A 57,671-nucleotide genomic window follows, 5' to 3' on the forward strand; every position below is an offset into this window, starting at 1 on the left:
TAATACCCGCTTTACTTAATTATAGTGGTTTTGCTTATTTCGGCATTAATTGTCCGAAATGTGGCGCAAAATATTGGTAATGGAAACCGCATAATAAGCGGATAAGTGATAAATCGTCAGGGGCCTTTTCACATGGATTTTATAATATGCCTTGATTTCTCGCATTATCCTGCATACATTTCTATAGCTACACTTTTCTAAGTCCATAATATCACGAGGATAGGCCCGGATAGCCCTTGTGATTTTAAAAATCTCTTTTACATCTTCATTCTTTTGTTTTAAAATAGCTGATTCCATTTTTCAATATGTGTTAAGTGAATAATTATTAAATGTCAATTTTGCCCCAGGTATCAATTAGGATTGAATTTTTGATTAAGCAGATGTATTTTAATGAGCTTCGCTACCGCTTCGCAGGTTTCTAACATCAAATCAGGTTCATAAACATCGATATTTATGACATGCTTGACATCATTTATAAAATAGGGATGCTCATAAGTTTGCAAATAATAATCTTGAAGCTGGTATTGTATTTCTTCAGCTTCTTCCTGAGTCAATTCAATTTTAGTACTCAGCCCGGAAAGGTCCTTTGTCATACCGTTTGACCTGCAAAATACTTTTTCATCATTCTTGGAGATGTATTTTGCAATGTATGAACCAAGGGAGCGCAGATTTGCGACTCCTGATGCTTTAACCGGATTGACAAGCAATCCTAATTGTTTCAGTCGGTTCTTTGTTATGTCTTGTGCCATTGGTCTACGCAAAAACTCACCGTACATATGATTTTTAAGCATTGGCACAAAGAAGGAAGGAAGTTTTCTGATTTTCCCTTCTTTAGTTTTTGAAATATCCTTTATAATGGCACGACAGCCCAATTGATGACACAATTGAAGCCAGTACAAATTCACATTTTCTACATTCAAATATGAATTTTTAGACTGTATAAAAATGCAGTGAAAATGTATTGTATTTGTAGCTTTTCCACCGTCCTTTTTTCGTTTTCCTGTTTGCCTTTCGGCAACCCAGATATACGATTTTAGACCGTGATTTTTTCTCAAATTATCTAATAGTTTTAAAAATTGTTTCTGAAATAATTCATCATGTTTTTCGGGTTCATATTGAATTGATGAATTGTGGAAGGGAGGTACTGTAAAAGTGTACCATAAAAATCTAGAGCCTTGAAATTTTTCTTTTTGGTAGTATAAAAAATGACAGATTTCTTTCAATCTTCGCTTTCTTGCATTATTCATAGTTGAGCCAGTAGAAGCACGATTATTACGATCGTACTTTAGTTTAAAAAGTTCTTGAAGTAATTTAGATTTATCTTCAATTCCTGCTATGCGGGTAGTCAAATAGTTATATGAATTGAAGTCATGCGAATATCTTTGGATATCGGCCTGTAACCAAGTCTTCTCAGTGTTCAGCTTTGTTAATAATTCTGAATTTGGTACTTTTTTATCTTTTAGGCTTTTTTTATAGCTGTGAAATTTACGGATTTTACAATCCATTGTGAATTGTATGGTTTGATAACCTTTGTTAATCTTGCTAAAGTCGCAAGATTCTTGCATATTTGAAGTCATTGAGTAACCTTGTTTGCAATACGAGGTATTTATTGCTATCTGACTGCGAATCAGATATTTGCAATATGTGTTAAAATATAATTTTATTAGAATCACTAAGGCTAGTACAAAATTGTACTAGCTTTTTTTTTGCTTATATTTTATTTCCCCCGTATTTGATTTAACATAATAAGTTTTAAAATTTGATAATAACTTTGATTATGTTAAGTAGAAAGATACTTCCATCTAAAAAAGTTTTTAGATAAGCTGTAATTTATAGAGTTATTGGTTACCCTTAATCCATCCGACTGTTTTACATAAATAAACCCTCCGGCTACTGCGCCCATATTGTCCTTTTTGTTTTGTAATGCATTCCCGCTTATGGTAGAATAGTTAATTTCATTAAATTCAAAGCACTTACCGATATAAGCAAAAGTATTATTACTAAAAGCGGAAAAGTGGTATTTTCTATTTTTAATGCAGTTCCCAAATCGGCAAATAGATTATTGTTAACGATCATTTCTGGCCCGCTTAATTTGCTCTCCCTGCATAATTAAAAGTAATACAATATGGGCCACAGTTTTTTCCGAATCTAAAAATTGTTCCTGCAAGGTTTGCCCCATTTGTATCAATTCCGCTATGCCCATGTCCAATAAATTTTACCCCAGCCAAATTTACTTTAATAGGAGAATCGAAAAAATAAACTCCTTGAGAAAAAATAAAGGTTGTCGAGACATCCTCAAAATATGCTATTTCATTAAAATCTTGCTGTAAGTCAGAAGATATATCAAGCTCTTCAAAAAAACCAATATCGTAATATTTTACAAGTTTATAAAGAATACAACTTGAGCGACTAAATCCAAGCCTTGGCTATTGTTGACGAATCGACCTACCAACCGGATTCCCATATAAAATGGGTGGTCATGCAACGATTTGGACTAATGAAAAAGTAAAGGTTAGGAATGTATATTTTTGATGAGATACTCCAACACTTTAGTTTACTTTTGATGATTTTAAAAATTTTTTTGCTATTACGTTACTTTAGTCTGCAGGTGAATAATTAAAACAAAACCAATGAATTACTTATTTATGTAACGGAAATGGGCTCTATTGCAACTTTGAGGAAGGGAATACTTTTCTTGGAAATCCACTGAATTTAAAAAGCCAAATGATATTTTTAATATAATACAAAATATTTCTATCTTTAATCTCATGGATGTTCTTAATACTTGGATATCGAAGGTCTAATGATATCTTTGAGATAAACTATCTATTGATAAATATGAAAACTGATAGCGGAAGTAGAGATGAAAATGAATTAAAATTTTCTAATTTAAATACCTTTCATTCAAAAACTAAATTTAAAAGTAAGGACAAATTAAGTGATAAGGAAATATGGATTTCATTTCAACATGGAGATGAAACTGCCTTCAATTATATTTATGAAACCTATTTTCAGATTTTGTTTAATTATGGCCACCAGTTTACAACTGATAGAGGTCTGGTTAAAGACCTGATACAAGATTTATTTATAGAATTGAGAGAGAAAAAAAATCGATTGCATATTTCAAGTTTTAAATTTTACCTGCTCAAATGTCTGAAAAGGAAATTAATGGAGGTATTATCTTCAAAAAAATGGAAACAGAATATTAGCTTTAATGAAAAAGATCATGGTTTTGAAATAGTTCTTTCTCATGAATCAATATTAATCAATAGTCAAATTAAAAAAGATGTAAAAGATAAACTGGAAATAGCTTTTCAATCATTATCCAAAACACAGAAAGAAATACTTTTTTATTATTATTATGATGGCCTATCCTACCAAGAGATAACAGAACTTATGGGTTTTTCTAAAATTGAACATACCCGTGTAGTTGTATTTAGAGCAATAAGTAAGTTAAAATTGGCCATGAACCGGTATAAAATAAAATTATTTGAAATAATGATTTTACTTGGATTTTTCTTTTACACCCTGTTTAAATCAAACACCTAAATTTTTTTTTAAAAAAAATCTCATTTATTGTAATGTTTTTAAAGTTCTTCCCTCCTTAAGTCGAAAAGGAAGAATATAAAAATGAAATATGAAGATTATAGTCTTGAAGATTTTCTTCAGGATGAATATTTTGTAAAATGGGTCACTAACCCAACTCAGGCAAATGAGTACTTTTGGAAATCCTGGATAAGCGAACATCCAGAAAGAAAAGAACTAATTCTTGAGGCAAAAGAAATAATCAATTCTATAAATTTCAAGCATCATTTTAGCGTAAATAACAAAGAGTACATTGATATATTTGAAAATATCCATAAGGGGAATAAAAGCGAATATTATAACACAAAATCTATATCATGGTTTGGTAATAATAAATACCAAAGATATGCAGCTGTCATTATTGTTGTGTTGATAGCAGGTTTTAGCCTGATATTAAACTACAATATTTTACGTATTCAACCTAGCGAAACAAAAGTAAAAATAACCAGCAAAGAAAGAAATACCGTAAAGGGAGAAAAGCTTTTAATGAAGTTACCAGATGGGTCAGAAGTAAAACTTAATTCGGAAACCCAAATCAGATTTTCTGAAAACTTTAACAAAAATAGACGGGAGGTCTATTTAGAAGGAGAAGCGTTTTTTAAGGTAACGAGTGATACAAGTAAACCATTTATAATATACACTGGTGATATTACAACTACGGTATTGGGAACTTCCTTTAATATTAGTGCATATCCTGAAATGGAAACCCTGGAAGTTGTTGTAGTTGAAGGTAAAGTACGGGTTGATAACAACGTAAAAAACAAACATAAACATGCCCAGAGCATATTATTACCTAATGATATTTACACTTATAGCAAAATTAATCAAACATTCTCCACTCGAAATGCTGATATATCCAATCGAATAGGCTGGAAAGATGGTGTGATCATAATTGAATCAGCCAGTTTCGAAGAAATCATTAAGTATTTAGAGCGGTGGTATGGAGTAGAATTTAAAATTGAAGAAGGAATACAGGTGCAAGGTCGTTTTAACGGACGCTTTGAAAACAAAAGTTTAGAAGCTGTATTAGAAGGATTAAGCTTTTCTTCTAATATAACTTATGTAATTAATGGAAAAATAGTAACCTTAAAAAAAGAAGATGAGCCCATAAAATAAAGCCAGTTATAAATGAATATAACTGGCTAAATCCATTCCCTTAAAATACTTCTGATCGATTGGTACCCGAAAAAAGTATTTAAAAAAGGGACGCTTTAAATGAAAATAATTTCACTAAAACATTTAAAAATATGAAATTGAAAATAATACAACAAATATTAGCAATGTCTAAATATGTAATTATCGGAATTTTTATACAAGCACTTTTATGCGATATGTTGCTAGCCGAAGAAAGTAAAGCTCAGTCAATGAAGAAGCTTGAAGATATTACAGTCTCAATCGCATCTCCTAAAAAAACTCTAAAAGAAGTATTCATTGAAATTGAAAACAAAACAAAATTTGTTTTTACCTACAGTGATTTCATAGTAAATGAAAAGGAAGAAGTCACCATAATAGAAGGACAAGATAATCTGTATGAGATATTATATAATATCTCTAAAAATACAGGATTGAGGTTTAAGCGAATTGATGATAATATTTTTGTTACTCAAAAATCTTTTATGGGAGAACGAATTGAGCAGGAGATAAATGAAAATAATTCGTCACAAATAAAGGTTTCGGGTATCATAACTTCATCTGAAGACAATGAGCCTCTTCCTGGTGTAAGTATTATTATAAAAGGAACAACGGTAGGAACTACTACCGATCTGGATGGTAAATATACTTTGAATACTACTTCAGATGATGTCTTACAATTTAGTTATATTGGATTTATCATTCAGGAAATTACAGTAGGGAATCAAAATATAATAAATATTGCCTTACAACCTGACCTTGAGCAATTAGAAGAAGTAGTTGTTGTGGGTTACAGTACCCAGAAAAAAACAACTTTGACTGGGGCTGTATCAGTTGTGAAGAGTGATGATATTGTTCGAACCAAAAATGAAAACGTATTGAACTCTTTGACAGGTAAATTACCAGGTGTCCGTATAGTTCAAAAAAGTAGTGCTCCTGGTGCTTATGATACCAGAATAGATATTCGGGGAATGGGCGATCCGTTATTTGTCATTGATGGGATTGTTCGTGACCAGGATTATTTCGCCCGTATGAGTGCTGAAGAAATAGAAAGTGTGTCTGTTTTGAAGGATGGTTCAGCTGCCATCTATGGATTAAGGGCTGCCAATGGTGTTGTTTTGGTAACAACTAAAAGTGGTGTGATGCAGGATGGAAAAGTGGATGTTACCTTTAATACCAGTGTCTCAATGCAACAATTTTTATATGTGCCAGAAAGTGTTGGGGCAATTGATTACATGACTTTGTCAAATGAAAAAAATTGGCAGGACTTTGGGAAAAACTACCTGGTTCGAACAAACCCTCTATTTACTGAGGATCACTTCGAACCTTATTATAATGGGACTAAACAGTCTTATAATTGGTTTGATCAGGTTTTTAATAAAACTTCCCCACAATTTAATAACAACTTAAGTGTAAATGGGGGAAGTGAAAAGCTTAGGTATTATTTTACCCTTGGTTATAATAAGCAGATTGGAGCATATAAAAGTGGTGATTATTATTCTACTCGCTGGAATATGCGGACTAATATTGAATCTCAAATTACAAAAAGGCTCAGTGCAAAAGTTTCCCTTGGAGCTATAATGGTAAAAAATAGCCAGCCAAACGGGACAGGATGGACCACATACAAACTTACCTGGTTAACACGACCTGATGCAGCTTTTTATGCTAATGATAATCCGGAGTATCCAAATGGAGATAATCAATATCTGAATGAAGGCGCAAATATGATTGTACAAACTGATGATGATTATGTTGGTTACAACTTAAGTAATGACCGAAGGTATAATGGAACATTGACTCTTAATTATGATATTCCTGGTATTGAAGGGTTGTCGGCAAAAGGTGTGTATGATTATGCTACAAACTTACCGGATTATACGAATTACAAACGTGCTTATACATTATTTAGATACAATCCGGATGACGATTCCTATTCCTCAATTGAAAGGAATACACCTTCAGATATTACAAGAAGCGTAGGTATGTCATACAGTACTAACATGCAATTAGGGTTGCATTATGATAATAAATTGGGTAACCATAATGTTAGTAGCTTTTTTATTTATGAAGATAGATATAATACATGGGATAGTTACAATGCTTACCGAGAGTTATTAGTAGATTCTGAATACTTATTTGCTGGTGAAGATGAAAATCAGCGAGCTACCGAAGGGGAAATTGCTGACCGGGCAAGTAAGTCCCTTATAGGCCAGTTGAATTATAATTTCATGGGTAAATATTTGCTTGACCTCAGGTTTCGTTACGATGGATCTTCCCGTTTTCCTGAAGGCAGCCGATTTGGTTTCTTCCCTTCAGTATCTGCAGGATGGCGATTAAGTGAAGAAAATTTCATTATAAATAACTTACCAATTTTCTCCAATTTGAAAATAAGAGGTTCTTATGGCGAAATGGGTGATGATAGCTCTGCCGGAAACTATCCTCCTACCACAGGTTATAGTTTAGATGGAAACAACTACGGATGGTTTTACGGAGGCACATTAACCGGAGGGGTAACTGCCTCAAGCATACCTAATCCAAACTTAACATGGTACAAGATAAAGTCGTATGACCTGGGAATCGATTTTGGATTACTAAGTAATAAACTTACTGGTACATTTGACATATATAGGCGGGACCGTTCCGGTTTGTTAGCAACCAGTGCTGCAGTTATCCCTGGAACTGTTGGAGCCAGTTTACCTCAGGAAAACCTGAATAGTGATCGTAACTTTGGATATGAAATATCATTGCGATATGCCAATAAGTTCAGAGACTTTAATTATTATGTAAGTGGCCAGCTTTCTGCAACAAAGAGTATGCGAACTGATTGGCTTGAAACTCCGGCTGGCAACTCGTATGACAGATGGAGAAATCGTACTAGTGGACGTTACAATGATATTTGGTGGGGTAACGAGTCACAAGCGATGATAGCAAATTATGCTGATATCCAGAATTATGGTGTTCCGTTGCCTCAAAATACACTGCCTGGAGATTGGGTGCTAAATGATTGGAACGAAGATGGTGTAATCAATGCAAATGATGAACATCCAATAGCTTCATACGGCCTTCCTGTTTTTAATTATGGTATCTCATTGGGAGCTTCAGGGAAAGGATTTGATTTGGCATTGGATTTTCAGGGAGCGTATGGCGTCTATGTACAATATGCTGAAGTGCTCACTGAGGCACTACCTTTTGGAGGACAAAATACTTTGACCTGGTTTATGGACAGGTGGCGTCCGGCTGATCCAAATGCTGATTATTTTAATCCCAATACAGAATGGATTTCAGGATATTACCCAGTGACAGGCCATGATGGACGAAGAACCGGAACTAATGGTATTCAGAATGCATCTTACATTCGCTTAAAGACGGCAGAGCTTGGTTATACATTACCAGAAAAATGGGTGTCTAAAATTAATCTAAGGAATTTGAGGATTTACTTGAGCGGATATAATTTATTAACCTTTACAGGACTTGAAAATGTTGACCCTGAACGTCCTGGTGCATCTGGTGGTTCGTCAACCAATTACATCGACTTTTATAATTATCCTGTAAACAGGACATACACAGTTGGTGCAAGTATTAAATTCTAAATTGAAAGTAAGTAAGATATGAAAAAGCAATATAAAATATTAGCAATACTCTTTGGTATAATAGTAATATCATGTCAGGAGCTGGATCTGGAACCCAAAGGGATATTAGGTGAGCCTGAACTGTTTGGAAATGAGTTCGGAGTGAAAAAGTATTTTTCAGGTATTTATAATGACCTTCCTATAGAAGATTTCCTATACTTCGGAACAGATTCAGAAACAGCTTATCGTCCGGATAACTATTGGGAACAAGGAAAAAAGAGTCTGGGAAATATGAGTGGTGAATTTTTTAATTCGTGGGTTGGAGTGGATAACGATGGTTTTGCTTACTGGCCCTATGCTCGTATCCGGGATATCAATACCTTTATTGAAAATTTCCCCGGGTATAAGGATAAATATAAAGAAGATGTATTCAATGAGTTGTTGGGTGAAGCATATTTTTTACGTGCATTCTATTATTTTGGATTGGCTAAGCGATATGGTGGTGTTCCAATTATTAAGGAAGTACAGAATCCTCTTGCTGATGCTGAAATTTTAGAAGTGCCTAGAAATACAGAATATGAAACCTGGAAATTTATCTATGAAGATTTGACCTTCGCTATTGAAAATATGGGTAAAACCAGTGAAACAGGAAGAGCAAACAAGTATGTTGCTGCTGCTTTATTGTCAAGATCTATGCTTTATGCCGGATCTATTGCAAAATATTCCCAATATCTCGGTTTTCAAGGTGAAGCAGCAACTAGTGCTGGACTTGCCGGAATGGAGCCTTCACAAGCAGATGAGTTTTTCCAATATTGTGTTGATGCTGGAAATATTGTTGAAGAAGGACCTTATTCATTATACACTAAAAACTATCCGGATAAAGCCACAAACTTTGCAAATCTTTTCTTGGACCCTATTTCACCTGAAAATATTTTTATAAAGTCTTATGACATGACCGTGCCTCATAATACTCGTTTGCGACATAGTTATGATGCATTGATGTGCCCACAACCTGATATGTCATCATTTGTTGGAGCAGAAAGTTATCCTCCGCTGGATTTTATGGAATTGTACGAAATGCCTGACTTTGTCAATTCGGATGGAACACCAGTTCGTTTTGACAGCAGAAGTGATATTAAGAATGGAATGGAACCTCGTATGTTGGGTACAATGTATTTTGATGGTGATGAATTGCGTGGTAGTACTTTTAGTATTCAAAAGGGTATTTATAAAAATTTTGACGCTCTTGCTTCTGAGGCAGATAATGGCAGTAGTGCTGCTCCAATTAATAGTGCTGATAATCGCATATTAGGTGGAAGAGGCTGGACAACCGAAATTGATGGGGTTACTTATAATATCACTGGAGCACATGGCCATTTTGATGATCAAGGAGGGGAAAATAATGGCTGGGGATCGGCTTTTATTCGTAAATATGTAAATCCTGATATGCCAACTAATGATGTTCGGGAATACCGAAGTGACCAACATTGGGTAGTTTTCCGCTTGGGCGAAATCTATTTAAATTCAGCAGAGGCACTTTATGAATTGGGAAATAGAGAGGAAGCATTTAATTATATAGAAATGATTCGTGATCGAGCTGGTACTAGTGTTATCCGTCCTGCCATTGATATGACGACAACAAATATTGGTTCTATAAATAAAGCAAATTACCCCTATCAGCTCGAAAATTCATTGCAATTCATTCGTGATGAACGTGCACGTGAGCTTTATGGTGAAAATCACTGGTGGTGGGATCTTCGAAGATGGAGAACGGCTGACCAGGTGTTAAACCAGTTCCGTCACCGTGTGCTGAGCTGTTACTTTGTTGCTGATGAGGGGAAGTACATTTATCTTGATGAAATTAATAGATGGAATAGGAGTTGGACAGCTTCAAACGCTTGTTATTACGAACCAATTCCCTGGGGTGAAATTGGCAAGAACGAAAATCTCTTACCTCAAAATCCACTTTATTAATATCTAAATTGATCTTAATTCTATGAAAAATATAATATATATAATTATTGGGTTTTTAATGATTTCAATTACTTCATGTTTGGAGATTGATAACTGGGAAGAACCTGATGTTAGGGCATTTGGTAAAATAATTGATTCATATACTGGTGAAAATTTATTAACATCCCAAGGGGACTGGGGCTTGCGTATTTGGGAAAGAACCTGGACAGAGTCAGTTCCTAACCACCAAACCCTTACCGTAAAGCAGGATGGTTCTTATAATAATAGTAAACTTTTTGCTGGTTCTTATGACATTCTCCCCTACGGAGGTCCTTTCTGGCCTGCGGATACGATTAAAAATGTCATATTAAATGGAAATACTGAACAGGATATTACTGTTACTCCATATTTGCAATTAACAGGCTTTGAAGCTTCTCTGAATGGTTTAAAATTAACTATGAGTTGCCAACTGAAAGCCCCAATTCGTGATGGGCTTCCTAATCTTGTTGAAATCAAGCCTTTCTTAAGCTTAAATCCGTTTTGCGGAGCATCAAATTTTATTGACATTGGGGAGTATAATAATCAAAGGAAACAAATCAATAAGTCCTGGATGGAAGAAGTTGGTGATGTGGAAACGAGTAATTTCTACCGTATTGGTCCCCTTCCTGTAAAACCTGGATATACATATTATGTACGGTTAGGTGCCAATGTTAATGATGCAAACAGGAGCTATAATTATACAGAAATCATTAAAATAGAAGTGCCGGCAGATGCCCAAAATGATCCAAATGAAGTTCCGGACAACTTTTTAGATAACGCCCAATGGCCGTTTAGCCGTTCCGAGTGGGATGGTAACCGTTGGGGGAATTTATCAGGTAGCTGGGTAACTAACGCTGCAATGCGTTCTCGTGGTGATGGCCAGTATGGTGGTTATGATGGGGGATGGGAAGGACCTGAAAATGATAAACAAAGCCTAGGGTTTGAACGATGGGGAGATGGCGAAAACCCAATTGAAAATGGTAAACTTTATCAAACAATAGATCTTCCTGCAGGCATTTACAGATTTACATTAAGTCTTGCCGGAGAAAACCCAATTATAAGTAATAATGGTAGTGACCCAAGGTATATAGCCGCAGCAATTGGCGAGAGCTTACCAGACGTTGAAGACATATCTTCAGCACTGGCATCTACAAACTTTGCAGATCTTGGGACAGATGGATCAACAAATATAGAATTTTCCCTGAATGAACCCACAACAGTTTCTGTAGGTTTTGTAGTGAACTTTACTGGTACCGAGCAAAACGTGAGACCTTCCTGGTTAAAACTGGAAAAATTAGATTGAGTAGTTTTTAAGTTGTTGTCCATCAGGGCTGTGGTGGACAACAACTATTACTTAATAGTTAAACAGCAGTTGTTTTCTTCGAAATTCCCAAAATAATTTGAAGCATGCATTCCATGTGGATTCCTATTTTATTTCCAATAAACCTGTTGTTTGGAAAATAATAGAAGAGGCAATTTATGCCTTAAAATGAATATCTAATTTGTAAAAAAAATGCTTTTCCGACTAATGTCCAGGATACTCCTGATGGCATTTTATACCTCAAAAGTAAATAGGAAAAATACTGGATCTACCGAATATTTCGGCATTTGATTAAAGAATAAAGATGAAGCATAAACCATTTTTTAAAATGCAATCTCTAACTAGAACTCTGTTTAGTTGTATTTTTTTGATTGCGTTTTCAAAATTACAGGCCCAGGACTGGAGATTGGTCAATACGAAATACCCAACCATTGACAATGTTGTAATTGCCTATTCTGTAGCAGATTACGGAATTACTGGTGATGGAACTACAGATGTTACCAGTCAATTTCAGGATTTGCTTGACCAGTTAGGTAATTTAGGTGGAGGCACTTTGTTTGTACCCGAAGGGAAATATGTGATAAAAGGAAATTTACTGATTCCAAAAGGCATTACCCTGAGAGGGGAATGGAAAAAACCAGAAAAAGGGGAGCCAATAGTCGGTACAATTTTAATGGTATATGCCGGAAAGGGAAACGAGGAGGAAACTCCTTTCATCACTATGGAACCTTCTTCAGCAGTGATGGATTTGGCATTTTGGTATCCGGAACAAGTACCATCTGCTATCGTTCCATATCCTCCTACGATTGAGTTCGGCAAACCCAATTATTTCGGTAATGAAAACTGTAATGCTAAAAATATCACTTTAATAAATTCCTATGCTGGTATTGTCTTTTCGAGAAAAAATGGGGGAACCTGCCCAACCATAAATGGTGTATATGGTACTCCTTTGTCAAGGGGTATTGAAATTGATAATATAGTTGATGTAGGGCGTATTGAATGGATCGATTTTTCACCAGACTACTGGGCTGTATCTGGATTACCCAATTCACCTTCAATCGATGGAGATCATAAAACATGGATTTATGAAAACGGAACTGGAATAGTGATGAGGAGAAATGACTGGTCCTATACCTGTTTTGTAAATATTGAGGGCTATAATAAGGGATTTCACGCTGTAGAATCCATTACTAGCCCAGGTGCTCAACCAAATGGACATAATTATTCCATGAACTTTGCTAACTGTAAAACTGGATTAGCTATAAGTTCGGCAAACTCAGTAGGCTTAATGTTTACCGGGATTAATACTGTGCAGTGTGAAACAGGGATAGCCATTGAAAACTCATCTTCTGGAGTAGTACAATTGCACACTTGCTCATTTGAGGCAACAAAAAACGCAATTTTAGTAAATGAATCTGCCAGTACCCGTCTGATGATTTTGCAGTCTGATATTAATTCAGGGGCTGTAAGTGTGAGCGGAGGTACTTTTACAGCGTCTGATTGTGATTTTAGCAACCAAAGCCCACAAATTAGCATCATAAAAAATGCCCGTGCTATAATTACTGGTAACAGATTTTCACAAGATGTTCAAATTGAAGAGACATCCATTTTCAAAAATAAAATTGATCACAGCCCTGTTAGCATGAAAAAGCTGCCGGAGTTAAAAGAGATAATTCCGGAAACACATAAGCCATCAAGGCTCGAATTATATATAGTAACAAATGCGCCATACAATGCAGTGGCAGACGGAATTACAGATAATACACAGGCTATCCAAACAGCTCTTGATCAGGCCGCTGCAGATGGTGGCGGTGTAGTGTTCCTTCCTCCTGGGAAATACAAAATCCTCGGTAATCTTGTTATTCCCTCAGGTGTAGAGCTAAAAGGTTCTGTTGATGTAAGTACTACCCCAACAGGTCCGGGTAGTATATTGGAAGTATATGCAGACAGGGACAATCCAGCAGGTGAACCGTTTTTAAAATTATCAGAAAACAGTGGTATTCGGGGCATTGTGTTTAATTATCCCGAGCAATTAATAACAGATCTTCCCGGTGTTGCAGAATATCCATATTGTTTACAAACAACTGGAAACAACACCTATATGATTAATATAGGAATGCGTGCAGTTCATAAGGGAGTTGATTTATTTACCTATCCTAGTGACAACCATTATATTGACTATCTTGCCGGACATGTATTTGATGTGGGGATTCGTGTAGGTGGAGGAACCCAGAATGGGAAAATATACAACTCCCAATTAAATGTAATTGCCTATGCTGTGGGTGATGAGTCGAAATATGGAGGTTGGCCAAATTCAGTTGGAGATGGAGGTCCTGCATACGATTATGGATTTAACAATTTCGACTTTATGATATTGGGAAATTGTAAAAATCAAACCCTGTATAACAACTTCCACTACGGCTCAAAGAATGGAATGATCTTAAGTGATATTGATGGTACAGGTCCTTCTGGTTTGAGTATTGGTAGCGGGATTGATGGTTCAAGAAATGCACTCATTATTGATGCAGTAGGCAGCGATGGTTTTGATTTCGTGAACTCACAGATCGTTGCTATTGGTGATCAAAACACGAAGTACATTGAAACAGGAGCCAATTACACTTCTGGCGTTACTTTGTTTAATGCTGATTTTTGGGGTAATCCTTCCAATGGGATTGCTATGAATGGAGGCCTGCTCACGCTTCAGGAAGTGAATATGAGTCAACCCGGACAGCAAAGAATGGCTTTACTCAATGGAGATTCTTTGTTTATTGAAGCTTCCAGTATTTATCCGGTAAACCAATTAATTGCAAACGGAACAGAGCCTAAGCTTGCTATACATTCTTCAGTGGTTGATCCTTCTGGCATTAACGAAAACAATTGTGCCTTATGGATTAACAACATAGGCAATGTACCTGAGATTTCACCCGAATCCGCTATTGTAAGAAGTGGATGGACCGTTTCAGCTTCTAATAATACAGAAAATACCTTGTTGGCAATAGATGGCAGTAATGCAACCCGATGGGATACTAATTCATCACAGGATTCTGCACAATGGTTTACTATTAATTTTGGCAAACCAGAAAAGATAGAACAAATCATACTTGATGTAGCAGAAAGCCCTTTTGATTCCCCTCAAAAGTATGAATTGTATGTATCAGATAATGGTAATGATTGGTATGGTCCGGGAACATCAGGGAGCGGTGCTGATATTATGACAATTGTGAGCTTTCCATCAACTACGGTTCAATATGTCAAAATCGTTCAAACCGGATCAAAAGGGAATTGGTGGTCCATTCACGAGATTTATGCCTTTGGAAATGAGGTACCAGTAAGTGTAACTGGAATCAGTTTAGATGATCAGGAAATAGCTATACCAATTGATAGTGTTTATGAATTGAAAGCATCGATTGAGCCAGTAAATGCCGAAAACCAAATCGTATTTTGGCAATCAGATAAAGAAAATATTGCCTCTGTTGATAGTAATGGCAAAGTAACAGGCATTTCAAATGGTACTGCCACCATCACTGCAATCAGTATGGATGGAGTTAAAAAAGCAACACTCACTGTAATAGTTGGAGATGGACAGTTAACATCTATCGAGAAAGTTCAAAATACCGAAGATGCTTCAAATTTGAAGTTGTTTCCGAATCCTTCATCTGGCAAAGTTTCCCTTAGTTATTGGTTGTACAATTCGCAAGAGGTTTTTGCGGAAGTTTACAATATGGCTGGAGCCATGATAAAAACAAAGGCATTCACATCAAAAGCCGGAGAAAACCTAACTGAACTCTATTTGGGAGGATTATCACCTGGTGTATATTTCATTCGGTTCTACACAGATGATAAGATTCAATCGAAAAAACTCATCAAAATTTAAATATGGAAAAAATTACATTTATTATAACACTTTGCTTGTTTTTAGCTTTTAATGGAGCAACAGCTAATAAGCATGCTCCCGAAACAAAGTATCCAACTTACAAAGGACTCATTATGGCTGGATATCAAGGCTGGTTTCGTTTGCCTGATAACCAAATCATGTATCCAAATGAAAAAGAGATTCGAATTGATATGTGGCCTGATGTCAACGAATACCAAAAAACTTATCCAACAGGTCTAAAACATGCTGATGGCAGCACTGCCAGTTTTTTTAATTCGGCTGATAAAAGTACTGTGGATACCCATTTCCGATGGATGAAAGAATATGGTTTGGATGGTGTTTTTATGCAGCGATTTTTTGGTGCTGCCAGATCACGTGCAGCTCAAAGCCATGCTACAAAAGTGTTGACCCATGGATTTGAAGCCGCATCAAAATACGATCGTGCCATTGCAATCATGTACGATTTATCTGGATTAAGAGGGAAAAATGAAGATTGCTCTACCCTCATTGAAGATTGGAAATATCTGGTAGATTCTTTAAAAGTAACAGATCAAAAAGGGACGAAAACCTATCTCCATCATAATGGTAAACCCTTGGTGGCAATTTGGGGTGTAGGCTTTCCAGACCGACCTTACAATATCCGTAACATCGGCTTAGAGCGTTTTATTGATTTTTTAAAGAACGACCCAGTATATGGTGGTTGCAGCATCATGATGGGTGTTCCAACTTTCTGGCGCGATTTAAATGCTGATTCTAATCACGATCCTTATTTGCACGAACTGATTAAGCAGGTGGACATCGTGTTGCCCTGGATGGTTCAGCGTTTTTCTCCGCTCTTGCATAATGATATGGATCGATATCGTGATGTTATTCTTGGTGATATAGCCTGGTGTAAAGAATACAATATCGACTATGTTCCTTGTGTATATCCAGGATTTAGCTGGCACAATCTCAGTGTTCATGAGTTTCCTGATGATATAAAACCTGTGGGATCAATTCCACGTCAGGGAGGAAATTTTTACTGGCAGCAAATGTCAACAGCCATTCGATCGGGTGCCGAAATGATTTATGTAGCTATGTTTGATGAAGTAAACGAGGGTACTGCCATCTTCAAAGTAACTGATAATCCGCCAGTAAGTGATGTTGCACAATTTGTCGGTTTGGATGGGAAACCATCTGATCATTACCTGTGGCTGACAGGCGAAGCTGCAAAAATGTTGAGAAAAGAAAAACCATTGGTTTTTATTCAACCCCAACGCAAATAAAATAGCATCAGAATAAATATAAAAAACTTAAAAATGAAGGTAATAGAAACCAAAAGAATAAAAGGATTAATCACCTTAATATTAGCTTTTTTCAGTATAACACTATTGGCTGAATTTTCATGGATCCACCATGATAAAATCCCCAAAAAACATACGATTTCTCCGGGCTTGGTGATGGCTGGATATCAGGGGTGGTTTAACACTCCAGATGACGGGGAAGACCGAGGCTGGCACCATTATGAGCGTAAAGGACGATTCGAACCGGGTTATTGTACCATTGATTTATGGCCTGAAATGAAAGAGTATGAAAAGCAATATGAAACAGCTTTCAAATTTGAAGATGGAAGTCCGGCTACAGTATTTAGCCCTGCTGATGAAAGTACTGTTCGTCTTCATTTCAAATGGATGGAGGATTACGGTATTGATGGAGTTTTTATGCAGCGTTTTATTTCTGAAATTCGCCACGAATCGGGGAGGAAACATTTTACAGGGGTATTGGAGTCCGCCAGTAAAGCAGCGTTGGAATACAATCGTACTATTGCAGTAATGTATGATTTATCAGGTATTACTTCCAGTGAAGTAGATATTGTAATTGAGGACTGGAAAAGTTTATTAAAGAAATTTGGCTTTGAAAAGCGATCAAAATATTCGAATTACCTTTTTAATGAAGGACATCCAGTAGTGTCAATTTGGGGGGTTGGCTTTAATGATGGCCGAAAATATAACCTGAAGGATATTGAAAAACTGATTCGCTTTTTTAAGTCTGATGAAGGAGGAAATTGTGATGTATTGCTGGGAGTACCTACCTATTGGCGGGAACAAGGAAGAGATTGCATTAAAGATGAAAACTTTCTGGATGTGGTGAAAATGGCTGACATTGTACATCCCTGGTTTGTAGGTCGCTTTAATGAAGCAACATATCCCAATTTTAAATCTATCATTGGGGAGGATGTAAAATGGTGCAAACAAAACGGGATGGCTTATATACCTGTGGTATTTCCTGGATTTAGCTGGAACAACATGCTACCACCAGGTCGGCCAAGCAGTACCATTCCCAGAAATAAGGGAAGTTTCTTCTGGAAACAGTTAAGCGGAGCAGCTTCTGAAGGAGCTGAGATGATGTATGTAGCCATGTTTGACGAAATTGATGAAGGAACTGCCATCTTTAAAACGGCTCATCAGGTGCCAGTTGGTGAAAGTAAATTTATCCCGGCAGACAAAGAGATCCCATCAGATCATTACCTCTGGCTTACTGGAAAAGCTGCTGATATGTTGAAACGCAAAATGAAACTTCCTGCTGAAAAGCCAATCCAAAAATGATATCAAACTTATTATTAAATAAATCAATCCAAAAAATGATAATTTTTAAAATATTCAACTTGAACAAAAAAATATCTGTTTATAGTAAACTATGGAAGTTACCGGTAGCCATTGCCTTAATTGGTTTTGGATGTCAAAATACAAATCAGTCATTGACCAATGAAGATAATCTTAAAATAGAAGAAGCATGGGACCTTTCCAACCCATTTATTTACAATCCATTTATTACCGAGATTTATACCGCTGACCCGTCTGCTCATGTGTGGGATGATGGCCGTTTATATGTTTATGCTTCGCATGATATAGCTCCACCAAAAGGCTGTGATTTAATGGATAAATACCATGTATTTTCTACTGATGATATGGAAAACTGGATAGATCACGGTGAAATCCTAAGCTCTGAAGATGTCCCATGGGGAAGAAAAGAAGGTGGTTTTATGTGGGCACCTGATTGTGCCTATCGCAATGGTACTTATTATTATTATTTTCCGCATCCGAGTGGAGACGATTGGAATTCTACTTGGAAAATTGGTATTGCTACAAGTAAAAAACCTGCAAGTGATTTTGAAGTACAAGGTTATATAGAAGGATTGGAATCTATGATTGATCCAGCTGTTTTTATTGATGACGATGGACAAGCATACTTTTATTATGGAGGAGGAGGAGTTTGCAAAGGAGGTAAGCTAAAAGAAAACATGATGGAGATTGATGGAGAAATGTTAAATATGGAAGGTCTGGAAGATTTCCATGAAGCCACATGGGTACATAAAAAAGATGGAGTTTATTATCTCTCTTATTCCGATAATCATGATGAAGGAGACAAACACAATCGCATGCGATATGCTACTAGCGATAGTCCACTTGGGCCATGGAAACATCAAGGTGTATATATTGATCCAACAGATAGCTACACAAACCATGGATCAATTGTGGAATACAAAGGCAAATGGTATGCTTTCTATCATAATAGTTCACTTTCTAACCACGACTGGCTCAGATCGATTTGTGTAGATGAGCTTTATTATAATTCAGATGGAAGCATTCAGAAAGTGGTACAAACACTAAGTCTCACTGAAGAAAACACAATTAAGGAATAACTTGGCTTTAATCCTATTGAAAATACTGACTGGATAAAAATTGTCAATATTATGGTTGTAGGTATAAATCCGTCTTTGCCTGCTTCAGACAAAATTAAAGATAGTTTTAGCTATAATGATACTTCGGAAGGAATAAGTGCTACTATAACCTATGAATATCCAAATGAAGCTGAAGTTCTTATTTCCTATTAATAAATTTGAAGAAAAGAAAGGTATAAAAACAGCCCATGTAAAAGTGAAAATCATCTGGATTAAAGTAGTATATGATGAAGCAAAAAATTCAACTTTTGTTTCTGACAAAAGTATTTCACATGAATTAGAGAAAGACCTTTTACACATTAGGTAAACTAATAATTGAAAATGAAATTCATAAAAAAACAAATATACCAGCAGATTAGCATGTTGATCTTTCTGGTAATTTTTATTCTTATAACTTGCAGGACCGCAAAAGCACAACAACATGATGTTGCTCCGGCAAGTACTCGTGTTGGTGAAATCACAGCTAACTGGGCAGACCGGGCCGAAATAAAATCTGGTGGAGATAAACCAGAAGGAAAATATTTGCTCTGGTACAAACAAGCAGCTAGTGTATGGGAAGAAGCGATGCCACTTGGTAATGGAAGCTTGGGAGCCATGGTTTTTGGTGGTGTTGCAGATGAACGTATCCAGCTCAATGAAAGCTCGTTGTGGGATGGCTATGCCCTTGACCCAAATGATAAAACTGCTTTCGAACATCTACCAGAGGTTCAGAAATTACTTTTCGAAGGTAAAAACAATGAGGCAGTTCAATTAGCCGAAAAACATATGATGGGTCATCCGAAAGGGATAAAGCCATTTCAATCTTTAGGAGAAATTTGGTTTGATACACCCATAACTGAAGCCGAGAATTATACCCGAAATCTTAATTTATCTACTGCAGTAGCAACAACTAGTTTTGTGTCAGATGGAATTACGTATACCAGAGAAGCTTTCATTTCACCTTTTGATGATGTTATGGTAATCAAATTCACTGCTGATAAAAAATCGCAAATCAATTTTTCATTGGCTTTAAAAAGACAACAAGATGCTTTAACTACTAGAGTTGAAGGAGATCCTGCATCACTCTTATTACACGGAAGATTACCAGTAAAAGATGATGCTGGAAATGCCAGAGGTTTGAGTTTTGCCATGCAGGTAAAAGCCATAGCAAAGGGTGGTAAAACAGACATATCCGAAGATATTTTAACAGTAAGCAATGCGGATGAAGTAATGCTGCTAGTTGCCGGAGCAACCGATTATCCCGGGTTAGATAAAATCTCTGTAGAGCATCCTGTATTTTCGGACTCACCTGAAAAAAAGTGCGCAGCAATTATCAAGAAAGCATCTGGCAAAAAGTATAAGCAATTAAAATCTGCACATATTAAAAAGCATCAGGAATTGTTTAACAGAGTCGATTTAAATTTAGAAGGAACAGATGTTGCTACTTTAGCAAAGCCAACTGATGAAAGGCTTAAAATGGCTAAAGAAAACGGTTCTCCCGATCCGGCTTTGGTAGAAACTTTCTTTCAATATGGTCGCTATTTACTCATTTCAAGTTCAAGAGAAGGTACAATGCCAGCCAACTTACAAGGTTTGTGGGCCTGGCAAATGAACCCACCCTGGAATGCAGATTATCATACCAATATAAACCTGCAAATGAATTACTGGCCGGCAGAAATTACCAATTTGTCTGAGCTACATTTACCACTTTTTAATTTGATGGATGAGTTGGTAAAACCCGGGGAAAAAACTGCTAAGGTTTTATATGGTGCAAATGGTTGGGTGGTACATCACCTTACAGATGCATGGGGTTTTTCTGCACCGGCCGATGGACCACAAGGTATTTGGCCAATGGGTTCTGCTTGGTTGGCTCAACATCCTTGGGAACATTATACCTTTACAGGTGATCAGGTATTTCTTAAGGAAAGGGCTTATCCTTTAATGAAAGGTGCTGCCAGATTTATCATGGATTTTTTAGTTGAAGCACCAGCAGGGACAGCTTTGGCTGGTAAATTGGTTACGAATCCTTCTTACTCACCAGAGAATGCTTTTTATCTGCCAAATGGTAAACAATCTGTATTTACTTATGGCGCTACCATGGATTTACAGGTAATAGAAGATTTACTTTCTCACTGTGTTAAAGCTTCAGAAATTCTCCAAATCGATCATGAATTTAAGAAAGAATGTAAGCAGACTTTAGCCAAACTGGCATCTACAAGAATTAGTAAAGAAACTGGAAGAATTATGGAGTGGGCTGAAGATTACAAAGAAGTTGAACCACATCACCGACATACTTCTCATTTGTTTGCTTTATATCCCGGAAATCAGATTACAAAACTTGGAACTCCAGATTTGGCTGTTGCTGCACAAAAAACATTAGAGGGGCGTGGAGATGATGGAACTGGTTGGAGCCTCGCCTGGAAAATTAATATGTGGAACAGACTTCAGGATGGTGACCATGCATTTAAGTTATTGTCAGTATTATTGGCGACTAAAACACTCCCAAATTTATTTGATAATCACCCGCCATTTCAGATAGATGGTAACTTTGGGGCTACTGCTGCCATTGCCGAAATGTTTGTGCAAAGCCAAACGCAGAATGAAGATGGCAGCTATGAGATTGAATTACTACCTTCATTGCCATCTGCTCTACCAAATGGAAATGTTAAAGGAATTTGTGCCAGAGGGGGCTTTGTAGTCGACTTGGAATGGAAAGACAGTAAAATCACAGAAGTAATAATTCACTCCAAAAACGGAGGGCTATTGCATGTAAATACTGATAGCAATGAATACGATCAGCAAACAAAAACAGGAGAAGTAATTAAACTGAATGCGAACCTTCAAAAAACAAACTAGTAAAACAAAAACAATTTATCATCAACATGAATCTACATTTAAAAAATATTTTATTGTATGGATTAGCTTTGTTAACTGCCGCTTGTACTACTAAAGTTGAAAACAACAATATCTCTACAGCAAAACAACCCGTTGACTATGTGAATCCATACATGGGGAACATCAGCCACTTGCTGGTTCCTACATTTCCTACAATACACCTGCCTAATAGCTTATTGAGGGTATATCCAGAAAGAAGAGATTTTACTGGCGACAAATTAAGCGGGTTGCCACTTATTATCACGAGCCACAGAGGTAGCTCAGCTTTTAATTTAAGTCCATATCAGGGCGCTAAAAATGAAATTTCTCCAGTGGTTCATTACAGTTACGATAATGAAAAACTCACACCATTTTCTTATTATGTATATCTGGATGATGCAGAAATTGATGTAGATTTTGGATTGTCTCATCAGTCTGCAATGTATGAGATTGCTTTTAATAAAGATGAAGCAGCTTATTTGGTGTTAAACTCCCGCTCTGGTGAAATGAACTGGGATGGCAAAGCAGTTTCTGGTTATCAGAATTTGGCAAATAATACCAAGGTTTATATGTATATGGTAGTAGAAGAAACCCCATTAGCTGCTTTTGCTATTCAGGATAAAGCACAAATAGAAGCAGCAAAAGCCACAGGTAGAAACGCTGCCATAGTGTTGGAATATCCTCAATCTACTAAAAAATTACATGTTCGTTATGGCATCTCTTTTATCGATGTAGAACAGGCAAAAAAGAATATGGATCGTGAAGTAGAGGGTAAAGACATTGCTTCTTTGCAATCAGCAGCCAAAGATGTTTGGAATGAAGCACTTGGCAAAATCGCTATAAACGGAGGAAGGGAAGATGACCAAACTGTTTTCTATACTTCTTTGTATCGTTGCTTTGAGCGTCCGGTTTGTATTTCGGAAGATGGAAGATATTATAGTGCATTTGATGGAAGGGTACACGAAGATAATGGAAGACCGTTTTACACGGATGACTGGATTTGGGATTCTTACAGAGCACATCATCCATTAAGAGTTTTAATTGATCCAAAGAAGGAAGAGGACATAATTAATTCATTTGTTAACATGGCAGAGCAAATGGACCATTTCTGGATGCCAACCTTCCCAGAAATTACAGGAGACAGTCGAAGAATGAATTCTAACCATGGAGTTGCTTCAGTGATAGATGCTTACAGAAAAGGACTTCGTGGATTCGATTTGGAAAAAGCTTATGAAGCTTGTAAAGCAGGTATCACAGAAAAAACATTAGCGCCATGGTCTGGCAAACCTGCCGGAGAACTAGATCAGTTTTATAAAGATAAAGGGTACATTCCGGCTTTAAGAGAGGGTGAAAAAGAAACCATTCCAGAAGTACACGACTTCGAAAGTCGGCAGCCAGTAGCTGTAACTTTGGGTACATCTTACGATGAATGGTGTCTGGCTCAAATTGCCAAAGAATTAGGCAGGACTGCAGACTACGATTATTTTATGAAGCGCTCACTCAATTACCGTAACCTATACAACGAAGAGACCGGATTCTTCCATCCGAAAGACAAAAATGGAAAATTTATCGAACCATTCGATTATGTGTTTTCCGGAGGAATGGGAGCAAGAGGTTATTATGGTGAAAATAATGCCTGGATTTACCGTTGGGATGTACAGCACAATGTGAAGGATTTGATCAGCTTAATGGGTGGAAATACGGCTTTTGTAAATAATCTGGATGATATGTTTAATGCCTCTTTAGGAAGAAGCAAATACAGCTTTTATGCACAATTGCCAGACCATACTGGTAATGTTGGTCAGTTTTCTATGGCAAATGAACCTTCTTTACATATTCCATATTTGTATAATTACGCTGGTCAATCTTGGAAAACCCAAAAAAGAATTCATTCATTAATCGGTGAGTGGTTCAGAAATGATTTGATGGGAGTACCCGGTGATGAAGATGGTGGAGGAATGTCTGCTTTTGTAGTATTTTCTCAATTAGGTTTTTACCCTGTAACTCCGGGTTCTACTGAATATAACATTGGAAGTCCATTTTTTGAGAATGCTGTTGTCCATTTGGGTGATGGTAACGATTTTAAGATTGTAGCTAAAAACTTCAGTGAAGGTAATAAATACATCCAGTCAGCTAAATTGAATGGCAAAGAATGGAACAAACCGTTTTTCTCTCATGATGATATTAAAGATGGAGCTGTTTTAGAACTCTTTATGGGTGACAAGGCTAATAAATCTTGGGGAAAAGAATCTCTTTAAAAATAAAATTTAGTTTTCTTTTTTTCATAGAAGTCTTCCCAATTCGGGAAGACTTTTTTTTGGCTGTAAGGAAATCCTTGAATAAAAGAAAAGACCTGAGCTACAAGCAAATTATCACCATTCACTTAAGTATTCTATTGCATAACCAATAATTCCAACAACCAACCTTAGTTGTCACTCCACTGCCTCACCAACACAATAATGAGTAGCTATTGTCATCCCGGTCTGACTTAACAAAAATGTGGATTCTCTTTTGAAGAATTGAAATTATCCCCATTTAAGGAATCCATTGAATGATGAGCTGTTTTTTAGCCATTTTCGAAGCATTTTTTGAAAATGAGGAGGGGAAGCAATAAAGAAAAAATCGTTTCCAGCAAACAGATCGGGATACTATGCCCTTTTCAATATTAACCCGCCAAACCGGGCTTTTGAAAATAACAAAAATGAAAACTGATGTGGAAATTAACCACAAAAAACTTCACTTTAAAAAATCACCCCCAACAGAAATGCACTCTACAAGCAAAAAAAAATTGATAATGCACATGGATTCTCCTGAATCTAACCCTCATTAGGTTGGTTCAATATTGCCGTGTTGCCGTCTATGGGTTCTTTGACACTATAGGTCTAATCGTAATCCACCATAATTGGATGTATTAATGCAAATGATAAAATGAGCAAAGTTTTTCAATAACATGGGGCAATAACTTAATTTTAAAGAAAGTAAAAAATCATTTTGAAATTGGAATACTCACATAAGCTAATTATTGATAATGTCTGTAGGTTTATTGATTTAACCGAGCTTGAAAAACAGAAATATATTTCTTTACTTACAGAAGTAAAAGTAAAAAAGAAGGCATACCTAATGCAAGCAGGTGAAACTGCTAAATATGAGTATTTTATCACTAAAGGCTGCTTAAAAGTGTATACTTTAGATGTAGATGGCGCACCTCATGTATCTATGTTTGCCATTGAAGATTATTGGACTGGAGACATGGCTAGTTTTATTACTAAAGAGCCATCACACTATTTCATTAAAGCTATTGAGGACTCGGAATTATTAGGAATCTCTAGAGTTAATTATGATTTACTTTTTCAGGAAATACCCAAATTTGAAAAGTTTTATCGAATACTGTATCAAAGATCGCTCATAAGTTACATAAGACGTTCCAATCATAGCATATCCTTAACGGCAGAAGAAAGATATATCGAATTCAAAAAGAAATATCCAAAAATTGTCAATAGAATTACCCAGAAAGACTTAGCAGGCTACATTGGCATTACGCCAGAGTTTATGAGTAAGATTATTACGAAAGTCAATAGAATGTAAAAGTCTTAAACTAGTTCATTTTTTTTCATGTGTCCCTATCGGAATTTTGAAGCATGAAAAAAATAATAATCATTACATCATTTTTAACAATTGGTTTTGCAAACTATTTGCAGGCGCAATTTACCCAAATAGAACTGTTTTCTGGTTTTAATAAAACGGATTTTACGCTGTATTCAAGCTATCCAATAAATGAGGAAAATACGCTGAGCATTGCAACCCTTGCATTCTTTCAAAAATTCAATGATAAAGAGAATGAGAATTTTGATGAAGCAGGTGTACAACCCACACTATTCTGGAATATTAATGAGAATATTGCAATTGGTCCGTCTTTATATTACAACAGTATTGCAGGGTATTCGCAACGTTTGTCTGCAAAGTTCACACTAAAAAATTCACGAGTCTTATTCGTAATTATTCCTACCGTTGCCCATGCTCATTCTGAGCAAACGGACGCTGGCTATGCCGAAGGGTTCGCTCAATTTCAGTTCAACTCACCAATTAATGACAAAGTATCTCTTTGGTTAAATGGGCAGTTTTTAACTGTCTGGGATGAGTTTAAAACCCATTCCAGGAGTTTTCAGCAATTACGTACAGGAATATCATTCAAAGGACACCAAATTGGTATCGGTCTAGACTTTGACCAGTATGGACCTAACCCTATAGAAAAATCATCTTTCGGGTTGTATTACCGAAAAACTTTATAAACAATTTTAAATCTAAATCATTATGAAAAAATTAGTAAAAACACTTTTAACGACAAATCCAAACATTGGATTTAGCATAGCACGATTAACACTTGGTTTGGTAATATTTCCTCATGGTGCACAGAAATTACTAGGACTATTCGGAGGATATGGTTATTCGGCAACAATGGAAACATTTACAACACAAATGGGTCTGCCAGGTATTATAGCCTTTTTAGTAATAATGATTGAATTCTTTGGCTCTATTTCACTAATTCTGGGGCTCTTCAGCAGGTTCTGGGCATTGGCACTTACAGGAATGTTTATGGGTATCATTTTTACTACACAGTTAGAACATGGCTTCTTTATGAATTGGTTTGGTAATCAGGCAGGTGAAGGTTATGAATACTCTCTCCTTGTGATCGGTCTTGCCTTAACCATAATTGTAATTGGTAGTGGAAAATGGTCAATAGATAATTTAATCTCTAAAAAACATTTATTATGAAAAAAATAATCACAATAGCCGGGAGCAATAGTCAAAAATCTATCAATAAAAGTTTAATAACCTATACAAATAGTTTATTAGAAAATGTAGAAATTATTTCAATCGACTTAAACGATTATGTATTGCCTATTTATGGTGCTGATTTTGAAGCTGAAAATGGTATTCCAACTACGGTTAAAAGACTAGACGAGTTATTTAATACTGCCGATGGATTTATAGTATCACTCGCAGAACATAATGGGTCTTATGCTGCGGTATTCAAAAATACTATAGACTGCTATTTCTCCTTCCATAATCACTTTTTGTTTTAAAAGCTAGAACAACATCTATTTCTGGATAAACAGTAATATTTTGTCCTAAAGCACCTTGAGCTGAATAAGCATTTTTTAGTCTAGAGTCTTCTGTGTTTTCTATTAACCACGACATATATAGCTACTCTGTGGGTGTACCTCCCCAAATATTGCACAGCTGACATTGAACTTCCCCATGGCTTTTTGGCATCCAAATTCCAGGCCTTTTTATAGACCAATCTCTTTAAGGTAATAATGAGTTTAGTAAAGATTTCATCCTTAGTAGGGTACTCTGTCTTTAAATGGAGACATCTCATTTTTTATGAGGAATATGATTTTTCCAAGATTGACCGACCTATGAAAACATAATTAAAATGTAAGAAATCAACATTTTAAGCTTTAAAACCAATTTTATAAAACTCACACTATTAGGTGTTTAACCTATTCTATTTGACAGTCTTGCAGGAAGACTCAAGTATTATTAAAATATTACAACTTTAACTGCGTTTTTTTATATTTAAACTCAATATATATTTATGATTCTACTCAAAAGTTGGCTTTTTAAGTATCCTAAGAAGTACCTTGTTGCTTTTTTAATTTTAATCTTACCATTACTCAGTCATGCACAGTTTACAGGGGTTTATTCCTCAAGTAATTGGGTATTTACCTCTCAGGATTTGTCAGGAATGCAGGCCGATGGTTCTATTGACCTTTCTAATATGCCTGTAGGTTTTACATTGACAGGAAATGATGATGATCTTTCAGGGGCAAATTCTCGTTACTCTATTAATATTCCTGAAGACGGAACACTCAAGTTTAAATGGAGCTATGAAACAGACGATGGCCCTGACTATGATAGGGCTGGTTACATTCTAAATGGTTCATTTATAGAATTGTCGGATCCATCAGGTTCCACCACCCAAAGTGGTGAAACATCGGTAATAGTTTCTAAAGGAGATCAGTTTGCTTTTGTTGTTGATGCTACTGATGCCTGCTGCGGGAGAGGTTGGATTACAATTGATGGATTTAGTACTTCAGACAACACTCCTCCTACGTTAGACGCAATTCCAGATATAATTAGTCCTGTAAATTCAGGCCAAATTGATTTAGACTTAACTGGTATAACTGCCGGAATTCTAGAACCTTCTCAAACAGTTGCAATATCTGCTTCATCAAGTAATACCTCTGTGATACCAAATCCCACAATTACTTATACTTCTCCTGATGCAACTGGCGTATTATCCTTTACACCGGTGACAGATGCCTTTGGTGATGCAGTAATTACTGTAAATATTCAGGATGATGGTGGCGCTGTAAATGGTAGTGTGGATAATATTGACATAGTTTTTAAAGTTTCAATTACAAGCAATTTTCCACCAACTATTGATCAACTTTCAGATGCTGACATAGCTATCAATGAAGTTTTGAGTTTAAGTTTATCTGGTATTTCTGCTGGAGATGGAGAAAGCCAAACGATAAGTATTAGTGCAACATCTTCCGATCAAAGTGTGGTTGCAGATGGCGATATTAATTTAATTTATACTAGCCCTAATACTGGAGGGACTTTAGAAATAACGCCAATAGCAAATGCTTCCGGTCAAACCACAATAACTGTAACCGTTTCTGATGATGGAGGAACAACTAATAACGGAAAAAACGAAACTTCAATTGATTTTATTCTGACGGTAAATCCTAATAATGCACCAATAATAAATTCAATAAATAATTTAGATCTATTCATTAACGCTTCTAACCAAATAATTGACTTAAGTGGTATTGCTGACGGTGACCCCTCAGTAAGTCAATCCCTTATTATATCAGCAACCTCAGACAATACTGCTCTAATTCCTGACCCAGTGGTAAGCTATACTTCTCCAAATGAGACTGGAACTTTATCTTTCACACCATTGGCTGACCAATTTGGTAAGGCTACTATCACTGTCACCTTAACAGATAATGCAGGATCAAGTAATGGAGGATCTAATGAAACTATTAGAGTGTTTGATGTTAATGTATCAGGTAATTTCCAACCTAAAATAGATGCGCTTGGAAATATAGTTATGGGTATTAACGAACCAATTCGAACAGTCAATTTATCTGGAATTAGTGCAGGCGTTTTGTCAAATGCTGAAACAATAACTGTATCAGCCGCTACAAACAATTCCTCTGTGGTTAATATGTCTGGTGTTAACGTTGATTACACAGATCCAAACTCTACGGGAACTGTGACTATATCTCCAGTCACGGACGCGATTGGTGAATCTACTATTACAGTAAGTGTGTCAGATGATGGGGGTACAGCTAATGGTGGTAAAGATAAAATTGATGAAACATTCATTGTAAGAGTTGTAGCCAACAGAACCCCTGAGCTAAACGAACTCCCTGATATCGGACTTGACGTTAATGCTTCGGAACAGATTATAAATTTGTCTGGCATTTCCTCTGGAGAAACTTCAGACTATCAATCATTAAATGTAGAGGTTAGCTCAAATAATACAGCACTTATTCCAACACCCTCTGTAACATACTCAAGCCCCAACAATACAGGGACAATAACATTTACTCCTGTTACAGATGCAACTGGAATTGCTACTATCACCGTTACAGTTACAGATGATGGAGGAACGCTTGGCGGTGGTCAAAATAGCATTTCAAAAACTTTTGATATTTCAGTAACGGGTAACCAACCACCGACACTCGATGCTATAGTAGATCATTCCCAGAGATCATTTTCCAACTTTTCAATTGATCTTTCAGGGATATCGGATGGCACTGGTTTTTCTCAAAACATAACGGTTACAGCAACTTCTGACAACCCTTCAATAATTCCAAACCCTACTGTGAATTATACAAACGGAGATGCAACTGGATCATTAGATTTTGAACCAACTGGCTTTGGTGATGCGGTGATTACAGTTACAGTAATGGATGATGGCGGCACCAATAATGGTGGTGTAGATATTTTCGTTCGTACTTTCAATATTCACCTCGGAGAAAATACCCCTCCATATTTTCAAGACTGGGATACAAGTGATGACTTAGATGGACAAATTTACTATCTCCATAATGGTCAAGGTGAGCAAGCCAAACTTTTTGCGGTGGATGATGATGATGATAATATCGTAAGTGTAACAGCCAGTGGAGATAATCCAGCATTAGAGGATATTCTTTCTATTAGCTATATGCCAGGTAGTTTTATTGGTGGCATGATATTTAACCCAATTTCAGGTCAAACTGGAACAGTTAATTTTGAAATCTCTATTATGGACGATGGTGGTACTGCAAACAATGGAATTGACACACGTGTCTCCACTATCACGGCCGTTGTAACAGAACCTGCCATATATTCTGGCACGTTATCTACAGATGCTTTTGAGAATCATATTCAGGCATTTACATTGAGCCAGGCAGGATTAGTATATATCAATAATTTAAGTGGCGATATTGATGCGTACTTTGATTTATACATCGACTCGTTTGACCCAACAAACCCAACAGTGAATAGACTTGGAAGCGGCTTCGAATTGATTGCTGAACTGTCAAAGGATAAGCAATATATTCTGGTGACAACAAATGATAGTGGTGATCCTGGATCATTTACTAATGGAATAGGAGTTTTAGATGGTATTGTAAGTTTCGGATTTTTGCCTAATGTGGATTTCATTAGTGATATAGCTTTAGATGAAGATAATACTATTGTTGTACCACTTACAGGAGTTTCAGATGGAAATGGTAATACAAACAATCTTACACTTAACGCTTTGGCCGATGAACCATCCGAGCTTAGCTTTAATTTGACGAATAATAATGACGGAACAGCCAATTTAGAGATTATTCCTGCACTTAATATACATGGTGTGTTTGATGTTACCCTAACTGTAACTGGATCAAATGGAAATACATTTGACAGAAGTTTTGAGGTAACTGTAAATTCCGTTAATGATACACCAATAGTGTCTAATGCTATTTTGAATCAAAATTATGATTTAGGTTTTGGTTCTGTAGAATTTGATTTATCAACTGTATTTAGTGATGTGGATGTTTCTGATGTATTGACTTACTCAGCAACGACAACCAGCACGGGTGTTATAGAAGTTTCTGAATCTAGTGGAATCCTTACAATCACTGAAGTGGGTCTTGGTGAAACTACTGTATTACTTACAGCTAGTGATGGAATTGCACCGGCCATTAATACTGCCTTTGTAGTTACAGTAAGTAAGTTAAGCCAGACCATAAATTTTGAAGCTTTGGGGGAAGTTACTTTCGGAGATACTGCGTTTGATCTTACGGCAACAGCTTCGTCCGGTCTTGATGTTACCTTCATCAGCTCTGATATTAACGTTGCCACTATTTCAGGGGCAACCGTAACAATTGTAGGCGCAGGAACTACAACAATTACAGCTTTACAAGAAGGTGATGACACATATAATGTAGCATTTAGTATTGATCAGGATTTAGTTGTTAATCAGGCAGAGGCCACCGTAACATTGACTGACTTAGTACAGGTATTTGACGGAACTGCTAAATCACCAACTGTGACTACTAACCCTGCTGGCCTATCTGTCAACTTAAAATTTGATGACAATGCCACTGTACCTAGCAGCACTGGCACTTATACAGTTGTTGCCACAATAGATGACACTAACTATAGTGGTAGTGCCACAGAAAAATTTATAATTGAAACAGAAACAGTAACTGGCTTGGTTAATGACTTGCAGACTGCGTTAAATATTTTTCCTAACCCTGCGGCAGAGGTTATTAGAATAATAACAAATGAGCCTGTTGCCTCTGTTAGTATCTATGATTTGAAAGGCAATAAGATTGTTGAATTGTTAGAGTACAATAGCGAGGAGCCGGTACAAATTGGAGATCTGAAATCTGGTATTTATGTTGTTTACATTAAAACAAATACTCAGACAACTCACCAAAAACTTGTTAAGCAATAGTCAATTCTTTAAGGGGGAGACTTGTTCTCCCCTATTTTTCCAACATAATTTATGAAATATGCGAATCAACAGTTAAAAACCAAGTAAAATCAAAATAGCAGCAGTAGCTTTATCAAAGACATGTATCTTGAGTCCCTTTGAGAACAAACTTTTGAAGCATTTTGAATATTAACTTTTTCGTTAATCCAATTAAAAAAGGCTTCAATTGACTGTCTGACACTAGAAACGGCTCTTTCATAGGGTGCAGGTCAAATTTCTATGTAAGGACATTCACCAATTTTAACTATGAGCCACATGGCTCATAGTTAAAATTCTCAAACTTTTTCAATTATTTTTTCTCCAAAACTACTACTGTAGCTATGCCATCCGGGGCAGTTTCGGGCAGGCTCACATTCAAAAAGGAAGCATCTGTATTCAATTCCAAAGAACTTTTGTCAGCCAATAAATACGCTTTGGAGATGTCTCCAATTGCCTTATCGATCTGAAGATTGCCGTTTTCCGGCCAATTGAATACATGAGCATATATCTTATCGCCTTTTTGGGTAAATCTTCCCCATTTGGGTTTTGCTAACGGGCTGGCACTGGAACCGTAAATGGACTCACTGTTTTTGGCCATCCATTTTCCCATGGCTTTCAATCTTTCTACACTCGGAGCCGGAATTTTTCCTTCAGCAGTTGGACCTACATTGAGCAAAAAATTGCCTCCTTTAGATACAATATCGATTAAATTTTGAATAAGTACGGTATCTGATTTCCAATTGTGGTCGAAAGATTTATATCCCCAGGTGTCATTCATGGTCATGCATGATTCCCAATCTGTACCAGGCATTCCGGTGTCTGGAATTTCCTGCTCAGGAGTGCCAAAGTCTCCGGCAAATACCCCTTCTGCATTAAAACCACTCATCCCCTGTCTACCTTTATCTACCCTATTGTTAACAATTACTTCAGGATTGATTTCCGAAATGAATTGATACATCTCCTTACCCATTTCTGTTTTGTAAGCGGGAATCCATTCCCCATCAAACCAGATAATTTTCACGCCATCATATTTGGTCAATAGTTCTTTAACCTGTGGTTTCAAGTAGTTTTTATAGTACTGGGAAAATTCAGGATTTTCCAGCGTATCTTTCCTGGATTTATTGTAATTGGGTTCCCAAATTGCCTGTGCCTGAGGATGATGCCAGTCCATAATGGAATGGTAAAAACCCAATGCAATCCCCTGTTTTTTACAGGCTTTAGCCAGTTCTTCCAAAATATCCCGTTTATAGGGAGAAAAATCCATAATATCATAATCCGTTATTTTCGAATCCCATAAACAAAACCCATCATGGTGCTTGGTAGTGATCACAATATATTTCATTCCGGCTTCTTTCATCAGAGCAGCCCATTCCTCTGCATTAAAATCTACTGGGTTGAATTGCTTGGAATATTCTTCATATTCTTTAATGGGAATATGCAAATCATTCATGATCCATTCGCCAATATGATCAGTTTTTACACCTTTATGTTCACCAGCAGGAATGGCATAAGGTCCCCAATGCACAAACATGCCAAATCGGGCATCACGCCACCATTCCATTTTATCCATCACATCAGTAGTTTCTTCAGCAGGTTTTTCATCCTTTTTTTGCTCAGAGGAGGCACAACCCAACACGTTCAAGAGTAATGTTCCTAATAAAATATGCAGTAAGTTATTTTTCATAATATAAAAGATAAAGCAAAATTAATTTTTCTGTAAAAAGGTGTCGATTTTCTTTAAATTTAGAAATAAATAAGGAAAGAAAATTATTGCAGAACAGCCAAAAACTATGTTTTTTTGATTAGTTATTTAAAATATCCTTTCACCATTTCATTTTCCTCTTCGGCCATCTGTTTTAATTTCTGGAGTACTTCAGGATTGGTTTAATTTAGCTTTTCCACCCAGGGTAAAATTGGAGCAATATCCCAATCCGATTCGGATATTTTTGCAGAATCTCCTATTTCGGCTAAACCCTGCATCAGATCAGATTTTAGCTCTTTTAGCAGGCTTTGAAACTCTTGATTATTAGCCAGGTTATTCATTTCCCAAGGATCTTCTTCCATATTGAATAATTGAACCGGTTGCCGCCCATCCACCTGATAAGTCAATAGTTTATATTCATCCTTTTTTATAGCCCTTTGCTGACTTTTGTAAGCACACACAGCTTGTTCCCTACCCGTTTTATCTTCTCCCTTTATTATTGGGAAAAGACTTTGACCATCCACCGTATTCGGAATTTCCAAACCAGCCATTTCACTTAATGTAGGAAAAATGTCAATCAGGTAGGTAAAGGCATTCGTCTTCTTGTTTTTTGGAATGGAAGGACCCGCCATAATAAGTGGTACTCTAATAGAGTGTTCATACAAATTTTGTTTACCCATCAGTCCGTGTTGGCCCATAGCAATGCCATTATCAGCCGAAAAAATGATGTAAGTGTTTTCCGCTTTACCCGATTTTTCCAAGGCTGCTAAAATTCTTCCCACTTCATGATCCAGATGCGTCACCATGGCATAATATGCTGCCAGGTGCATATTAATTTCCTCCTTTTCCCTGGGGATTTCTGTTAACCATTCATCCCAAATATTCAACTCTCCATTATCGAATGGGTGTTCCGGCAAAAAGTTAGGCATTTTACCAACCTGTGCAGGATCATACATTTTAATATATTTTTCAGGTACCTGTTTAGGGTCGTGAGGAGCCTGAAAAGCTACATACATGAAAAAAGGATCTTCGGAGTGATAATTTTCCAAAAAATTGATGGCTGCATCTGCATAGATTTCTGTAGAATGCTTTTTTTCATGGAAAACTTTCTCATTGGAATATTTCCCAGAATGACTAGTGCCAAAATAGCCTTACAGTTTTAGCTTCTTCGGGAATACTCCCAGATCGCTTCCTTTTTCTTAAAACAAAGACATATTTTTCAAAATTCCAGTACTTATAATTGATCAATTATTGCCGTAGATTATTCTTTTCTTTCTCCCTTTTGGCTTATTTTATTAAAGTTAAGATTTTTACCAAATTTTATAAAAGTTGAACTAGGTTTTTAGTTGATTGTTTGGGTGGCGAAAAATTGTGAATTTCGTAATGGTTTATTGGAAAGTGGGGAGGAGAAGCAAGAAGGACTTTTGTGTCACAAATATCAATTTTTATTCAGAAAGTATGCGATACAATTCCAGGTTTAAATAATAATGATGGCCTTGAATTTCTTTTTTTTCAAGCACTTTTATCTCACATAGTCTATTTAAGTAATCTCTTGCTGTATTTTCTGAATAAATACTTTGATCTACTAAATGTTTTACCTTAATAAAGGGTTGGGTAAACAAGAATTCAATTAAGCGTTCTACATCCCTAAATTTTAACTCACTTTTTTTCACATAGTCGAGGATAGCATCTTTAGTGGATACGATATCATTAATTTTATTAAAGGTAATATTGGATGTCACCTCTATAGCCTTTAACATGAATAGAAACCAACTTCTCCAATCACCTCTTTGAGAAATACCCATCAATCCCGAGTAATAACCATTTTTATGATCTAAAATATATTTACTTAAAAATAATATTGGAACATCTAGCAATCCTTTATTGGTCAAATAATGGATATTAAAGACACGCCCGGTTCTGCCATTGCCATCTGAAAAAGGATGTATGGCTTCAAATTGAAAATGGGCAATAGCCATCTTTATCAAATGATCAATTTTATATTGCTCATCATCATTTAGGAAATCCACAAGGTTTTGAAGTTTATGCTCAAGTATGGATTTTCTCCTGGGAGGAGTATAAATCACATTCCCGGCATTTGCTCCTGAACCCCCTTGCAGGATAGTAGTATTTGAAAATTCAGGCCTAATTCCTACACTTGTTTGTTTGATTTCCTGAAAAACTTTAATAAAGTAATCTTGTGAAAACTGTCTGTTTTCTTTTAAATATTTATAGCCGAACCAAAGTGCCTCTCTGTATCTTAAGACCTCTTTAGAAGGTCCACTACTTCCTGTTTGATGATCACTATAGGCTTTGTATAACTCATCGTCAGTAGTAAAAATATTCTCAATTTCACTGGAAATTTTTGCTTCTTGTAAAGTAATAGTATTGATCAATAATCCTTGATTGGGAATAACGGTGCTCCTACCATGAAGCCTGGCTAAAGCTGCTTTCGCATTTCCCAAATTCTCAAGAACCTCTATAGTTTTATAGAGTTTTTCATTAATGGGTAATAAAGGTAGATTATTCCATGGAATATTTCGGTCAGGATTAATTGGGTAAAGTATATTAGGCATTAATTATCTTTCTTTTTAATGTTTACTCAAATACTATCCTCAAAATTAATGTATTCCAAACAACTAAACATTAAAATTCAGTATTTTTAATGTTTGTGGATTCATTTGAAAATTATTGATTCCTGATAAACTTTATTATACCAATCCTGCCAAACATATCAGCTATTAATAATACTCATACTCAAAATGGTCTGGTATAAGATATCCTTCTGTATCCGTTAGCAGGCCATTTTCATTATAGACGTATTTAACCGTTTCTTTTTGTTCTTCATTGTCATAGCGGGTGTAGGAAATTACATTTTTTTGTTCATCAAACTCATACTCAAATCTGTAATTCCATTTGCTTTTTTTTCCGTCCTTTTTTACCTCCCAGCCGTAGTATTTTTCTTTATGAAATTTGGTGATAAATTCTGTAGTGCTTTGGCGGTAAAGTTTGTTATTGATGTACCAATCCCTAATTTGTTTCTTGCCTTTATTTTCAAAAGTATCTACAAAATCTAGGGTTCCATCAGCATTGTATTTTGTAAGCTTAATTAATTCCTCTCCATCATATTTTAAGTCATATTTAGAAACCTCCAACTTTGGTTGGTTTCCTTTAGGCATTAATTGTTTGGGATCAATACCCATATTTTTTAGCCTTGCAATCTCCTCTTTATTAGGTTTTGAATTTTTAGTGGTATCTGCCATGGAAATTAATTTTCCAGATTGGTTGTATTTATAGTGGGTTGTTCTGGTACTTGTGCCCAGGTTTAATTTGATTTCATATTTCACTAACCTGAAACCTCTCAAAATTATAATTTCTCAGCAGAATATTGGGCAAAAAAGGATCGAAATCGAGATTAAGGCTTTCCAAGAAAAACATAATTTAAAATTAAGGACAACTTGGTTTTATTTTATTGCTTTTCATAATAGTGGAAAAAAACCACTTTACAAAAAGTCAAATAGTCTAAATTTTCACGAAGAATTACATGTTTTTAACATTCCTACTAAGAATAACAGTTTTTTGAAAGCAGAATTTTCGACATCATATGACATTTGGTCAGCATCTTTCAAAAATCCAAAACTAAAAATTGAGAACCTTCAAATTATTCCAAATGCTTAAACAATACCTTTCCTATTTCATGTTAATCACTTTTGTTTATGGTTGTAATGTCAACTATCAAGTAACAAAAGACAAAGGTTCTAATCCACCAAAATTGAATATGAACCACCTCCAATGGGGGTAATTATACCTTCAGTAGTATTAACTAGAAGTGTTTTTTTTTATCCTAAAAAGGGAAAAACAACATAAAAAAACAGAACTAGTAAATAATATATTATTTAAAGCATATCCATTTATAGAAAGAAAAACATAAAAAAACATACTCCCTGAAATAATTGCCCCAAGATTTAATACTTCTAAGTTTCTTATTGCTGTAACATGAAATTGAACTGGTTTAGCAATAAATACTACACTCAGTATAATAAAACATAAACTAAACCAAATGCGGATTTCTGAAACTAAAATCCCAGCAAATAAAAGCAATGATATAATTAAAATAGATATCGTTTTATTCATGACCCCCTAATCTATCCCTAAGTGTTGCTATAACTGTTTTCTGACCACTTGAATTACGTGAAAATTTTTGGTATTGATGATTTAATTTAAAAGATGTTCCTGCAAAATTGGTTCTGTCATGGTGATTACGGATCCCTGTCCCTATAACAAAACCTGTTCCAATTCCAGCTGACACCTGCCAAGGCGCCTTAATTCCAACTACCACACCAACAGCAGCAAGTCTATTAGCCCCCTCATTTGATACAGCATGTCCAACTCCTCGTTCATTAATGCTAAGGTTCATTTCTGATATTAATGCTTGTCCATAACTACTAACTGTCCTTTCTTGATTTGCAAGACTAATATTTTTTGTGCCATCATTACCGTATAAGTTAGATTCAGTCTGTGTCTCCCCTATTTGAACTTCACCTTCTGATGTATTAACCATTGTCGTAGTTTCTCTTGAAGTCTCTATTGATTCAGTTGATGTTGTAACTTGAGGATCAAGTTTACCATTTTTATCAATTCCAGGAGTAATAGTAACTGAATTGGTTGTCACAAAAGTCTCTGTAATATACTTCGTAATGGCTCCATCTTTAACAATATTGCTAACTGTTGTTGTGCTTGTAGTTGTTATTGTCACAGAGTTTTCTCCAACTGAATAGGTAGATATCGTCTCATTTTCGTATACTTTATCATCTGGCCCCATCCCCATAAAATCTGTATACCTAATAGGGTTATTAGCAGCATATACAAAAGGTGATTGAAAAGAATAATCTTCTGCCAATGGGTCAAGTGTTGTAAATCGAGCGATTGCTTGGTCGTACATTCTAAATCCATAGTCGGACCAATTCAACCCAAACTCTTCCTGTTTTTCTTTTCCGTTGTACTGAAACAAATGATCAGGGTTACCTTTTTTCTCTATGCCAGCCATGTTCAAGCCGAAAGGATAGTAATGATTCTCCTGAACAATTACAGTTTCATGAGTAACTTCAATATTATCAAACCAAACATCAGTTTCACTTTCATTAGCCACAAAAACCTTTGCGTAACCACTGTGACCGGCCAATAATCCGGTTACATTATACTCCTGCCAGTTGTTTTTGGAATTTGTAGTGATTTGAACATGCCCTTGTTGAACTGGTTGATTATTTTCATTATAGAAAATGATCTGCAAATAAGCATTAGGTATAGTAGATTGACTTTGTGTAGGTTTATAAGCATTTATACCAGCTCCCAGGTTACCATATTGGCTGCCCGTTTCCGATCCAGTTGAGCCAAAATTAGCATTAAAAAAGGATGTCCATGCACTACTTGAGCTGCTACTTGCATCTGTTAAATACTTTGCAAGTACCTTTAAACTAATTTTATCTCCTTTACTTATCTTCAATTCTTTATAAGGTCCAATGGGATTAGTTAGTGCATTTAGTTTCGCAGCATAAGTCCCTTCATATTTTTGCTCATTATTTCTGGTTTCCGTAATATTTAAAAATATATTCTCTTCCTCCTCTCCGGTTTCCATTGTAGCCTTATACTGTAATGCGCCCTCTCTAAAGGATACCCTTAAGTTACCCAAATGATCCTTATAGTGATATTCATAAACAAAGCCAGTGGCATTTTCCTGTGGTAGTGCTTCCTTAGGCAATACTCTACCTTCATCCATATGCATGAATTGAAGTTGGTTATCTTCAAATACAAACCCTCCTATGTAATCAGTTACCTTCAAAGTTCCTTCATCATTTACAGTTTTTCTTAATTTTATGCCTGCTGCATCATAAAGATATTCAATGTATTTATTAACCCCAAAACTTACTTTTGAAGGCAAGTTTAAATGATTATATTCAATATTAGTTATCCCCTTATTCTTATCTACAAACATATTTCCATTAGGATCATAAGTATAATCATCACCTGAGGTATTGCCATCAATAAAATCTCCTGCAGGATGCTCATTATTTGTAGCATTATCTGAAACAGTTTTCAATTGATTTCCATCATAGGTATAAGACAATTTGTCAATATCTCCAAAAACTCTTGAAATACTGTTGTCTCCATCATACTCTGTGAGCCCTTTTCTATCAAGACTTAATATGTTACCATTTCCATCATAGGTTATATTATTAACAGTGTAGTTTTCAATTGAATTGGTGATATCATCACTATATGTCGCTGATTTTAGCCTACTCGCTTTATCATAAGTATAAGCATAAGCTCTTTGGGCATCACTTGATCCTGTTTTCCATTTTATTCCAGCTATATCACCATTATATTGTGGTGCTCCAAATCCACTTTCATAAAACAATTCCATCCCAAACAAATCATCATTTGTAGTCCCTGCTAATGCTGCATCATTAATCTTGGTAAGCCAACCTCTAATATTATAAGTATAATTAATGGTTTGGGTTGCCCTGGAACCTAATGTATTGGATAGTCCTAATATTTTTTCTTTCAACTCATCCAATTCATTAAAATTATTTTTAGCAATCACTTCCCAAGCCTCATTATTTATTTTTTGATGGATTTCTTTTATTCTTCCTGCATGATCAAAAACAAAGGTTTTCAGGATTTTTAAATCAGTATAATTTGTCCCTGTATTGGTATGGTGTAAATAAGTAGCTCTTGCTCTTCCAGCAAAATCATATTGGGTAGTCAATATTTCTTCTCCACCTAACAAATTATCTGATTGCGTTTGGATTACTCTCCCTCTTTTATCATAAAAGGTTACTGTATTGATCCAATCATTAGTTCCTATAACCCGTACTCTTGAACCTGTCATCATTCCTTTTACTTTATTTTCTACTACTACAGGTATTAAATCAGAACCATTTCTTGAACCAGCAGGCAGGTGGGTGTTTGCATCTGCTAAAGCGGAAGTATAAGCATTTCCTGATCCTTGTGTAAAAGCTCTATTGGTAAAGGAATAATCATCATAATAAGTTAAAGTCAGTACCTCATCACTTCCTCCTAATACAGGAAAAGTACTATCCGTATACCCACAAATACCATTGGGAGCACTACTAGTTGTACAATTTGCAGTACTTTTTACTACAAAATAATTGGAAGTACTATGAGCATCCATATTACTCTGCATTGTTGCTCTGCTTTTTTTACTAGCATCTTTATGAGTCCCGGTGATAACTGCCCGGTTAAATTGATCATACTTTGTAAAACTCCATTCATAAACACTTTTGGCAGAACCATCAGGGTTTTTCCTCTGGTTAGCATCTTGTGTCATCACCAGTCTATCCAATTGATCATAAACCATAAATATGGTTCCCGACCCAGGCACTATTTTTTCTACCAAACGCTGCCGTGCATCATATTTATAACGGAACATATATTTCAACACAGCCGTATTTACAATCCATCCATTTGAAAAAAGTGTTTTCACTCCTTCAGGAGGAATTACAAACCTAAGGTTATTGAAATCGTCATAAATGTAATAAGTCCACAAGTATGCATTGTTCCCCGTTCCTTCTATTGCTACTTTCTTTAAAACTACATTGCCTCTTTTATCTTTAAATTCCAGTGTAGCATTCCCATTTTCATCTGTGACTTTGCTTACAAATAATTCTCCTGGTTTATAAAGATCTCCACTTACTGGATTATCATTCACAATATCCCACTCAAATATTTCATCTGCTTTATAACTAGAAATATAAGCCTCAAAAGAATTTCCACTGGTAGCTGTAAACTCAAATTCATTTTGTAACTCAATTGATCCTGTTGCAGTATAAACATTATTCTTCTCAGAATCGGCATCTGCAGGAAGATTAATAGTTGAAATATCATTGACCACCACATTTGTGGAATAATCATATATTACTTTTTTATCTGCTCCTACCCAGGCATCACCTGGTGCAGCTGTAAAAAGTACCCTATTCAAAGGAGATTTTTCTAATTCTTGATGGCTATAGTAATAATTAGTATTTGCAATGTTATCATTAGAACTATTGTAGAATGTGGATAACTCTGAAACAGGACTTGATCTATAGGTCCCATTTGTTGCTCCATTTTGAACATATGGTAGAAATTGTAAAGGCTGATGGCCGTATTGGTCATATTCCATATGCTGGATAATATCATTCCCCCCAGCTGAACCCCTTCTAATTATGGTTTGAATTGGTCTCCCAAGTCCATCCACAATCTGAGTGGTGGTTTCTACATGGTCTTTATTTATATCAGTCATCACATTCGAGGGAACAGAACTCACCTTTTTATTAAAACTATGTGTCCTTACATAGTTCTGATTAGATTGTGCTTTTCCCAGGATAGGTAGTAAAACTATAAACATCAACCCTATCCAGTTCTTTATATTTTTATTGTCCATTTTATTTGAATTTCAGTCGGTGATTAAAAAATATTATGGTTGGGGTTGTGTTGATTTATAATTATACTCATAAGCCTGGATGATATTCCCTTCATAGTCTTTGATGTATTTTAGTCTTCCGAAATCATCATATTCATACTCAGTTTTTAATCCATTAGGATCAAAACTTGCTAACATTCCATACAAGGGTTTAAAGGCATATCCTGTAACCATAGTATTCGGTATGGTTATTAGTTTATCATGGATGGCTTTGATTTGAAGTAATGTCGGAGAAGCTTCCAAAATCGAAATATCTTGGGTGGTAAGCTTACTTAACACGGCAGAACTTGTAGCATTTTCAATTTTAAAAACAGGTAAAGTATTATTATATCCCCATAAAAAAGCAACAGGATTACCGAAATCTCTTTTCATTTCTATTATATTTGCATTTTCATCATAGGTATATTCCACTTGAATATTCTCTATTTGGGATGGTGGACTGACATTCAGATTGGGAAAGGAAGAAACCTCTGTAGGTACAATTGGTCCTTCTATTTCATCTGTAGTACTTCCAAGGTCAAATGGTGCTGAATAAGTTGTTTCCGTTTTCGAAAGGTCAATGTCGCCCACTTTAATAGTTTTGCGCAAAACCTGATTATGCATAAATTTTTCATTTAATATATCACTGCCAAATTTGGGAGTATCAGTAAAATCCTTAGCATATTCATTAAGCGTTGTTATTTCTTTTCCTTGACTATCAGTTGAAACGATTTTACTTAACTGGGCATGTTCAGGATTATCATAATAAAATCTCTCGACTGTGGTAATAGGATTTTCTCCATTTAAATCGTATTCTTTTATGGTTCTGGATTCTATATATTGCCATTTCGAAATGATATTATATCTTTCTATGTTGAAAAAATCTTTTATATCAAAATCATTAGTCAAAGGTTCAAGAGCAGAGTTTCGTTGAATAGCTACATATGAATCATAGACACCATTTCTTGTATCCTCTTTGGGATTATTTTCTATTGATTTAACTAATTGTGAATTATGATTAAAATATTTCACACTTTTCTCAAAACCATTATTCCATTCATAATTTGTGTAAAGGGTCGGATAAATAGGAAATTCACCATAAAGCTGAACAGGATCATAACCTCCAAAGTAGATTTCAAATTCGTGTTCTTCTCTTCCGTACTGATTATTTTCATCATATAAAACTGCTACTTTCCTATATCCAAAGTTTTGCATTTGTTCTGGAGAAAATATAGGTGATGATTTAAGCCAGTAAATCGAATACATATTTTCTTGAAGGTAATGTAAACCTCCTAGTTCTGTAGTTTTCTCACAATGAGAAGTTAAGGCATAACTAACGAAGTATGAAACAAGGTCCGGATTTACAACAGAATAACCTAATGAATAATCGTACTTTCTGATGGATGGTGTGGAACCTACAGCTGCATAGCTACTTTGTTTTAATAATCTTACCCCTCCATAATTTTTGTTATGTGCATTTTTGTGTCCTTCATATTCAAATTCCGTATATCCTCCAGTAGGATATGTTACACTTTTCAACATACCTTTTTGAGCATAGGTAGCATTAGGTTCTCTATCAGCAGAAGTATTGGATTTAGATATACCATTTACATAATCTGGAATTTGGTCAGGAAGCAGGCTGGAATTTGATGCTCCATTGAAAAAACCCCAATGATCCTGTGCATATGAGAGTCGTATCGGTAAACCATTTAGATCGTAATAAGTAAAAGAATAACGATTAACTTCTTGATCTTGATTATCTTTAAAAATTACAGCATCTAAAAACATTCTATAATGTACATTATCTCCCATTTCGTAAGGGTTATTTGTGGTAGCTGTGGCAACACTATTAGAAAATTTAGTAGTATGAGGAAATTGGTGTTTTAATTCAATAGATTTAATTTTATTACCACTATTATCATATACACTTAATCCTTTTATCCTCAATTCAGCTATATCAAGTCGATTATCTTCCGTTTCAAATACTATTTTACCATATCCCGGAGCTTCTATATAGTCCAAAATGGTTGCTAAAACTGTAGATTTATTGGCAATAGCGATATTACTTACCCCAAGGTCATAACTACAATCATTATTTTGATGTGGCACTACCACCGATCTATTATCAGAAATACTTGTTTTATAGGTATATGATCCACTTGCCTTATAATTAAAATTAATTTCATCTCCTGAGGGATGAATTATTTTACTAAGGTTAAATGCTGAATTAGAAGAGGATCCTTCCCAACCTGAAGCTCCTGCTATCCTTGTATTTTCACTAGCTATAAATTCATATCGCACTCCATCTGCAGTAGTAATTCCAAAACCCTGAGCTGAAGGAAGTTCGATATCCATTTTTTGATATGGAACTGTAATTACCTGATGGTTATCATTTACATAAAACTGACCACTATAGCCTGCAAAATTAAAGGCATATAAATCCGGTTGGGTATCATCTTGATAATACCAGTTATATAAATAATTTTGTAAATCATCACGTTCCTCTACTGTCAATTGGCTTAAAGGTTTATCAGGATCTACTGGATATTCATTCCCATTTCTTACATTTACACTTCCTTTATCATCAGGATGTCCACGAGTTATTCTCGTAATCACACCTCCAGCCAATAAAGACCAATCAAAACCCACATTTGAGGAAACTTTATTAACAGTTAGCCCATTAGATTTATAGCTTAAAGAAATGGGTAGGCTGAGATTTTTAGTTTTTAGTTCATAAAGAGGAACATTTACCTGTAAAGTCCCCGTAAATAAGCCAACTGGAGTATGGCCATAACTACCCAGTTGGGCTGCACTGGGGGAAGGAGCATAGGTAAGGGGATCATAATTTTGTCCAAAAATTTGAATAAAAATTCCTAATGAAAAAAGAATGGTTAATAGATACTTTAAATTCATGGTAATATGTTTTATTTATATCCCCAGCCCAACTCTAATGACCCAGGGTTCGTTTCTTAAAGATTCTCCACTTTTCCAGGTCACATCTCTTAGTGCTGAGACCAGAAAGGAAGCATTATTTCCAATGGGGAAGTTTAAACCTCCTCCAATCAACAAAGCTGCATGCCAATCTCTTGGCTTTGAAGGGTTTGTTTGTCCCCTTAAATATTCGTATTCTATTTGAGCGAATGGAAGCCCCGTTTTAGGTTTTGCTCTGGCATAAAATCGACCGCCATAAATAGTGGACGATTCCTTTGTTTTCGTATTTTTTTCATACTTTAAAGTAGGCCCCAAACCAGCAGTCCAGATTTCTTTAAATTCATATCCAAACAATGGCGAAAAATCCAAATAGCTTTGTTCTCCTAAAGAAAACCCCACATTCCCTTCTGTTTTGATATGGTCATTTAGAGAAAATTCTTTCTGTTTAGGTACAGGAGGTTCTTTAGGTATTCCCGTTGGTTCTCCCTTTCCCAGTGGTGTTGAAAAACTTGTTCGAATAACCCAGGGATTGTTAAATACCGGAGTAATACCTTTATAAGTCATATTCCTAAGCACAGTAGCTCCGAAAGACAAATGTTCATTAAGCTTGAGCGTATATCCAGCTCCCAGTAATAAAGCATGTTCCCACTTACTATTTATTAAGGCATCAGTGCTAAAACTATCCAATTTGGCATTGATCCCCTGGTACTCCAATTGTAAATAAGGCAGCTTTTTTTTAGGGTTATATCGTACAAATAATTTCCCTCCATATTGTTCATTATTTCTATGATCCAGGTCAAGGCTATCTTGTTCAAACCTGTATATAAAACCAACACCCACACTCAAAGTGGAATCTAAAGGAATTTTAAATACTGGGGATAAATCCACCTTTCTGGGATTTCCAGGGGATATACTCATCTCCCCTTCAATATTCAATTTCCTCATCCAATCCTTCACTACATTATTCAAATCTGACCATGAAGGAAGTGCCTGACCTGGTTTTGCACTAAATAGTTTTGTGGAATACCCAAACCTAAAATCCCATGGAGAATTATTCACTGGATTAACTCCTTCCCAAGTCAAATCTCGTAAGATAGTAATTTGAAAATTACCCACTTTTTTCAAGTTCAATTTATACCCTAGTCCTAGTTTTAAGGCCGATTGAAACTTCCGTTCATCTATGGCCCAGTTTACACTATCTCCCAAAGCACTAATCCCTTCATACTCAAGCTGGATATAAGGTGATTTTTCATTAATCTGATACCGGGTATATAGCCTAAGACCGTAATTAAAATTGGAGCGGTTTAATAAAGTATCCTCCTTGTATTGAAAACTGGGACCAAAACCCACTGAAAAATTGGAGTCCAGCTCATAATTGAACAATGGAGAAATATCAAGATGCTTAGGGTCTTTTATTGAACCACTAATATTTCCTTCGAAGTTTAGTTTTCCAAGGAAGTCTAGTTGTTCCAATTGAGCCTCAGTTGGTTTTTTCTTTAAAACATAAACTGGAGTATAAGTTTGTTCCTTATCTTTTTCTCTCTCCTCCTGAGCTAAACTTTTTTGCTTATTTTTTGCTTTTATCAAAGGTGAAACCAGTCCTAATCGAAACATCCAATTTCCTCCATTTTCCAAACCATCATAGCTTAATCTATTGGAAACAACGAATTGTATCTTGGTATTTTTCTTTAAACCAACCTGATATCCTAACCCCACCCAACTTGCATTAGACCATAGGCCATTACCATTATCCTCTCCTTTTTCATTCAATCCTGAGTATTCCAATTGTAAGAATGGCCATTTGGTTTTAGGATGAATTTGTCCGTTCATCCTGAAACCCATGGAAAAGTCCTCTCCAGAAGTATTATATTGGAAGTCAGGAGCCGCTCCAACTGATAAATGTTTGCTAATATTCACCCCAACAAATGGACTAAACCCCAGAGAATGGATATTTTCTGGTTGGTAATTAAATGAAGGGGAAAAATATATTTTGCTAAACATTTTATGTCCAGATAAGCCTGAAAAACCTTTTTTATCAAGATTTCCAATATCATTTTGAGCTTGTTGAGCTGCCTGCTTTTTAAAACCATTCATAGATTCAAATGGATTTTGGGCATAAGTTTCCAGGGATAAGCATAGCAACAAAAAACTCATCGATAATAATATTGGAAATCGTTTATGGAGGACTTGCCTTTTCAACAATTTACTTTAATAGCGCCTATTTTTTTGATTTCAATTCTTGATTCTCTCTTTCTAGTTGCTCTACTTTTTTGATTAAAGTATTTACCTTTTTATCCTGCTCAATCATATAAAGAGTAAGCTCCTCTATTTTTTGAAGTAGTTTAGCATCCATTGCCCCAAGGTCAATACCCTCCTCTTCCACTTCAGTAGCTGAAGGAATTTCTGGTAAGTGTTTATTTTCTTTTACAAAAGTTTCTACCTCTTGAAGACTTCTTAATTTATAATCTTCCTCAAAAACAAAATCAGCCCAATTACTTGATACATCTACTTTCACTTTCTCAGTTCTGATGCCGTCTTTTACATAGAGTTTGTAATTGCCATTAGAAGTATCTTCAGTTCCTATTCCTACTTTTCCCCAGGGGATAACTACTTTTCCTTTTCCTGCTGTACTAGCATCATCATACATAGGATGTCCTAAAATTAATTTTTTATCATAACCGGAATTAATTTGTAAATCCTGCCCTGCCATTTCTATTCTGCCTTGTAAATCATCTCTTTGCATTATTTTAAGCCCCCATCCTGTTTGTGGCTCATTTACATTTCTTATTCCTAAGCCATCAGATCCATTTGAGATTATCTCTAATTTTTCTCCAGGACTATCAGTACCAATTCCTACTTTTCCCCAGGGAATAACTACTATTCCTTTACCTAAGGAATTAGAATTATCATACTCAGAATGACCTAGAATTAATTTTTTATCATAGCCAGAATTAATTTGTAAATCCTGCCCTGCCATTTCAATTCTACCTTGAAGATCATCCCTTTGACGTATTTTAAGTCCCCATCCTGTTTGTGGCTCATTTACATTTCTTATTCCTAAACCTTCACTTCCACTTGATATTACCTCTAATTTTTCGCTAGGGCTATCAGTACCAATTCCTACTTTCCCAGTTCCATCAAACATCATCTCAACCCGATTTCCATCTGTTCTGTTTCTTATGTACAATCCCTTTGTTCCTCCTACAAATAATTCATAGGTATCATGAGAATCACGTGAAAAACTTAATCCTTCAGCATTAGACTGCTTTAATTCTAACAATGAAATAGGGGTTATTGTACCAATTCCTATCCTTCCTGAAGGCCTTACTAAAAATGATATTTTATCAACAACCCCATTAAAATCAGAATCAGTTCTGATTGCAAATGCATCACTTGCATCATTCGCTCTAATATCAAATAATAAATGCCCTTTATACCTATTAGTAATCTGAGCACCAACAGTACTAATACCTGGATTCAATGACCCTACATTAATTTCACCTTTTATATCCATAGGTGAATTAATATCACTACTATATAATCTTAAATGATTATTGCTAAGTAATTGGGCATTACTAAATTGTGAAAATAATAGTATTATTGAACCCAACAATATAATTGTTTTATGCTTTTTAAGAAGATGTTTCATCATTACAATTTAAAGGTAATTAACTGATTAAAATATTTTTTATAGTATCATATACTTAGTGGAGACGCTTTGTTATTTTATAACTATTTTAATAAAAATTTGTAACTTATTGATAGTCAACATTTTTTTTATTGAAAACAACTTAATTAAAAACCGATATTATTGTATTAAATAATTGAGGGAAACTATTTTAGTTTTTCGATTAACATTTCTATCAACTTCTGCTGATTTTTAATAGTTTTATCCTGCTCAATCATATAAAGGGTTAACTCCTCTATTTTTTGAAGCAGTTTATTATTCATTTGAGCAACATCTAAATCATTTTGTCTAAATTCATCAGCTGATGGAATATCTGGTAAGTGCTTATGAGTTTTTATAAAAGCCTCTACTTCTGAGAGAGGTCTTAAATTATAATTTTCTTCAAATACCCAATCAGCCGCATCGTTCAATGATATCTTAACTTTTTCAGCCCAAATTGTTCCTTTTACTGATAATTTATTTTGTGGATTATCTGTACCAATTCCTACTTTTCCTTCAAAAAAGGCACTGGCCGTACGAGTATTAAATATAATACCTGCTTTATCATTAAAAGTCGATTTAAATCCTATTCCTTTCCATGATTCTATTCCTATATTATATCTATCAAACTCAGCACCATCAGCCGTACCTGAAACAAAGGACCCTCCAAGGTATACATTGTTTGATGTTCCCGCACCATTCTGACCATATCCATGCACGGCTATTGAAGCTACTTTATTATCTCCCTCGGGAGCTTCTATTTTGAGTTTTCCCTGGTTTGTAAGCGTCATCCGTTTTTCTTGTCCTGAATAAAAGGCCAAATGCGAAGCAGCATCATCCCAATGGATTCTACCCTGCCATTTATCTGTTGGATTACCAAATAATATCCCTGCTTGCTTGGAATCATCACTCCATATTTCTACCCAACCATTTCCATGGCTGTTAGAACCTCTGAAACTTGCAATTCTGGTAGCATCAAAATCATCTCCTACTCCTCCTTGCACTACTTTAAGCTGACCATTATTGATATGAAGTTTTGAATTAGGAGTTGATGTACCTATTCCCAAATCTCCATTTTCATTAAAAACCATAGAATTAAAATAACCTTGAGGGTCTGATTCATTTCTTGTGCTAAAATTTATATACCCCCCTCCATTTATTATTTCTCCATTAATTTGCGCAAATCTTTTATCAGTGTTACTTATATTGTCTGATAACCATTGAAGTGACCCTCCAATATTATGGCTATGTGAAGTTTTTACAAAACTCAAAGATGGAATTCCATAGTTACTTGTATTACCAAATATTTGAAATGATCTATTATTATGGCTACTATATCCTGAATAAGGTTCTAGTATATTTCCATTATTTCCAATCACTGTACTATTATTTGAATAATAAATTTCACTAGTTCCTATCGGAGTTTGGGAATAAGTAATATATGTGATGGTAAAAAATAGAAAAAATAGAAAAATTTTTAATTTCATATAGTTCATCAAATTTTAATTATTTAGGGTAATTAACTGGGTATATATCTTTTAATAGTATTATATACTTAGTGGAAATACCTTGTTATTTTATAACTTATTTTTATAATTATTTCAATAAAAATTTGCAACTTATTGACAATCAATAATTTTATTTATTGAAAACAACTTAATTATGAACCGCTATTTTATATTTTCTGATAAACTACTAGCTTTTATGTGACAGTAAATCACTTATTTCATTCCTGTACTATTAAATGTGGTTAATCTTGGAATAATTGAGCTTTTTATTTTTCAGTATGCAAATAATTCAATGCTTTGTTGTGAGTCTCTGATCTATGAAGTTGCATCTTTAGAATCTAGTTAAGACCACCTTATGCTGCATGAAAACACTATAATTAACTGAAAATAAATAATTTATGATTATGTGTTTCATGCTCTGCGTGATACCATCTTGCTTACAATTTCCCCTCCCCTACTTCCGCTTCCTAATTGTAACCAACTTTTCAGTGGTGGGCTTACTTAGCACTGAAAAATTCAAAACAAAAAAGCGGTTAAAAACGACTAAGCAGAAAAATTGCGAAAAAAATTTAGCTACTTCTATCGCTGAAGCTTTTATTTGATTATTTCATAGATGGTATTATTCTTATCGCCCTTCTTTATAAATAATCCTTGTTCCACTCCCTTTTTTAAATCTCTACTTGCTGTGGCTGAAGAGATATCTTTAAAGGTATTCATGTAATCCTTTCTGGAAAATTTTAATTGGTTGAGTGATATAAAATAATCTAGTCGATCCTTATCTGTGAGAGTCCTGTTGTTATATTTCAACAATTCAGTTAGTGCATTTTCAATCACTCCCAACATGTAAATAATAAATAAAGTTGAATTGCCCGCTTTATCACAGTGGGAAAGTACTGTATAATATTCTTCCTGGGTTTTACTAATCATAGTTTCAAAAGGAAGAAACTCAAAAATCGGATATTCATTTAATAAAATTACCGATTGCCATAATCTTCCCATTCGTCCATTTCCATCTAAAAATGGATAGATGAACTCCATTTCGTAATGAAATACACAACTTTTAATTAAAATTAACTCATCTATGTGGTTGAGATAATCAAAGAGGTTCTCCATTAATTGTAATACATTCCAACTTGGAGGTGCCAAATGAGCAATTTTAGAGCCTTGTACAATTCCTACATTATCCGTTCGAAATCTACCTGGTTTTTCTACTAAACCATTCATCAGTTTTTGATGTGCTAAAAGAAAGGAGCTTATTGAATTGGGTTGAAAACTTGTAATGTGGTCATACACATCAATCGCATTCATTACTTCCATAATATCCTTTTTGGGACCTATCACTCTCTTTTTTTCTATTAGTGCTGTTATTTGTTCTTCTGATAGTGTATTCCCTTCAATTTTTAGTGAAGAATGGATGGTTTTTATCTTATTCTGTTTTCTTAATTGAGGAGATGGTCGATTCAAAAAATTGGCTTTAGCCTCCCCTATCTTTTCAGAAATGGAAGATATTTGTTTTAATACTTGAGTGGTTATTTCATAAGGAGGCTTCATGATACTATCATTTGATAGTATCAAAGATATGTTTTTGATTTTAAAAACATAAATAATTATTTAATAATCAAACGTTTTTAAAAAAATTATAACTCTCCTATCTTCATAGAAAACAGAAGAAAGATATATCGAATTCAAAAAGAAATATCCAAAAATTGTCAATAGAATGTAAAAGTCTTAAACTAGTTCATTTTTTTTCATGTGTTCCTATTGGAATTTTGAAGCATGGAAAAAATAATAATCATTACATCATTTTTAACAATTGGTTTTGCAAACTATTTGCAGGCGCAATTTACCCAAATAGACCTGTTTTCTGGTTTTGATAAAACGGATTTTACGCTGTATTCAAGCTATCCAATAAATGAAGAAAATACGCTGAGCATTGCAACCCTCGCATTCTTTCAAAAATTCAATGATAAAGAGAATGAGAATTTTGATGAAGCAGGTGTACAACCCACACTGTTCTGGAATATTAATGAGAATATTGCAATTGGTCCGTCTTTATATTACAACAATATTGCAGGGTATTCGCAACGTTTGTCTGCAAAGTTCACATTAAAAAATTCACGAGTCTTATTTGTAATTATTCCTATCGTTGCCCATGCTCATTCTGAGCAAACGGACGCTGGCTATGCCGAAGGATTTGCACAATTTCAGTTCAACTTACCAATTAATGACAAAGTATTTCTTTGGTTAAATGGGCAGTTTTTAACTGTCTGGGATGAGTTTAAAACCCATTCCAGGAGTTTTCAACAATTACGTACAGGAATATCATTCAAGGGACACCAATTTGGTATCGGTTTAGACTTTGACCAGTATGGACCTAACCCTATAGAAAAATCATCTTTCTGTTTGTATCTGAGTAAAACACCTTCCCTTTTGATGGAAATGCTATTTGATGTTTTGTACTTAATAGTCTGACAAGAATAGTGCTTCCTGACTTGTCAGACTAAGTTTAAAAATTCCACCCTAAGTAAATCTGTGGCTCAAAAAGAAAGTAGTTTCTCCATTTATCATCCAACTCTTTAAACCCATCAGGAGCATTGTTATCAAACATCCAGTACATACAATTAATCTGTGGTTCTATGAAAAAATGTTTTTTCTTACCAAATGCGATATGGTAGCCCAAATGATACGAAGTATAAAGTTTAAAATCATTTCCAATTTTGTTACCGTCTAGATCCATATAGGTTTGATATTGAGGTAGAATCTCAACAGTTGCAAATAGACCTTTCCATAGCATACGCTGGTACGTTATTCCTATTCCTGTTTCTCGCACATGCCCCGGATAGAATTCACTTTCTGTTTCTATCTTATCTAAAAGACCATCCCACCATGTGATTCCCATTGGTTGAAACAATCGCCAGGAGGCAAACTTCAATCCTATAATGTTCTTATTATCTAGGTTGCGTTTTATATGAAGCTCTAAGTGTTGTGTACTAGTTCGATCGTTCCAGGAATCCACGATAAGTCCTTCAGGAACAAAATAAGGTATACTTACTCTGTACTTATGGGCTACTTCAGTTTCTTTTCCCTCTGGTGAGTTAATTTGAGCAAAAGCACTAAGTGTGCAAAAAATTAAAAGAATTGTAAATAGATTTTTCATGGTAATATTATTTTTTTTTGAAAAACCCGATTTCTACAAAGCAACTCCCCTTATCATTTGTTCATCTAGTAAAAGAGAAAGGAATCATCTTCTCATGCTCTGCTTTATCGAATTGATAATTCAAAGATGGAGTGGAAAGGAAGGTGAATCGTCCTAAAATGAAATTTCGGACTTTATAGTGAGATTTGATACCTTTTAGCCAGACTTAAATTTGATTAGACCTCACCCAAGCTTTCGGTGTCATCCCATCGTTTTTTAAAGAAGGCATGGAATAACAGATGTAGATTTAAAGCCACTTTCATAAGCTAGCGCTAAATGGGTAAGGTGGCTATTAGCATGATTTAGGGCAATCTCCTTAGAGTTTTCCAAATGAAAACTATTGATGTATTCATTGAAATTTTGGACAACTCGTATAAATTTTTCAGGGTTAGGTAGTAATAGTTCTATTCGGAAGACGGCTTTTAGTAAATCCTGAAACCTCTGGTACTGGTGTAAAGGTCTAGATGCGATGGAATGTGTAAAATCTGGATTGATGCTCAAACAGATGAGGATACTATACCCTTTTCAACATTAACCTACCAATCTGAACTTTTGCAAATAATAAAAATGAATACTAAAATGGAATATCACCACAAAAAATGCCCCTCCAAACAAAATCACCTCCACCAGAAAAGTCCTCCAACAAGCAAGAAAATAATTGAAATTACACAGGGATTTTTCCGAATCTAATCCCCATTAGGTTTGTTCAACACAAAAAAAAATTCAGTGGGACCCACCTAAATTTGATCCCTTTTTATTAGCAATAAGTTTATTTTACAAAATACATTTCCAATTCCCCTTTTCCCTTTGCAAATATCTTTCCACGAGAAAGGCATGAAAAGTCGTTCTTAACTAATTCAAAGGTGGATGAGGAGATATTGATTTTACCCACTTTACCAGCTGATTCTATCCTGCTGGCTGTATTTATCGTGTCTCCAAAAAGGTCGTATGCAAACTTCTTTTTACCTACCACCCCAGCTACTATAGATCCTGAGTGTATACCAATTCTCATATTCCATTTTATGTCATGGCTTTTATTTCTTTCCTCAAGATAGGACAACATCTTTTTTGCAGCTGTGATACAATTAGCAGCGTGATTGGTAATATCATCTTCAAGGCCGCATGCAGCCATATATGCATCACCAATAGTCTCAATCTTTTCAACACTAGTTTCCTCCATAATTTCATCGAATCGTCCAAAGATGTCATTAAGTTCATTTACTAAAGTGATTGCCGGTATAAATGCCACCAATTCGGTAAATCCTTCAAAGTCAGTGAATAGAATCGTCACATCCTTGTGCCTTTTGGGAATAGTCTTACCACTTTCTTTCAAGTCCCTTATGATGTTTGCAGGTAATATATTGTGTAAAAGATCATCCGATTTTTTCTGTTCTGCCATTAATGATTCTTCTGATTTATCAATCATCAAAGACAAACTCCAAATCAATGCTAAGCATATTAATGCTGTCATGCCCATATTCACAATCTGTGATAAATAGGGATCCATGTCCTCATTGTGAGCATAGAATTCTGATTGAAAGATAACGATAACAATCAAAGTTAAGCAAGCCAATAAACTAAACCCATGGGCCATAGCCCTTGCTTTCCGTGGGAAAGTCATGTATGGCAAGATGATTATCAAAAAACAAACGGTGGTAATCCCTGAGGGATATCCAGACAAATAAAGAAATATGAGAACTGAAATGTATGCTGTGATAGCAAGCCAGACTGATGCAGCTACCCGCCTCCCTTTCTGATTTAGAAACAATACCAGTAAAAACATCAAACCCAGTATTACATTCCATACCGCACTTGTTGTTTCCGAAATGGGTATGGCAATTGACATCCATAACAAGTTAAAAAGAATCCCTAGAATTGCAGCTATATTGGAGACACGCAGGTACCTTTTCTCAGTTACTGAGAATTCCTCGCTTACACCAATATCAGCGATTCTTTGAAAAAGAGATTCCTTTGTGTCATCAAAAGGCATTTAGTTATTCTTATTTTCTTTAGATTTCCGATTACTTTTTAATTTTAGCTAATATTTCGCTTTCTACCACTATTTAGAGTGTTTGATATCCGCATAAAAATTGTGTTGGCTAATCTAATAAATTTTTAATTTTTTTGATGATTTTAACCGCTACATGGGTTATAAATTTCTGTTGTTCTGCTACTATTGTGCCCTAATAGGGCTTTAACATACCTTAAATAAGTGTTTAACAGGATTAATGGGTTATCAAAGTTTTGATAACCTATTTTATAAATATATGTTTCTGGTGTGGATCAACGGTATTCATAAACTCCTGAAATCTAAAGTTAATTAAATATCCATAAACTAAAAGATATTCTAAAGCCTAAACCATGATCGTAATGATGGGGTTTTATTCAATTCAAACTTGAATTGAGAAAAATCTTGCAAAAATTAAAATTGGTGCTGGCAGGCAAGTTCAGAATTGGTTCGATAAAGCTAATACTTTTTTCTTATTAAAAAGATTTATAATAAATTTTTTTTAGATTTGGAAAAACCATTTCATATCCCATTATTAAGTGTTAATATTACACTTAATAAAATTAATAATTCCATTATCACAAGTGATAATTAGATATTGAATTCCTAGTCCGCTTTCAAGTCAAATTTTTTAAAGAAAAACAACATATAAAAATTAAATCTTAGAGGGATACTGTGTTCAGTCACTTACTGAATCATTTCTTCTGGTTGATACAGCATAATTAATATTTTTGAAAATTTTAAAGAGCTTGTAGTGGATGAAGAACAAGGGGTGGGATTGATAAAAGAAACTAGACATGAACTAAACAATAAGTTGAATTTTTTGGGTATTCACCAAAAAAAACATAGTGAGTCGCTAACTTCATCTGTAAATATTTTGAGAAGTGGATATTTTGAAGGGGAACAAATCACTTCTCAAGTACTATACAGTTCTGTCTGGACAGTTACTGCTTTCTATTCAGTTTCTGAAAAAAACGATCTAAGGCAATTAATGCCTGATTATATGCTCAAATGGATTTGCAAAAAGCTGACTTTTCGTAAACCTGAGTTTTATTACAATACCTGTGGGATGAAGCGTAATCTGAGTGCCAAGGAGAAGCATATCCGTGAAGTATTAACCCTTTTTATGGGATAGATTTTAAATTTATTACAGGATGCCTGGAGAAAATAAAAAACTACTTAAAGGAATAAATCAGGGGGAAGAATGGGTATTCAACTATATCTTCGATCATTATTATGCGATGTTGTGTGTATTTGCTAATAAAATTGTCGGAGATTTTGACACGGCTGAAGATATTGTACAAGGCCTAATTTTAAAACTTTGGGAAGAAAGAGATTCAATACAAATTAAATCCTCTTTAAAAGCTTATCTATTTCAGGCGGTTAAAAATAAATGCTATAATCATGTAAAGCAATTCCAGGTGAGAAACGAAATTAATCAAAAGTTAATTGAAGAGATTAACCAAAATGTTGAAAATGCTTTTGCCATTGAAGAATTATCCCAAAAAATATATCTGGCAATAGCATCTTTGCCTCCACAGTGTAGAAAGATATTTAAACTTAGTCGGTTTAGTGGCTTAAAACATCAGGAAATTGCAGACCAATATCAGATATCTGTCAAAACTGTAAAGGCTCAAATCAGCAAAGCACTACAAATATTAAGAGAACAATTAAAAGATTATATAGCACTTTTAGTATTGATTATCAATGTTATATAATCAAATTTCATTTATTCTCAATGCTTAAATAGGTCCTTTTCCTATTTCACCTGTCACATTAATGAAATAACCTATAAAATAGGTGTATAATGTCCAAAATGCATTTTAAAGTTTTGAATAATAATGGAAGGCGAAAAACCCAACTCTGATCTTATTGATTGGAATATACTAGTTTCGGTAATTACCCACCAGGCAACTGATGGGGAAATAGAAGCATGGAGGAAATGGATTAATGAAAGTCAGGAAAATCAAAAAATTTATAATGAGTTAAAGCAGGTTTGGAATATTTCCATTAAGGCTAAAGACTATGAATTATTAGATGTTGAGAAAGCAAAACAAAATGTAAAGGAGCAATTAATATCAAAGGGAGAGTTTTTTAAATCGGCAAAAAAAGAGAAACCAAAAGG

At 35.2% G+C, this 57,671-nt stretch carries 35 protein-coding genes and 2 pseudogenes (1 of these 37 running past the window's edge); 21 read left to right on the forward strand and 16 right to left on the reverse strand.

Annotation, left to right across the window (positions count from 1 at the left end):
• Window positions 1-45: 45 nt before the first annotated feature.
• The 3 genes from A3EM_RS0118565 to A3EM_RS47625 all read right to left on the reverse strand — a co-directional run bounded on the left by A3EM_RS0118565 (window position 46) and on the right by A3EM_RS47625 (window position 2,203).
• Window positions 46-297, reverse strand: coding sequence for a hypothetical protein (locus tag A3EM_RS0118565; protein ID WP_020529744.1), 252 nt, complete (start codon window positions 295-297; stop codon window positions 46-48).
• Window positions 298-350: 53 nt separating this feature from the next.
• Entirely contained in the window at window positions 351-1,505 is a 1,155-nt protein-coding gene (locus A3EM_RS0118570; protein ID WP_157637960.1) for a hypothetical protein, read from the reverse strand.
• Window positions 1,506-2,065: 560 nt separating this feature from the next.
• Window positions 2,066-2,203 carry a hypothetical protein gene (locus A3EM_RS47625; RefSeq protein ID WP_020529746.1) on the reverse strand — a complete coding sequence of 46 codons (138 nt, stop codon included), beginning with the start codon at window positions 2,201-2,203 and terminating at the stop codon, window positions 2,066-2,068.
• 635 nt (window positions 2,204-2,838) lie between these two features.
• Here A3EM_RS47625 and A3EM_RS42860 point away from each other — a divergent pair.
• From A3EM_RS42860 to A3EM_RS42885, 16 genes are all read left to right on the forward strand, one after another.
• The gene (locus A3EM_RS42860) at window positions 2,839-3,549 is read left to right on the forward strand and encodes an RNA polymerase sigma factor (RefSeq protein WP_020529747.1); all 711 of its coding nucleotides are present in this window, start codon (window positions 2,839-2,841) and stop codon (window positions 3,547-3,549) included.
• An 81-nt stretch (window positions 3,550-3,630) separates the two neighbouring features.
• Window positions 3,631-4,701: a FecR family protein gene (locus A3EM_RS0118585; protein WP_020529748.1), complete on the forward strand. Its 1,071-nt coding sequence runs from the start codon at window positions 3,631-3,633 to the stop codon at window positions 4,699-4,701.
• A gap of 131 nt (window positions 4,702-4,832) precedes the next feature.
• Entirely contained in the window at window positions 4,833-8,306 is a 3,474-nt protein-coding gene (locus A3EM_RS0118590; protein WP_157637961.1) for a SusC/RagA family TonB-linked outer membrane protein, read from the forward strand.
• Window positions 8,307-8,324: 18 nt separating this feature from the next.
• Window positions 8,325-10,259: a RagB/SusD family nutrient uptake outer membrane protein gene (locus A3EM_RS0118595; RefSeq protein WP_020529750.1), complete on the forward strand. Its 1,935-nt coding sequence runs from the start codon at window positions 8,325-8,327 to the stop codon at window positions 10,257-10,259.
• A gap of 22 nt (window positions 10,260-10,281) precedes the next feature.
• Window positions 10,282-11,580, forward strand: a complete 1,299-nt coding sequence (locus A3EM_RS47630; protein ID WP_020529751.1) for a DUF5013 domain-containing protein — start codon at window positions 10,282-10,284, stop codon at window positions 11,578-11,580.
• Window positions 11,581-11,926: 346 nt separating this feature from the next.
• A complete protein-coding gene (locus A3EM_RS42870; RefSeq protein ID WP_169513383.1) occupies window positions 11,927-15,472 on the forward strand; it encodes a glycosyl hydrolase family 28-related protein in 3,546 nt (1,181 codons plus the stop codon).
• 2 nt (window positions 15,473-15,474) lie between these two features.
• Window positions 15,475-16,737 carry a glycoside hydrolase family 99 protein gene (locus tag A3EM_RS0118610; RefSeq protein WP_020529753.1) on the forward strand — a complete coding sequence of 421 codons (1,263 nt, stop codon included), beginning with the start codon at window positions 15,475-15,477 and terminating at the stop codon, window positions 16,735-16,737.
• Window positions 16,738-16,770: 33 nt separating this feature from the next.
• The gene (locus tag A3EM_RS0118615; protein WP_020529754.1) at window positions 16,771-18,057 is read left to right on the forward strand and encodes a glycoside hydrolase family 99 protein; all 1,287 of its coding nucleotides are present in this window, start codon (window positions 16,771-16,773) and stop codon (window positions 18,055-18,057) included.
• A gap of 59 nt (window positions 18,058-18,116) precedes the next feature.
• Complete coding sequence (locus tag A3EM_RS0118620) at window positions 18,117-19,154, forward strand: family 43 glycosylhydrolase (protein WP_211211989.1); 1,038 nt, start codon at window positions 18,117-18,119, stop codon at window positions 19,152-19,154.
• Window positions 19,155-19,205: 51 nt separating this feature from the next.
• Window positions 19,206-19,346 carry a hypothetical protein gene (locus A3EM_RS47635; RefSeq protein WP_157637963.1) on the forward strand — a complete coding sequence of 47 codons (141 nt, stop codon included), beginning with the start codon at window positions 19,206-19,208 and terminating at the stop codon, window positions 19,344-19,346.
• Window positions 19,347-19,514: 168 nt separating this feature from the next.
• The gene (locus tag A3EM_RS42875; RefSeq protein WP_020529757.1) at window positions 19,515-22,028 is read left to right on the forward strand and encodes a glycoside hydrolase family 95 protein; all 2,514 of its coding nucleotides are present in this window, start codon (window positions 19,515-19,517) and stop codon (window positions 22,026-22,028) included.
• Window positions 22,029-22,054: 26 nt separating this feature from the next.
• Window positions 22,055-24,304, forward strand: a complete 2,250-nt coding sequence (locus tag A3EM_RS42880) for a GH92 family glycosyl hydrolase (protein WP_020529758.1) — start codon at window positions 22,055-22,057, stop codon at window positions 24,302-24,304.
• A 739-nt stretch (window positions 24,305-25,043) separates the two neighbouring features.
• Window positions 25,044-25,631 (forward strand): Crp/Fnr family transcriptional regulator, encoded by a 588-nt coding sequence (locus A3EM_RS0118650; RefSeq protein WP_211211990.1) that lies wholly within the window; start codon window positions 25,044-25,046, stop codon window positions 25,629-25,631.
• A 53-nt stretch (window positions 25,632-25,684) separates the two neighbouring features.
• Window positions 25,685-26,335 (forward strand): hypothetical protein, encoded by a 651-nt coding sequence (locus A3EM_RS0118655; protein WP_020529762.1) that lies wholly within the window; start codon window positions 25,685-25,687, stop codon window positions 26,333-26,335.
• A gap of 22 nt (window positions 26,336-26,357) precedes the next feature.
• The gene (locus A3EM_RS0118660) at window positions 26,358-26,819 is read left to right on the forward strand and encodes a DoxX family protein (RefSeq protein ID WP_020529763.1); all 462 of its coding nucleotides are present in this window, start codon (window positions 26,358-26,360) and stop codon (window positions 26,817-26,819) included.
• Window positions 26,816-27,130: an NADPH-dependent FMN reductase gene (locus A3EM_RS42885; RefSeq protein WP_020529764.1), complete on the forward strand. Its 315-nt coding sequence runs from the start codon at window positions 26,816-26,818 to the stop codon at window positions 27,128-27,130. Before A3EM_RS0118660 ends, A3EM_RS42885 begins: the two co-directional genes overlap by 4 nt.
• Window positions 27,131-27,246: 116 nt before the next feature.
• Here the strand turns inward: A3EM_RS42885 and A3EM_RS48515 are convergent.
• Window positions 27,247-27,381: pseudogene (locus tag A3EM_RS48515) on the reverse strand (transposase); the annotation flags it as partial.
• 264 nt (window positions 27,382-27,645) lie between these two features.
• Here A3EM_RS48515 and A3EM_RS0118670 point away from each other — a divergent pair.
• On the forward strand, window positions 27,646-32,055 hold the full coding sequence (locus A3EM_RS0118670; protein ID WP_020529765.1) for an MBG domain-containing protein: 4,410 nt from the start codon (window positions 27,646-27,648) through the stop codon (window positions 32,053-32,055).
• Window positions 32,056-32,383: 328 nt separating this feature from the next.
• On the opposite strand, the gene A3EM_RS0118680 is transcribed toward A3EM_RS0118670, so the two are convergent.
• The 10 genes and pseudogenes from A3EM_RS0118680 to A3EM_RS0118730 form a co-directional block, all read right to left on the reverse strand.
• Window positions 32,384-33,757, reverse strand: a complete 1,374-nt coding sequence (locus A3EM_RS0118680; RefSeq protein WP_020529767.1) for an alpha-L-fucosidase — start codon at window positions 33,755-33,757, stop codon at window positions 32,384-32,386.
• Between the two features lie 200 nt (window positions 33,758-33,957).
• Window positions 33,958-34,875, reverse strand: a pseudogene (locus A3EM_RS48455) (sulfatase-like hydrolase/transferase); the annotation flags it as partial.
• 345 nt (window positions 34,876-35,220) lie between these two features.
• A complete protein-coding gene (locus A3EM_RS0118690) occupies window positions 35,221-36,351 on the reverse strand; it encodes a Fic family protein (RefSeq protein WP_020529769.1) in 1,131 nt (376 codons plus the stop codon).
• Between the two features lie 165 nt (window positions 36,352-36,516).
• The gene (locus A3EM_RS0118695) at window positions 36,517-37,122 is read right to left on the reverse strand and encodes a hypothetical protein (RefSeq protein WP_020529770.1); all 606 of its coding nucleotides are present in this window, start codon (window positions 37,120-37,122) and stop codon (window positions 36,517-36,519) included.
• Window positions 37,123-37,901: 779 nt separating this feature from the next.
• Complete coding sequence (locus A3EM_RS0118705; protein WP_020529773.1) at window positions 37,902-42,218, reverse strand: DUF6443 domain-containing protein; 4,317 nt, start codon at window positions 42,216-42,218, stop codon at window positions 37,902-37,904.
• Window positions 42,219-42,251: 33 nt separating this feature from the next.
• On the reverse strand, window positions 42,252-45,149 hold the full coding sequence (locus A3EM_RS0118710; protein WP_020529774.1) for a hypothetical protein: 2,898 nt from the start codon (window positions 45,147-45,149) through the stop codon (window positions 42,252-42,254).
• 15 nt (window positions 45,150-45,164) lie between these two features.
• Window positions 45,165-47,321: a hypothetical protein gene (locus tag A3EM_RS0118715; protein WP_020529775.1), complete on the reverse strand. Its 2,157-nt coding sequence runs from the start codon at window positions 47,319-47,321 to the stop codon at window positions 45,165-45,167.
• A 64-nt stretch (window positions 47,322-47,385) separates the two neighbouring features.
• Window positions 47,386-48,819: a hypothetical protein gene (locus A3EM_RS45985; protein ID WP_157637965.1), complete on the reverse strand. Its 1,434-nt coding sequence runs from the start codon at window positions 48,817-48,819 to the stop codon at window positions 47,386-47,388.
• 182 nt (window positions 48,820-49,001) lie between these two features.
• Entirely contained in the window at window positions 49,002-50,321 is a 1,320-nt protein-coding gene (locus A3EM_RS45990; protein WP_020529777.1) for a tail fiber protein, read from the reverse strand.
• A gap of 615 nt (window positions 50,322-50,936) precedes the next feature.
• A complete protein-coding gene (locus A3EM_RS0118730; protein ID WP_020529778.1) occupies window positions 50,937-51,893 on the reverse strand; it encodes a Fic family protein in 957 nt (318 codons plus the stop codon).
• Window positions 51,894-52,118: 225 nt separating this feature from the next.
• On the opposite strand from A3EM_RS0118730, the gene A3EM_RS0118735 reads away from it, so the two are divergent.
• Entirely contained in the window at window positions 52,119-52,814 is a 696-nt protein-coding gene (locus A3EM_RS0118735; RefSeq protein ID WP_020529779.1) for a hypothetical protein, read from the forward strand.
• Between the two features lie 34 nt (window positions 52,815-52,848).
• Here the strand turns inward: A3EM_RS0118735 and A3EM_RS0118740 are convergent, their stop codons facing one another.
• Both A3EM_RS0118740 and A3EM_RS0118755 read right to left on the reverse strand, forming a co-directional pair.
• Window positions 52,849-53,499: a hypothetical protein gene (locus A3EM_RS0118740; protein ID WP_020529780.1), complete on the reverse strand. Its 651-nt coding sequence runs from the start codon at window positions 53,497-53,499 to the stop codon at window positions 52,849-52,851.
• 808 nt (window positions 53,500-54,307) lie between these two features.
• Window positions 54,308-55,528: an adenylate/guanylate cyclase domain-containing protein gene (locus A3EM_RS0118755; protein WP_020529782.1), complete on the reverse strand. Its 1,221-nt coding sequence runs from the start codon at window positions 55,526-55,528 to the stop codon at window positions 54,308-54,310.
• Between the two features lie 772 nt (window positions 55,529-56,300).
• Between A3EM_RS0118755 and A3EM_RS0118760 the strand changes: the two genes are divergently transcribed.
• From A3EM_RS0118760 to A3EM_RS42910, 3 genes are all read left to right on the forward strand, one after another.
• A complete protein-coding gene (locus A3EM_RS0118760; RefSeq protein WP_020529783.1) occupies window positions 56,301-56,681 on the forward strand; it encodes a hypothetical protein in 381 nt (126 codons plus the stop codon).
• A 19-nt stretch (window positions 56,682-56,700) separates the two neighbouring features.
• Window positions 56,701-57,264, forward strand: a complete 564-nt coding sequence (locus A3EM_RS0118765) for an RNA polymerase sigma-70 factor (RefSeq protein ID WP_020529784.1) — start codon at window positions 56,701-56,703, stop codon at window positions 57,262-57,264.
• 123 nt (window positions 57,265-57,387) lie between these two features.
• On the forward strand, window positions 57,388-57,671 hold the beginning of the coding sequence (locus A3EM_RS42910; RefSeq protein WP_020529785.1) for a FecR family protein. The gene runs 784 nt beyond the window's last position; 284 of the gene's 1,068 nt are visible here — the first part of the coding sequence; its start codon is at window positions 57,388-57,390; its stop codon lies off the right edge, out of view.

The organism is Flexithrix dorotheae DSM 6795 (assembly GCF_000379765.1).
In the GTDB taxonomy this organism is placed as follows: Bacteria; Bacteroidota; Bacteroidia; order Cytophagales; family Flammeovirgaceae; genus Flexithrix; species Flexithrix dorotheae.

Coding starts and splice junctions, on each gene's coding strand:
- A3EM_RS47625 (WP_020529746.1), bottom strand. CDS start 2,203: ATGGGCATAGCGGAATTGATACAAATGGGGCAAACCTTGCAGGAACAA.
- A3EM_RS0118690 (WP_020529769.1), bottom strand. CDS start 36,351: ATGCCTAATATACTTTACCCAATTAATCCTGACCGAAATATTCCATGG.
- A3EM_RS42870 (WP_169513383.1), top strand. CDS start 11,927: ATGCAATCTCTAACTAGAACTCTGTTTAGTTGTATTTTTTTGATTGCG.
- A3EM_RS42860 (WP_020529747.1), top strand. CDS start 2,839: ATGAAAACTGATAGCGGAAGTAGAGATGAAAATGAATTAAAATTTTCT.
- A3EM_RS0118660 (WP_020529763.1), top strand. CDS start 26,358: ATGAAAAAATTAGTAAAAACACTTTTAACGACAAATCCAAACATTGGA.
- A3EM_RS0118590 (WP_157637961.1), top strand. CDS start 4,833: ATGAAATTGAAAATAATACAACAAATATTAGCAATGTCTAAATATGTA.
- A3EM_RS47635 (WP_157637963.1), top strand. CDS start 19,206: ATGGTTGTAGGTATAAATCCGTCTTTGCCTGCTTCAGACAAAATTAAA.
- A3EM_RS0118670 (WP_020529765.1), top strand. CDS start 27,646: ATGATTCTACTCAAAAGTTGGCTTTTTAAGTATCCTAAGAAGTACCTT.
- A3EM_RS0118705 (WP_020529773.1), bottom strand. CDS start 42,218: ATGGACAATAAAAATATAAAGAACTGGATAGGGTTGATGTTTATAGTT.
- A3EM_RS0118715 (WP_020529775.1), bottom strand. CDS start 47,321: ATGAGTTTTTTGTTGCTATGCTTATCCCTGGAAACTTATGCCCAAAAT.
- A3EM_RS0118765 (WP_020529784.1), top strand. CDS start 56,701: ATGCCTGGAGAAAATAAAAAACTACTTAAAGGAATAAATCAGGGGGAA.
- A3EM_RS0118735 (WP_020529779.1), top strand. CDS start 52,119: ATGGAAAAAATAATAATCATTACATCATTTTTAACAATTGGTTTTGCA.
- A3EM_RS0118710 (WP_020529774.1), bottom strand. CDS start 45,149: ATGAATTTAAAGTATCTATTAACCATTCTTTTTTCATTAGGAATTTTT.
- A3EM_RS0118730 (WP_020529778.1), bottom strand. CDS start 51,893: ATGAAGCCTCCTTATGAAATAACCACTCAAGTATTAAAACAAATATCT.
- A3EM_RS0118740 (WP_020529780.1), bottom strand. CDS start 53,499: ATGAAAAATCTATTTACAATTCTTTTAATTTTTTGCACACTTAGTGCT.
- A3EM_RS42880 (WP_020529758.1), top strand. CDS start 22,055: ATGAATCTACATTTAAAAAATATTTTATTGTATGGATTAGCTTTGTTA.
- A3EM_RS0118680 (WP_020529767.1), bottom strand. CDS start 33,757: ATGAAAAATAACTTACTGCATATTTTATTAGGAACATTACTCTTGAAC.
- A3EM_RS0118585 (WP_020529748.1), top strand. CDS start 3,631: ATGAAATATGAAGATTATAGTCTTGAAGATTTTCTTCAGGATGAATAT.
- A3EM_RS45990 (WP_020529777.1), bottom strand. CDS start 50,321: ATGAAATTAAAAATTTTTCTATTTTTTCTATTTTTTACCATCACATAT.
- A3EM_RS47630 (WP_020529751.1), top strand. CDS start 10,282: ATGAAAAATATAATATATATAATTATTGGGTTTTTAATGATTTCAATT.
- A3EM_RS42885 (WP_020529764.1), top strand. CDS start 26,816: ATGAAAAAAATAATCACAATAGCCGGGAGCAATAGTCAAAAATCTATC.
- A3EM_RS0118655 (WP_020529762.1), top strand. CDS start 25,685: ATGAAAAAAATAATAATCATTACATCATTTTTAACAATTGGTTTTGCA.
- A3EM_RS0118755 (WP_020529782.1), bottom strand. CDS start 55,528: ATGCCTTTTGATGACACAAAGGAATCTCTTTTTCAAAGAATCGCTGAT.
- A3EM_RS0118570 (WP_157637960.1), bottom strand. CDS start 1,505: ATGGATTGTAAAATCCGTAAATTTCACAGCTATAAAAAAAGCCTAAAA.
- A3EM_RS0118565 (WP_020529744.1), bottom strand. CDS start 297: ATGGAATCAGCTATTTTAAAACAAAAGAATGAAGATGTAAAAGAGATT.
- A3EM_RS0118595 (WP_020529750.1), top strand. CDS start 8,325: ATGAAAAAGCAATATAAAATATTAGCAATACTCTTTGGTATAATAGTA.
- A3EM_RS0118610 (WP_020529753.1), top strand. CDS start 15,475: ATGGAAAAAATTACATTTATTATAACACTTTGCTTGTTTTTAGCTTTT.
- A3EM_RS42875 (WP_020529757.1), top strand. CDS start 19,515: ATGAAATTCATAAAAAAACAAATATACCAGCAGATTAGCATGTTGATC.
- A3EM_RS0118615 (WP_020529754.1), top strand. CDS start 16,771: ATGAAGGTAATAGAAACCAAAAGAATAAAAGGATTAATCACCTTAATA.
- A3EM_RS45985 (WP_157637965.1), bottom strand. CDS start 48,819: ATGATGAAACATCTTCTTAAAAAGCATAAAACAATTATATTGTTGGGT.